Raw genomic sequence first — 43,866 nt, forward strand, 5'->3', positions numbered from 1 at the left:
AGCCAAGCCGCCCGCAGGGGCACCTCGCACGGCACCCCGCAGGGGACACCGCAGGACCTAACCCGGCCCCCACACCGCCAAGCCGCCCGCAGGGGCACCCCGCACAGCACACCGCCGAGCCGCCGCAGGGGCACCGCCGAGACCCCGTACAGCACCCCGCAGGGGACACCGCAGGGGACGCCGCAAGGGCAAACCCAACGGCACCGCCGAGCAACCCCGCAGGGGCCACCGCATACCCTCCCCCGGGAGGACCCCGCCCACCCCGCCGACCGCTCCGGAGGAGCCATGGCCACACCCGTCAACGCCACCACCGCGGCCGCCGTCACCACCCTCACCCTCGACTCCCCGGCCAACCGCAACGCGCTCTCCGCGGAGCTCGTCGCCGAGCTCCGCGCCGCCTTCGCCGCGGCCGGCGCGGACCCGGCCGTGCGCGCCGTCGTGCTCACCCACACCGGCACTACCTTCTGTTCCGGCGCCGACCTCAAGTCCCCCTGCGACCCAGCCGACTTCGTGGCCCTGCTCCGCGAGATCGCCGAGCTGCCCCAGCCGGTCGTCGCCCGTGTCACCGGCCACGTCCGGGCCGGGGGCCTCGGCCTGCTGGGCGTGTGCGACATCGCCGCCGCCGGGCCACAGTCCTCGTACGCCTTCACGGAGACCCACCTGGGCGTGGTCCCCGCCGTCATCTCCGCACCGCTCCTGCCCCGCCTCGACCCGCGCGCCGCCGCCCGGTACTTCCTGACCGCCGAGGCGTTCGACGCCGCCGAGGCGGCACGGATCGGCCTGCTCACCCTCCACGGGGACGACGTCGACGAGACCCTCGCGCCCGTCCTCGCGGGCCTGCGCAAGGCCGGCCCCCAGGCGCTCGCCGCGACCAAGCGACTGGTCACCGCACCCGTACGCGCGGCCCTCGCGCAGGACGGTGCCGCGCTCACCGAGCTGTCCGCCCACCACTTCGGCTCCGCCGAGGCCCGCGAGGGCATCGCCGCCCGCTTCGAGCGCCGGGAACCGTCATGGGCGCTGTGACCGGCGGCGCCACGGCCGAGACGGGCCCCAAGCAGGCGCGCAGCCGCGTCACCCGCCGCCACCTCCTGGAGGCGGCCGTGTCCTGCCTGGCGGAGCACGGCTGGGCCGGGTCCACCGTCTCCGTCGTCGCCGAACGCGCCGGTGTGTCCCGCGGAGCCGCCCAGCACCATTTCCCGACCCGCGAGGATTTGTTCACCGCCGCCGTCGAGTACGTCGCCGAGGAACGCTCCACCGCCCTGCGCGACCTTTTCCACTCCGGGCCGGCCGCCCGCCCGGCCGTGGTGCGGGCGCTGGTCGACCTGTACACGGGCACCCTCTTCCGGGCCGCGCTCCAACTGTGGGTGGCCGCCTCCAACGAGGAGCAGCTGCGCCCGCGGGTCACGGAGCTGGAGGCCCGGGTCGGCCGCGAGACCCACCGCATCGCCGTCGAGCTGCTGGGCGCCGACGAGGCGGTGCCGGGCGTACGGGAGACCGTGCAGGGCCTCCTCGACATGGCCCGCGGCCTGGGTCTGGCGAACGTCCTGACCGACGACGCGGCCCGCCGCGCCCGTGTCGTGGCCCAGTGGTCGCGGATCCTCGACGCGGCCCTGGGCTGAGCCCACGGAGGGGCCCGGAACGCGGCAGGGGCGCCGCCCCGGAGGAGTCCGGGTCGCGGCGCCCCGCGGTGACGGGCGGCCGGGCCGGTCAGGCGGTCTCGGCGATGTCCGCGTAGCCCTCGATCTCCTGCGGGTCGCGCCGGCCCGGTCCCGTGTAGCGGGCCGACGGGCGGACCAGGCGGCCGGTGCGCTTCTGCTCCAGGATGTGCGCCGACCAGCCGGCGGTACGGGCGCAGCTGAACATGGAGGTGAACATGTGCGCCGGGACCTCGGCGAAGTCCAGCATGATCGCCGCCCAGAACTCCACGTTGGTGGCGAGCACCCGGTCGGGGCGACGGGCGTGCAGCTCCTCCAGGGCGGCCTTCTCCAGCGCTGCGGCCACCTCGTAGCGCGGCGCGTCGAGCTCCTTGGCGGTGCGCCGCAGGACGCGGGCGCGCGGGTCCTCGGCGCGGTAGACGCGGTGCCCGAAGCCCATCAGGCGTTCGCCCTTGTCGAGGGCCTTCTTCACGTACGCGACGGCGTCGCCGGTGCGCTCGATCTCCTCGATCATGCCGAGCACGCGCGACGGCGCGCCGCCGTGCAGCGGTCCCGACATGGCGCCGACGGCGCCCGACAGGGCGGCGGCGACGTCGGCACCGGTGGAGGCGATGACGCGCGCGGTGAACGTGGAGGCGTTCATCCCGTGCTCGGCGGCGGAGGTCCAGTAGGCGTCGACGGCCTTGACGTGCTTGGGGTCGGGCTCGCCGCGCCAGCGGATCATGAACCGCTCGACGACGGACTCGGCCTTGTCGATCTCGCGCTGCGGGACCATGGGCAGGCCCTGGCCGCGGGCGGACTGGGCGACGTACGACAGCGCCATCACGGCCGCGCGCGCCAGGTCGTCGCGGGCGGTCTGCACGTCGATGTCCAGCAGCGGTTTCAGACCCCACACGGGGGCGAGCATCGCGAGCGCGGACTGGACGTCGACGCGGATGTCACCGGAGTGGACCGGGATGGGGAAGGGCTCGGCGGCCGGCAGGCCGGGGTTGAAAGCACCGTCGACCAGCAGGCCCCAGACGTTCCCGAAGGAGACGTGGCCGACGAGGTCTTCGATGTCGACGCCCCGGTAGCGGAGCGATCCGCCTTCCTTGTCGGGTTCGGCGATCTCCGTCTCGAACGCGACGACCCCTTCGAGCCCGGGTACGAAGTCGGACATCAGGCGGCTCCTCAGATAGTGCGAACACGCGCGGCTCCCGGCGTGACTCGCGGTCCGGCGCGGTCATCCCCGTTGATGCCCGGCAGGGCCGTTGGTCACCCGTGCGGGGACCTTCGGACCGGCCCCAAGATTTTGGCCGCTGTGCCCCGACTGCGGAAGCGTGACATACGGCACACCGTCACCGGTCCACCTGCGGCAGGATGGCTTGCGTGACCGATCAGGACATTGACCCCGCCATGATGCGCAAGCAGTACCGCTCGGAGATCGTGTACGAGGAGAGCCTCGCCGGGGAACCGATGGAGCAGTTCGCCCGGTGGTTCCAGCAGGCGGCCGACTCGCACCTCTTCGAACCGAACGCCATGGTCGTCTCGACGGCCACCCCCGACGGCCGGCCCAGCTCGCGCACGGTGCTGCTGAAGCAGTTCGACAGCCGGGGCTTCGTGTTCTTCACGAACTACGCGTCCCGCAAGGGCCGGGAGCTCTCCGAGAACCCGCACGTCGCGCTGCTGTTCCCCTGGCACCCCATCGCCCGTCAGGTGATCGTCACCGGTACGGCGGCCCGTATCGGCCGCGACGAGACGGCGGCGTACTTCCGGTCCCGGCCGCACGGTTCGCAGCTGGGTGCCTGGGCGAGCGAGCAGTCGAGCGTGATCGGCTCCCGCGCGGAGCTGGACCGCCGCTACGCCGAGCTCGCGGAGCGCTATCCGGAGGGGGAGCAGGTGCCGGTGCCGCCGGAGTGGGGCGGGCTGCGGGTGGTGCCGCAGGAGGTCGAGTTCTGGCAGGGCCACGAGAACCGGCTGCACGACCGGCTCCACTACGTGCTGGAGGGCGAGAAGTGGCGCCTGGAGCGTCTGTGCCCGTAGCGGGCGCGTAGACGCAGACGACCCGCGGGCTCGGGTCCCTCTCCTGCAGTGAGAGGAGCCGGCCGGACGTTACCGGCGAGCCCGCGGGTCGGGTGACTGCTTGGGATTGGCGCCGGGCTTCCGCCGGGCACCGCACTGGGTGCGTTACTGACGACGGGCCCTAGCCCGCAGCCACCTCACGCGTCCGGAGTTCATACATTTCCGGGATCACCTCCTTTCAGTGTGCGTCCACTCTAACCAGGCCCGCGCTCCGCGCTCAATCGAATTTCCGCGGCGAATTTCAGGCGTGTCGATCGGCTCTCCGGAGAAGCCGGACATGCCGGTGCGAGACGACAAAACGGCTGGTCAGCGTTGTGATGCGGGGCCGGCCACCGGTCCGGACCGAGACGCACCCGACCCCTGCCGGGCCGGGCGCGCTTTCCCCCAGGGGCGACAGCTGCGGCCAGTCCCCGGTCGAGCAGCCGTGATGGATCGTGCCGCGGGGCCGGAGCGGGCGGGTGAACCCGTAGCGGTCCGGAGGAGCCCCGTGGTGTGTCCTCAGCCGGATCGCCTTGAGCCGGACGCGAAGGGGCCCGCCGGGCCACGGCGGCGCGCCCGCTGCCGGGCAACTCCCGGCCCGGGCAGGGTGGCACGGCATCACGGGGAGGTGTTGCAGCAGAGGTGGGGCACGCATCGATTTCCCCGAATGCGGTGTGGTGTGGGTCACGTTCGAGTTCAATGATCTGACGTGCCGCATACGCGAACACCTGCTGGGGGTTCCAGGTGAGTGCTTCCGGACGTGACGAGACCGCCGACGATCTGCTCGCCGCGCTGCTGGACGGGATGGACGCCGCCCTGTGCGCCTTCGATTCCGACGGGGTGATCACCCACTGGAACCGGGAGGCCGAGCGGATCCTGGGCTGGTCGGCCGAGGAGGCCGTGGGGCGCAAGGGGTTCGAGGGGTGGGCGGTGCGGGCCGCCGACGCACAGGACGTGCAGGACAGACTGATGTCCGCCCAGCACGTACCCGGGCGGCAGGTCCACGAGTTCGCGCTGCTCACCAAGGACGGCGGGCGCGTCCTCGTGCGGACGCAGTCCGCCGGGGTGCCGGGCGCGGACGGCTCGCCCGCGGGGGTGTACTGCGCCTTCAGCGAAGTGCACGCGCAGATCGACCTGGAGCGGTCCATCGCGCTGAGCGAGGCCCTGATGGAGGACGCCTCCTGGGGCGTCGTCCTCGTCGACGTCGACCTGCGGCCCGCCGTGGTCAACGCGCACGCCGCGCGGGCCTTCGGGACCGGACGCACCGCCCTGCTCGGCCGGCCCCTCGGGGAGTTGCTGACCCAGGGGGTCGAGGAGCTGGAGGGGGCGCTGCAGCACGTGCTCGCCGAGGGGGCGCCGCCCGCGCCCGTCGAGATGTGGGTGTCGGTGCGCACCGCGGAGGGCGTGCGGCGCCGGTGCTGGCGGTGCGGGTTCCTGCGGCTGGCCTCGCCGCTCGCGGAGGAACCGGTGCCGCTGGGGGTCGGCTGGCTGATCCAGGACGTCACCGAGGCCCGCCAGGAGCAGCTCGACGCCGCGCAGGCGCGGTTCCGGTCCCATCAGCTCCACCGTGCCGGGCGGGCCGCCGCCGAGTGCGAGGACCCCGCGGAGGCGGCCGCCGTACGCCTGGACTTCGCGCTCGCCGGCTTCGCCGAGCACGCGCTGCTGGACGTACTGGCCCCCGCCGCCGACTCCGAGCGGCGCCGGCTCGTACGGTGCGCGGCGTCGCCGCCCGCGCTGCCGGGGCCCGGTTCGATCCCCGTGCGGTATCCGGCGGGGCATCCGGCGCTGCAGGCGCTGGACCGGATCGGCTCGGTGCGCACCAGTGCCCCGCGCGGTGAGGCGGACGCGGAGTGGGCGCGGGCCCGGCAGTGGCCCGAGGGTGCGGCGCACGTGCTGTGCACGGTGCTGCGCAGCCGGGGGCGGACCCTGGGCGCGTTGACGTTCCTGCGGGGGCCTTCGCGGGTGGCGTTCGAGCGCGCGGACGCGGCGTACGCGGAGGAGGTCGCGGCCCGCGTCGCGGCGGACCTGGACCTGGCATCACTCCCCACCACCCCCGCCACGGGCTGAGCGCCCCACCCGCCGCCGACGGGGCGGGTGTGGCGTCCCGTCATTTCCTCTGGGTGCGAGGTGCGTTGCCGGGGACCGCGTCGGATGACGGGATCAGGTGCGGGACGGCCCTTAGTGGCGGAAGAAGATCCGGTCGCCGTACTCCTGCATCACGCGGCCGTTCCACTCGTGGCCGCCGTCGACGTTGCCCGAGCGCAGCAGCGGGGGCTCCAGGCCGCGGGCGGCGAGCTCGCCGGCGGCCGTCGCCATGACCGCCTGCATGATCGCGCTGGTGACGACCGTGGAGGCGGGGGCGAAGGGGGCGTCGATGCCGTCGAGGCTCAGCTCGGCGTCGCCGACCGCGATCTTGCTGTCGAGCACGACGTCGCAGTGGTCCTTGAGGAAGGTGCCGGAGGCGTGCCGGGACCTGGTGCCGGTGGCGTAGGCGACCGAGGTCACGCCGATGACCTTGAGGCCGATGGCCCGGGCGTTCATGGCCATCTCGACCGGCAGGGCGTTGCGCCCGGAGAGCGAGATGATCACGAGGACGTCGCCGTCGGAGGCGGGGCTGCTGTCGAGGACGGCGCCGGCGAGGCCGTCGACGCGTTCCAGGGCGCTGCCCAGGGTGGCGGGCATGACGTCGACGCCGGCCGTGCCGGGGACGGCGAGGAAGTTCATCAGGGCCAGGCCGCCGGCCCGGTAGACGACGTCCTGGGCGGGCAGCGAGGAGTGCCCGGCGCCGAAGGCGAAGAGGCGGTTCCCGGCGGCGACGGCGTCGGCGACGAGGGTGCCGGCCTCGGCGATGTGCGGGGCCTCCTCGTCCCGTACCCGCTCCAGCAGGCCGATGGCGGCGTCGAAGAACTGACCGGCCAGCTTGCTCTCGCTCATGCGCCGAAGGCCCTTCCAGAGGTGGGGTGCGTCCGTGTCCGCCGCTCACCGTGCGGTCTGGACCAAGGGCCTGTCAATACGGGCGTCAATCCCGCGTGCCGGGGTCGGGAGGATGCCCGCGAGCGGTCTTGGCCCTCGGTACGGGACGGTTGTCGGCCCGATGCGTCAGAATTGGGGGCAGGGCCAGCGCACGCAATCCGAGGGGCACGAATGTCCGGACTGATCGATACCACGGAGATGTATCTCCGCACCATCCTCGAGCTGGAAGAGGAAGGCGTGGTACCCATGCGCGCCCGCATCGCCGAGAGGCTGGACCAGAGCGGGCCGACGGTGAGCCAGACGGTGGCGCGCATGGAGCGGGACGGCCTGGTGGCCGTCGCCACCGACCGTCACCTGGAGCTGACCGAGGAGGGCCGGCGGCTGGCGACGCGCGTCATGCGCAAGCACCGGCTCGCCGAGTGCCTGCTCGTCGACGTCATCGGGCTGGAGTGGGAGCAGGTCCACGCCGAGGCCTGCCGGTGGGAGCACGTGATGAGCGAGGCGGTGGAGCGGCGGGTGCTGGAGCTGCTGCGCCACCCGACCGAGTCGCCGTACGGGAACCCGATCCCCGGGCTGGAGGAGCTGGGGGAGAAGGCCGAGGCGGAGCCGTTCCTGGAGGACGGCATGATCAGCCTGTCCGAGCTCGACCCGGGCACCGAGGGCAAGACGGTGGTCGTGCGGCGTATCGGGGAGCCGATCCAGACGGACGCCCAGCTGATGTACACGCTGCGTCGTGCGGGTGTTCAGCCCGGCTCGGTGGTGAGCGTGACCGAGTCCCCGGGCGGCGTCCTGGTCGGAAGCGGTGGTGAGGCCGCCGAGCTGGAGGCGGAGATCGCCTCGCACGTGTTCGTGGCGAAGCGCTGATCCTGCAGCCCGTGTAGCGCGTTGTGGCCCGCAGGGTCCCCGCCCGTACGCGTCGGCCTCGATGTGGGTGGTCCCGGCGCCTCGCGGCGCCGGGACCGGTCCTCCCCTGTGCGACCTGGAGCCCCGAGCTCTCAAGGTCTTCCCCTCGGACCGTCTTCCCCGAGCGGCCCGCCTCCCTGTTGAAAGGATCTCCATCGGCAGCGGCGGCCAATCCTTGAGCAAGGTCACTCGAAAGAGCGGTGTTGTGGGCGAGAACCCCGTTTTCGAATGGGGGTTCGATAGTCTGGCGGGGAACGAAGGGGGTGCATCTGCGGTGGTACAGCGCATCGATGTGACAGGGGCCGAAGGCGTCCGTCTGGCCGCCTGGCAGTTCCGAGAACCGGCCGCCGAAGCTGAAGCGGACCCCCGCCCCGGTGTGCTGTTACTGCACGGCCTGATGGGCCGCGCCTCCCACTGGGCCGGCACCGCCCACTGGCTCGCCGAGCGACGTCGCGTCATCGCCCTGGACCAGCGCGGCCACGGCCACAGCGACCGCCCGCCCGCCGGCGCCGCCCCGCACACCGCTCTGGGCCGCGAGGCCTTCGTGGCCGACGCCGAGGCCGCCGTGGAACAGCTCGGCCTCGCCCCCGTCACCCTGATCGGCCACTCCATGGGAGCGCTCACCGCCTGGCAGCTCGCCGCCCGCCGCCCCGACCTGGTCGCGGCCCTCGTCATCTGCGACATGCGCGCCTCGGCCCTCGGCGCGGCCTCCCAGCGCGAATGGGAGGACTGGTTCCACCTCTGGCCCCTGCCCTTCCCCAGCCAGGACGCCGCCCGCCGCTGGTTCGGCGAGGACGACCCCCGCGTGGAGCGCCCCGACCCCGGCCGCGGCGCCTTCTTCGCCGAGGTCATGCACGAGGCCGCGGACGGCTGGCGCCCCCTCTTCTCCCGCCGTCAGATGCTGCGGGCCCGCGAGACCTGGGTCCACGACGCCCACTGGGACGAGCTGGCCCAGGTCCGCTGCCCGACCCTCGTGGTCCGCGGCCTGGACGGCGAACTGGGCCGCGCCGAGGCCCAGGAGATGGTCCGCGTCCTCCCGGCCGGCCGGTACGCGGAGATCCCCGACGCCGGCCACTACCTCCACTACGACCAGCCGGCGGCCTGGCGCGCCGCGCTGGAACCCTTCCTGGACGACATCCCGGCCCCCGCTCCCTGAGGGCCCCGGCGCGGGCCCGTTCCACCTCTCCCGCCCGGCGCCGGAACCGCCGACGGGCCGGTCTCCGCTCCCACGAGGGGAGCGGAGACCGGCCCGTCCGGTACGCGGGGCGGTCAGCCCTTGCTCACCGCCGACAGGATCTCCGGCAGCTTCCGCGCCACCGTCGGCGCCGCGAGCCGTAGCCCCGCCCAGGCGGCCAGCCAGCCCCAGGCCACGCCGATCAGGAGCACGATCCACGACACGTCCCGGTGCTCGGGCATGTTCAGCCAGATCGTCAGGGCGATCACCGGGGCGCTCACCAGCGCCGACGTCAGCATCCCGGCGGCGATGCCGCCCCAGGCGAGCCCGCCCTGCCCCGGGGCGACGTTCTTGAAGGCGCCGTCCGTCGGAATGGAGTACGGGAAGCGGGCCGAGGCCAGGGCCCCCGTGCACAGCATCGAGCCCACCAGGGCGAGGGCCACGCCCACCCCGGCGGGGAAGGCCTGCCAGTCGTCCACCAGAGCGGCGGTGACCGCCGTGACGAGGACCGTGTACGGGACGATCACCAGAGCCAGCGCGGCCGCGCGGGCCCGCAGCTCCACGTACGCGTCACGGGCGCTGGAGATGGTCTGCGCGACCATCCAGAACGCCGAGGTGTCCTGCCCGAACTGGTTGTACATCTGGATGCCGAGCATGCCCGCGCCGAAGCTGCCGAGATACACCGACCCGGTGCCCTGCAGCGCGTTGAAGACGGGCACGATCACGCCGATCGCCAGCGCGGTCACCCACGCCGACTTGGTCTTCGGGTCACGCACGACGTAGCGCAGGGTGCGCTGCATGGACGCGCCCGTCCGGCCGCCGGGCATCAGCGACCAGAAGCCGCCGCCGGCACCGCCGCGGTTCTTCACGGGCCCGGAGGCCGCGATCGTCGAACCGTCCGGTGTGACCATCAGCTTGGTCAGGCTGCGCTCCCAGGACCACAGCAGACCGGCCACGGCCGCCACGCTCAGCACCAGCTGGGCCGCCGCCCTGCCGTACGCGCCCTCGCCCACCGAGTCCACCATGCCGACGGCGGTCGCCGGCGGCAGCCACCGCACCACCGCCTCGACGGGCTCCAGCGCCGTCACGCCGCCCGCCTGGAAGAGGCTCTGGCTGGCGAAGTTGGCCAGCTGCGCGCCCACCGCGATCACCAGACCGCTGAGGAGTGCCAGGTCGCGCCCCTTGCGGCTGGTCAGCAGCCGCACGTTGGCCGTCGCCACGGCCCGCGCGAGGGTCACGCACCCGAGCAGCAGGAGCGGTACGGCGACCACGGCGGCCACCGCACCCGCGGCACCGCGCGCGACGGCTATCACCGAGCCGACCGCCAGGCACAGCGTGAACAGCGGACCGATGCCGACCAGCGAGGTCGCGAGCAGCGCCCGTACGAGAGGACGCGGACGCAGCGGCAGCATCACCAGCCGGCTCGGGTCCATCGTCTCGTCCCCGGTCGGGAAGAACAGCGGCATGAAGGCCCAGCCGAGCGCCAGGATCCCGGCCAGCAGGACCACGACGGTGCCCGCGTGCGCGTTGCCGTGCAGCAGGCCCAGGCCGAGCGTCATGAAGAAGCCGACCACGAGCGCGAAGGCCAGCGTCGAGAAGTAGGCGGCCTTGCGCTTGGAGGAGCCCTTCAGCCCGTTGCGCAGCAGCGACAGCTTGATGCGGAGGAAGACCGGGGTCAGCGCGGGCGGCGCGGCGGACGCGGACGGTCCGGCGGACACCCCGGGGGCGATCCCGGCGGCGCCCGTGGCCCCGGCGGGAGCGGCGGGCGCGCTCATCGCGCGACCGTCCCGGAGGTGCCGCCGAGCCAGTCCAGGGAGTCCCCGGCCGCGTCCCGCCCGTGCGCGCCGACCAGTTCGAGGAAGGCGGCCTGCAGGGAGGGCGCGGAGCCCCGTACGTCGGCCAGCGGGCCCGCGGCGCGGATCCGGCCTGCGGCCATCACGGCCACCCAGTCGCACAGCGACTCGACGAGCTCCATCACGTGGGAGGAGAAGACGACCGTGGCACCGGACGAGGTGTAGCGCTCCAGCACGCCGCGGATGGTCTGCGCCGACACCGGGTCGACGCCCTCGAACGGCTCGTCCAGGAAGAGCACTTCGGGGTTGTGCAGCAGGGCCGCCGCCAGGCCGATCTTCTTTCGCATGCCGGTCGAGTAGTCGACGACCAGCTTGTGCTGCGAGCCGGCGAGGTCGAGGATCTCCAGCAGCTGCGTGGCCCGCTTGTCGGTCTCGTCCCCCGCGAGGCCTCGCAACCGGCCCATGTATCCGAGTAGTTCACGCCCCGACAGCCGCTCGAAGAGCCGCAGCCCCTCGGGCAGTACGCCGATCCGTGCCTTCACCTCGGTCGGGTCCGCCCACACGTCGTGGCCCGCGACGACGACCCGCCCCATGTCGGGGCGCAGCAGTCCGGTCACCATCGACAGCGTGGTCGTCTTGCCCGCGCCGTTCGGTCCCACCAGACCGATGAACTTCCCCGCGGGCAGCTCCAGGTCGATGCCGGCGACGGCGACCTGCTCGCCGAACCGCTTCCACAGACCTTCCACGCGCACGGCGGACGGAGCGGTTCGCGCGCCGTCCGTCCCGTGCGTCCCACCCGTCGCATCGCCCTGGTCCGGCATGCGCCCGCCTCTCGTCACACGTCCCCGTTGGTCGTTCTTTCCTCACGATAGGAGGAGGGGGAGAGGCCTCATCAGTTACTTATGTCATGAGTTCCCGGGCGCTTCCTCACAGCGGCGGCCGCAGTGACGTCACCGGCGCGGTGTCACCCCTGGCGCCGCTTGCGTTCCGCCGCCGCCTCGCTGCCGCACGCGTACGCCAGCGCGTCGATCAGCTCCTCCGTGTCCGGCAGCCACCGGTTCGCGGGCGTGGGGCGGCGCGCCCACTGCACCGCGCCCCGGCCGCCGAAGCGGGTGGGCGGGGCCGCCACGTACTCGCCCTCGCCGCGGGCCGCAAGGTCGAGCGCGGACGGCGTCCAGCCCAGCTTCCGCACGAGGTCCGCGACCTTGACCCCGGCGCCCGGCAGTACGAAGAACAGCATCCGGTGGTCGGGCGTCAGCGTGACCGGGCCGAGGGTGCGCTGCATCCGCTCCAGCCGGGCCAGCGCCAGGAAGCCGGCCGAGTCCGGCACGTCCAGTGCGTCGAAGGTCCGGCCCGTCGGCAGCAGGATCGACGCCTGCGGGTGCCTGCCCCAGACGCGGCGCACCTGGACCGCGCTGCCGGTGGCGTGCGACGCCCAGTCCTTCACCGCCGGGTGCGCGCCGGGCGCCGGGCAGTCCGCGGCCCCGCAGGAGCACAGCTCCCGGCCGTCCCCGGGCTCCAACCAGGTGCCGGCGAAGACATCCCAGTGCCGTTCTTCCACGTACCGCACGGCATGGTCCAACAGCTGCTCGCCGCGCTGCTTGGGGATGGGTGCGGTCTCCGTGACTGTGATGGTCTCTTCCACGCCCATCACAACTGCCCGGGTCACCCGGGGTTACGGGCGTAAACCCGCCCGCGAGCGGAGCATCGATCCTGCATGCGGGGCGCACTGATGCACGCGTGGGGGCGCGTAGGAGGCCGGGGCGCTGTTGCTGGGTAGCGACACGACGCAGAGCGGAAGATTCTCCGCACATCAGGCGGGAAGTGATCATTCCAACGGATCACCCGCGGTCAGCAGGGGGTTTTCATGGCAGCCAGGCCTCTCGTCGCCCGCCAGCCGAACGAACGGCTGCAGGCGCTCATCCAGGAAGCCGGGTGCTCCAACGCCGGGCTAGCCCGGCGCGTGAACATGTGCGGGGCCGAACACGGCCTCGATCTCCGCTACGACAAGACGTCCGTGGCCCGCTGGCTGCGCGGCCAGCAGCCGCGCGGCCGGGCACCCGGGATCATCGCCGAGGCCCTCGGACGCAAACTCGGCCGGACCGTCACCATCGACGAGATCGGCATGGCCAACGGGAAGAACCTCGCTTCCGGCGTCGGCCTGCAGTTCTCCCCGACCGTCATCGGCGCGATCGAGCAGGTCTGCGAGCTGTGGCGCAGCGACGTCGGCCGCCGCGACTTCCTCTCCGGATCGAGCGTGGCCGCCTCCGCCCTCGTCGAACCCAGCCGCGACTGGCTGATCACCGGCGCCGACCACCAGGTGGCCCGCAGCGGAGGCTCACGCGTCGGCATGCCGGACGTGGAGGCGGTACGGGCGACCACCGAGGCCCTCAAGGAGCTCGACCACCGCTTCGGCAGCGGCCACGTGCGGCCGGTGGTCGTGCACTACCTCAACTCGGTGGTGTCGGGGCTGATCGGCGGCTCCTACCGGGAACCGGTCGGCCGGGCCCTCTTCGCTGCGGTGGCCCGGCTGACGGAGCTGGCGGGCTACATGGCGGTGGACACCGGCCAGCCGGGCCTGGCGCAGCGCTACTACATCCAGGCGCTGCGACTGGCCCAGGCGGCCGGGGACCGCGCGTACGGGGGCTACGTACTGGCGGCGTCCATGAGCCACCTCGCGGCGGAGCTCGGGAACCCGCGGGAGATCGCGCAGCTGGCGCGGGCCGCCCAGGAGGGGACCCGCGGGCAGGTCACCCCCCGGGTGGAGGCCATGTACTACGCCGCCGAGGCGCGCGGGCACGCGCTGCTGGGCGACGGCCGGGCGACGGGGGTGCTGTCCGCGCGGGCACTGAGCGCCCTGGAGCGGGCGGAGCCGGAGTCGGGCGACGACCCGGTGTGGATCCGCCACTTCGACGAGGCGTACCTCGCGGACGAACTGGCCCACTGCCACCGGGACCTGGGCCAGGCGGACGCGGCGGCCAGGCAGGCCGAGGAGGCCCTGCGGGGCCTCCCGGCGGGCAAGGCGCGCCGCCGCGCCATCGGGCTGCTGCTGCTGGCGGCGGCGCAGGTGCAGCAGCGGGAGGTGGAACAGGCCTGCCAGACGGCCACGCAGGCGGCGGACCTGCTGGAGGGGCTCCGCTCGAACCGTGGGAAGGAGTACCTGGAGGACTTCAGGTCCCGGCTGGAGCCGTTCCGGGAGGAGGCCTCGGTCCGGGAGTTCGCCGCCCGGGTCGCCTGACGGCGGCCGGGGGCTGAAGGAGCGGGACTCCGCCCCCGACCCGGCGCCTCGAACGCCGGCGGGGCCGGAGTATGACGGCGGACGGACGGACGGGGGACGGATGGACGGGGGAGGGACGGACGGGGGACGGACGGGCAGGGACGGTGAGAGGGGACGGGGGTGGCGCGGGGTGCCGTCCGGGACGTGAAACGTGGTGGGGGCCGCGGCGGGTGCCCGTACGGCCGGACCGCCCCAGGGCGCCATAAATCGTGCAGTCCCGGACGGCACACCGCCCCGCTCCCGGACCCGGCCCGCCGGGCCCCGCCCCCGCCGCGCCCCGCGAGCAGGTAGCGTTGCCGGACGGTTCCGTACGGTCGGGCGAGTCGGAGAAGGAGTCCCGGTGACGCAGAGCGGACAAGGGGGCACCCCTCAGTCTGGTGCCCCGTGGGATCCGGACGCGGCGTCCGGCTATCCGGCATACCCGGAGCAGCCGCAGCAGGCGCACCCCGGGGCCGCCTACGGCTACCCGCAGGCCTACCCCGCCGCGGAGGTCCCGCCCGGGCACGTGGTCGGCCCGGGCTACGAGGGCCCCGGGGCACCGCACGGCTATGGTTATCCGCCGCTGCCCGAGGCCGCCACCCAGTACATCCCGCCCGTACCGGCCGGCCCGGCCGCTCCCGCCGCCCCGGCCGCCCCCGCGCACGAAGAGGCGGCGACCCAGTTCATCCCGCCCGTCCCCGCGCACCCCGGCCACGACGAGGCCGCCACGCAGTACATACCCCCCGTGCCGGCAGGACCGGGCCCCGCCGCTCCCGCGCACGCCGAGGCTGCGACGCAGTACATCCCGCCGGTCCCCGCCGCCTCCGCCGTCGAAGGCTTCGACGGCCTGTTCCGCGGCGACGACTCCGCCGGGCACACCCAGCACCTGCCACCCGTACAGGAGCCCGTGCTGCGGGGCCGGCCCCCGCAGCGGCCCTACCCGCCGCGCGGCCAGGGCCCCGTACCGCCCCCGGCCCACCAGCAACACCCGCACCAGCAGTACGCACCGCCCCCGCCGGCGGAGCCCACCCGCAAGGTCTCGCCCGCGATCATCGGCGCCGTCGTCATCGGCCTCGCCATGGTCGGCCTCGGCGTCGGCACGCTGCTCCCCGACGGCAAGCCCCAGAACAACGACCCGGGCGCCGTGCCCGCCGCGCCGACCGCGAGCGGCGGCTCCGCCGCGCCCGGCGAGGCACCGGTCGACCCGGCCCGCCCCCAGGCCGTCCAGCTGGACAAGCTCCTCGCGGACAGCAACGACAGCCGGGCCGCGGTGATCAAGGCCGTGGAGGACATCAAGGGCTGCGCCAATCTGGACCAGGCGGCCTCGGACCTGCGCGACGCGGCCCGCCAGCGCGAGGAACTCATCACCCGGCTGCAGGAGTTGAAGCTCGACAAGCTCCCCGACCACGCCAGGCTGTCCGCCGCCCTGACCAAGGCCTGGCAGGCGTCGGCGGACGCCGACAACAGCTACGCGGCCTGGGCGGACGACGTGGACGGCGACGACAAGTGCAAGGACGGCAAGGCCAAGGCCAACAAGAACGCCGCCGAGGGCAACAAGTCGAGCGGCGAGGCGACCAAGGCCAAGGAGTCTGCCGCGACCATGTGGAACACGATCGCGGCCAAGTACGGACTCACCAAGCGCGACAAGTCCCAGCTCTGACCGCGCCCGTCAGGCCGTGCGAGGGGCCTGTTCCAGCGTCGGGGTCATGTCCAGGCTCTGCTCGCCGGGCTGCGCCACGAGCCGCCCGGACTGCACGATCTGGAAGGTGACCCGCCCGTTGACGATGCGGGGGAAGCCGGCGACGGCGCGCATGTCCTGGTAGCGCCAGCTCAGGTCCGGAGTGAGGCCGCCGGTCCTGACCGGCTGGGCCTCGTTCAGCGACCGCTTGACCTTGCGGGCGTCCACACCCTCGCCCTTCCCGAAGCGCTTCACGATCTCGCTCAGCACCGTGTACGCGATCCAGGTGGTCTGCGCCCCGGTGTCGTCGGGGTCGACGGTGTCGTCGCCGAAGGCGAACTCGGCGACGACCCTGCGCATCGGCTCCCAGACGGGATCGGAGGACACCGGGTACCAGCTCGTGAGGTACGCGCCCTCGAAGGGGCTCTCCCGGCCGCCCGTGCGGTCCACCAGGGACTGGCTGACACTGCCCAGCACGGACGAGATCTGCGGCTTCTTGCGCTGGGGCTCGGTGCGGCGGAAGGCGTCGAAGAACGTCTCGGTGCGCTCGCCGAGGACCGCGGTGACGCAGCCCTTCTCCTTCTCCTTGCCCTCCTTCTCCTTGCCGGTGGTGTGCGCGAGGGCCTCGGTGGCCTGCGGTTTGAAGTCGGCGGAGTCCTCCGCCGCCCGGATGTCGGCCGCGTCGGCCATCTTGTTCGCCCGCAGCCCCGCGTTGAGCAGGACCGGCAGCGCGTCGCCCGTGATGGTGTCGGGGCGGACGAGGGCCACCTGGTCGCAGACGCGTCCCAGCTGGTGGCCGGCTCCGGCGATGAGGACGGACTGGCCGCCGTTGACCGGGTAGGAAAGCGGGGACTGGAACTCCTCGGAGGAGACTCCGTAGCCGCCGATGAAGGGGATGCCCTCCGCCTCCAGCGGGGCCATGAAAGCGCGTCCGTGCTGACTGTAGGAACCGACGACGGCGACGGCCTTCTCCGCGACGGCCTTGCGGGCGCAGTCGGCGGCGCCGCTGGGGGTGTTCTTCTCGTTGCAGGTCAATACGCGGAGTTTGTGGCCGTTGAGGCCGCCCTTGGCGTTCACCCAGCGCTCGTACGCCTTGGCCATTCCGGTCATGCCCGGCATGTTCGTGGCCTTGGTCCCCTCAGGGGCGAAGGTCATGACGGTGATGGTCGCTCCCGGGCCCCCGGAGGCCCCGGAGCTTCCGGGGATCGCCCCGCATCCGGCCACGAGGCTCGCACCCATCGCCGTGGCCACGAAGGTGCGGGAGAGCGATGCTGCGCGTCGCGAGATGGTCATGTCCATGCACCATTCCGCCCCACGAATAACTGTCGAGTGAGATGGACGCAACATCGGGTGACGTCGAGGTGAATTGCGGGGGCGCAGTCCCTTGCGGGCGCTTCAAGATCGCACTCAACAGGAACGTACGATCGAAAGCGTGACATTCGCCCAAGGTTCGAAGAACTCTTCCAAACGCGGCGGCCGCTCCTCCACCATGGGCGGCATGCCCCTGAACGACATGCCGTGGTGGCGCTGGCGCAGCAACGTGCGCTCGGCGCTGCACATGCTTTCCGATCCGGCCTTCCACGAGGACACCTGGCTGGCCGGCGACGAAGGGTACGGCGACGTCACCGACGCCGTGTACCGGCTCGTCGAGGACACCTGGCTCGACAGCTGGTCGGCGGAGAAGTACGTCGGCACGATCTTCCGCGACTCGCAGGAGGCGGCCCTCGTCGACCTCGCCGTGCTGCGCGTGCTCCGGATCCTCCACCAGGTCGGCCCCGACGCCCCCGTCTCCGTCTACCTGGAGCACCACGCGTGGCCCGAGGCGGTCCGTGCCGCGCGCGAGGCGCACGTACGGCTCGCGCAGGCCGACGGGGACGACCCGGACGTACGGCCCACCTCGCTGGAAGTGTTGAAGATCCTCACCCGCGCGGTGTGAAAGGCTGTGCGGTCATGAGCGACCCGCACAACGAGGCCCAGGCCCAGCAGCAGCCCCAGTACGTTCTGACCGTGTCCTGCCCCGACAAGCAGGGCATCGTGCACGCCGTGTCGAGCTACCTCTTCATGACCGGCTGCAACATCGTGGACAGCCAGCAGTTCGGAGACCGGGAGACCGGGCTCTTCTTCATGCGGGTGCACTTCGAGGCCGAGCCTGCCGTGACGGTGGAGAAGCTGCGGGCGAGCTTCGCCGCCATCGGCGAGTCCTTCAAGATGGACTGGGAGATCCACCGCTCCGAGGAGCGCATGCGGATCATCCTGATGGTGTCCAAGTTCGGGCACTGCCTCAACGACCTGCTGTTCCGGTCGCGGATCGGGGCGCTGCCGGTCGAGATCGCGGCCGTGGTCTCCAACCACACCGACTTCGCCGAGCTGGTCGCCTCGTACGACGTGCCGTTCGTGCACATCCCGGTGACGAAGGACACGAAGGCCCAGGCCGAGGCGCAGCTGCTGGAACTCGTACGGGCCGAGAACGTCGAGCTGGTGGTGCTGGCCCGGTACATGCAGGTGCTGTCGGACAACCTGTGCAAGGAGCTGAGCGGGCGGATCATCAACATCCACCACTCGTTCCTGCCGAGCTTCAAGGGCGCGAAGCCGTACCACCAGGCGCACGCGCGCGGTGTGAAGCTGATCGGCGCGACCGCGCACTACGTGACGGCGGACCTCGACGAGGGGCCGATCATCGAGCAGGAGGTCGAGCGGGTGGGCCACGAGGTCACCCCGGACCAGCTGGTGGCCGTCGGGCGCGACGTCGAGTGCCAGGCGCTCGCCCGCGCGGTGAAGTGGCACAGCGAGCACCGCGTCCTGCTGAACGGCTCCCGCACGGTGGTCTTCGCCTGACCCCCGGACTCTGACCGTACGGACCCCGGCCGTCCGGGGGCGGGGCACGGGGGCGGCGGACCCGCGGCCGCGGGGCCCGTTCCCCTGGTCGTAGAGCCGGCCACGTGCGGGCTTTGCTCGTACGGCCCCAGGGCGGCGTGCGGGCGTCGGGCGTGCGCAGGTCGGGCGTGCGTCGGTCGGGCGTGCCCGGTCGGCGGTGGCCCGAGGTGCGGTGCCTGGGGTGCGGTGCGTGCGGCGCCTGCGGTGCGTGGCGGGGGCCGTTCCCGCGGCGGGGCTTCCGCCCGGCAGGCTGCCCGTCCGCCCGGCAGGACAGGGCGTGGCCGGGCGCCGGGGGCGCCGCCCCCGGATCCCCGAACCTCGCTCGCTGCCGCGTCCGCCCGGCCGCGCCCGCCCGTCACCGCTGCGCGGGGCTCCGGGGCGGCACCCCGGATCGTGCGAGCACGCCGCAGGCGTTACGCGTCCGGTGCCTCCACGCCGCAGTACGCCGCGAAAGCCGCCAGGATCTCGTCCTCCGAGATGCGGCCGTCGCCGTCGGCGTCGAGGGAGACCGCCACCTGCTCGGCGAGCTCCGGCGCCGTGCCGAGGACGCGCAGCACCCGGGCCGCGGCCGGCGGCGTCGCGCCGAGGCCGTCCTCGTCCGCCACCGCGATCACGGCGCGCAGGAACGGCCGCGCGATCTCCGCGAACCGCTGCGGGTTGTCCCGCAGCCGCTTGGCCGCCCCGGTGATGAACTCCTCGCGGGACACCCGCTGGTCCCCGTCGACGTCCGCGATCCCGGCCATTCCCTGCCAGAACGCCTCGGCGCCGCCGAAGACGGCCTGGCCCTTCTCCGACCGTGCTGCGGTACCGAATTCGGCCAGGACGGCCTTCGCAGCCGCGCTGAAGTCCTCCCGGTCGATGAAGCCGGACCCGTCCTGGTCGAAGGTGGCGAATCGGGCGGCGATCTTGCGCTCGTATTCTGCGCTGTCCATATGCGGCGTTCCACCTTCACGTGTGCGTGGGGTTCAGATCAAGACAAGGCAGGAGCGTAAGGCCTATGTGGCCTGCACGTTAAGCGAAGCGGTCAAGCAGGCGGCCGCATCGAACCCGCGCACGGGGAGCGCGGCGGGGCGCGTACGCGTGTACCCATGTGCCCTCGACCGCACCACCGTTCACGCCCTGCGACGCCCCTATCACGCAGGGCCCACTTCCGAAGGGAGCTTCGTCCAAAACAGGCGCGATCCGCCATGTGCCCACTACATTCGATGCGTCGACACACGGCTGGGGGCACTTATGCCGAAGGACGTACCACCGCGGTGGGACCGCCGCATGCAGCAGCGCCTCGCCCGCGGCGAGGCCGCCGCGCTCGGTGAGCTCTACGACCGCTTCGCCTCGCTCGTGCACAGCCTGGCGCACCGCGTGCTGGGCGACGAGAAGGCGGCGGACCGGATCACCCGCGAGGTCTTCGGCTACATCTGGGAGAACCCGGACGCCTACGACCCCAAGCAGGGCTCCATGCGTTCCTGGGTGGCCCGGATCACCCAGGGGCAGGCGGTGGCCCGGCTGCGCCAGGCCGAACTGGGCCGGGGCTCCCGCGAGGAGCTGGAGCAGAAGGTGCGCAGCGCCAACGCCGCCGCCCGCGCGGACTACATCGTCACCTCCATGCCCGCGCCGCTGCGGGCCGCGCTGGAACTCGCGTACTTCAAGCGGCGCGACTACCGGCAGGCGGCCGCCGACCTCCAGATCAGCGAGGACGAGGCGCGTCGCAGGCTGCGGCTCGGGCTCCAGCTGCTGTCGACCGCCAACGCCCTCCCGCAGGAGGACACCGCCCAGCCCGGATACGGCCCGCGCGAATACGGAACACCCCGATGAACGGCCCCGCCCAGTCGCCCGACGACGGATACGAGCGTCCCGGCGGCCGGGCGCGGATACCGGGCCCGCGCGGGGCCGCCGACGACCTCGACCCGGGGCACGCGCCGAGGCCGCTGCCGTTGCCGCCGGAACCTGCCCCACCGCCCTCGCACGCCGTGCTGAAGTCCCTGCTCGGCGCGTGGGCGCTGGCCGCGTGTTCCGCCGAGGAGACCCGGGCGGTGGAGGACCACCTCACCGAGTGCGCACCGTGCGCCGAGGAGGCGCTGCGGCTGCGCGACGCCGTCGGACTGCTGCACCCCGAGGAGAGCCTCGACCTCAAGCCGCTGCTGCGCTCGCGGGTCCTGGAGGACTGCCTGGGCAAGCGCCCGGCCCGCATCCCGGTTCCGGTGTGGGCGAGTCCGTACGACACCGAGACCGCGCGGCTCGACGCCCTGCTGCAGGACTTCGGCGACTCCGAGTGGCACACCCCCGTCCGCCTGAAGTGGTTCGAGGAGGAACGGCGCCGGTCCCATCGGACCACCGTGGCGGGAGTGATCGGGCACCTCATGACGGTCGACGGGCTGATCGCCACCGCGCTCGGGCTGGACGATCCGCTCGGGGCGGACGCGCCGCCGGGCGGTCCGACCGTACGGACGGAGTACTTCTGGGGCGCGTCGGCGAATCCGACGACGCGCCAGGTGCGCGAGCCGTGGCGGGAACAGGGCCACACCCTGGTCCGTACGGTGTCCTTCGCGGGCCGGGGCGTCGCCGAACTCGCCGTGGACTACGGCGCTTTCGCGCTGCCGCTCGGTGACGCCTTCCTGGAGCGGGCCTTCGAGTGCTGGGTGCACGCGTGGGACATCGCGGACGCGGTGGACTATCCGTACGAGCCGCCGTCCGGACCGCACCTGCACCGGATGATCGACCTGGCGGCGCGGCTGCTGCCGGGCGCGCTGGCGCAACGCCGCCGCGCGGGCCTGGCGGCCCCGCCGCGGAGCCTGGTCGCGGCGGGAGCACCCGGGCGGACCCTGCACCTGGAGATCGAGGGCGCGGGCGGCGGTGGCTGGGACATCGCGCTGGACTCGCCGGGGGCGAAGCCGTCGCCGGACCGCACGGTGGCGGAGATAGCCCTGGACGGCATCGAGTTCTGCCAGCTGGCCGCCGGACACATCTCGCCGGAGGACGTGGCGGCGGGCCAACACGGCGACCGCGAGGCGATCCGCGACGTCCTCTTCGCGGCGGCCTCCCTGAGCCGCCTCTAGGCGGGGCACGGCCGCCGGCCGGGGGCGGGGCACGCACGGCCGGGGGCGGGGCGCGCACGCCCCCGCTCCCGCCCGGGCTTGGGTGCTCGTACCGCCCCCGTCCCCGTCATGCGTAGCGCTCGCGGAGTTTGTACTTGAGGACCTTGCGCAGGGCTTCGTTGCGGGGGAGGGCGTCCAGGAGTTCCAGTTGTTCGGGGAGTTTGTGGGTGGCCAGGCCTTCCGCGCGGAGGTGGGCCGTGAGCTGGGGGAGGGTGAGGGGGGCGGCTCCCGGGGGCTGCTCGACGACCGCGCAGACGCGTTCGCCGCGGGTCTGGTCGGGGAGGCCGATGACGGCGACGTCCGCGACGCCCGGGAGGCGGTGGAGGAGGTCCTCGATCTCCTTGGCGGAGATGTTCTCGCCCTTGCGGATGATGACGTCCTTGCTGCGGCCGGTCAGGACCAGGTAGCCGTCGGGGGTGAGGTGGCCCAGGTCGCCCGTGATCAGGTAGCCGTCGGCGTCGAAGACCTCGGCGGACGGGTCGCGGCCCAGGTAGCCCTGGCAGACCGCCTCGCCGCGCAGGCGGACCTCCCCGTCCGTGTGCGGGGGCAGGGGGGTGCCGTCGGGGGTGGTGATGCGGATGGACATGCCCTGCGGGGGGCGGCCCTCGGTGGTGGCGAGGTTCTCCGCGGTGTCGTCCGGGGCACCCATGGTGATCATGGGTACTTCGGTCATGCCGTAGCCGTGGGTGAGCTGGCAGCCGAGTTCGCGGACCACCGCGTGGTAGATCTCCGGGGGTTTGGGGGCTCCGCCGCCCGCGAGGAGGCGGAGGGTGGGGATGAGGGGGGTGTCCGGGGCCTTGCGCTGTTCCGTGAGGAACATGGAGTAGAAGGCGGTCGATCCGCCGGCGACGGTGACGCCGTGGCGGCGGTAGCCGTCGAGGGCGTCCGGCATCGCGAACTTCTCGAAGAGGACCGCGGGGAAGCCGTAGAGCAGCAGCATCACCGTGTAGTCCGGTCCGGCTATGTGCGCGTAGGGGAAGGCCATCGAGCCGACGTCGGACGGGGTCAGGCGCAGGGCGTGCGCGAGGCAGGAGCCGCCGGCGATGAGGGAGCGGTCGGTGTGCAGGACGCCCTTGGGGTCGGAGGTGGTGCCGGAGGTCCAGTAGATCCAGCGGACGTCGGTTCCGGAGGCGGGCGGCGGGGGCAGTACGGCCGGGTCGCCGTCCGGGAGGGAGTCGTAGGCCTCGAAGACGCCGCGGGCGCCGAGCCTGCGGGCCATGGCGGGGTAGTCGTGGCCCCGCCACACGCCCGGGACCGCGAAGAAGTCGGCCTTGGCCTCGCGGAGCGCGAAGCCGACCTCGCGGTCCCGGTAGAAGGGGATGACGGGGGTCTGGACGGCTCCGATCCGGGCGAGGGCGAAGGTGAGCAGCACGGTCTCGATGCGGGTGGGGAGCTGCCAGGCGACGACGGTGCCGGGGCGTACGCCCCTGTCGTGGAGGCCTGCGGCGACGCGTTCGGCGCGGTCGCGCAGTTCGCCGAAGGTGAGGTGCCGGTCGGCGGCGGGGTCTTCGGCGGCTTCGATCAGGACGGTGGTGTCCGGGGTGAGCGCGGCCCGGCGGGTGAGGAGTTCCCACAGGGTGCGGGAGCGGCTCAGTTCTGTCGCGGTCGCGGTGTCCGTCATCCCAGACCTCCCCTTGGCCGATTAACTGACGCTACGTCAGATCAAGCGCAGAGCGTAGAGCGCCGGCGCTTGTCGGTCCAGGGGTGGCGGGGCTAGCTTGTTTCTGACGATCCATCAGATCGGCACGGATTGGCACCGGATTGGGGAGCCCATGGAACTGCCTCGGATCATCAGCGTCGACGACCATGTGATCGAGCCCGCGCACCTGTTCGACGTCTGGCTGCCCGCCAAGTACCGCGACCGCGGCCCCAAGGCGCTCACGGCCGGCATCGGCGAGCTGCAGTACACGGGTGGCAAGTACGTGATCACCATGGACCCGGACGGCCCGCCGACCGACTGGTGGATCTACGAGGACCTGAAGTTCCCGTACAAGCGCAACATCGCCGCCGTCGGCTTCGACCGCGACGACATGACGCTGGAGGGGATCACCCGTGAGGAGATGCGCCAGGGGTGCTGGGACCCCAAGGCGCGCCTCGCCGACATGGACCTCAACCACGTCGAGGCCTCCCTGTGCTTCCCGACCTTCCCGCGCTTCTGCGGGCAGACCTTCGCCGAGGCGCACGACAAGGAGGTGGCCCTCGCCTGCGTACGCGCCTACAACGACTGGATGGTCGAGGAATGGTGCGGTGACAGCGGCGGCCGGCTGATCCCGCTGTGCATCATCCCGCTGTGGGACATCGACCTGGCGGTGGCCGAGATCCGGCGCAACGCGGCCCGCGGGGTGCGCGCCGTGACCTTCTCCGAGATTCCGACCCACCTGGGGCTGCCGTCGATCCACTCCGGCTACTGGGACCCCTTCTTCGCCGTCTGCCAGGAGACCGGCACGGTGGTCAACATGCACATCGGGTCCAGCTCCCAGATGCCCGCGGCCTCTCCGGACGCGCCGCCGGCCGTCCAGGCGTCGCTCAGCTTCAACAACGCGATGGCCTCGATGATGGACTTCCTCTTCAGCGGCGTGCTGGTGAAGTTCCCGATGCTCAAACTGGCTTACAGCGAGGGCCAGATGGGCTGGATCCCGTACGCCCTGGAGCGCGCGGACGACGTGTGGGAGGAGCACCGGGCCTGGGGCGGGGTGCGCGACCTGATCCCCGAGCCGCCGTCGACGTACTACTACCGGCAGATGTTCTGCTGCTTCTTCCGCGACAAGCACGGGATCGCCTCGCTCGACGTCGTCGGCCGCGACAACGCGACCTTCGAGACCGACTACCCGCACGTGGACTCGACCTTCCCGCACACCAAGGAGGTCGCCCTCGACCACGTGCAGGGTCTGGACGAGGAGACCGTCTACAAGCTGATGCGCGGCAACGCCATCCGCATGCTCGGTCTGGACCTGGACAAGCACCGGGCCGAGGGCAAGCGCCTGGCCGAGGACAAGCGCCTGGCCGAGGACAAGAGCCGCTGATGGACCTGACGTACAGCGAGGAGGAGCGGGACTTCCGGGCGCGGCTGCGCGACTGGCTCGCCAAGACCCTCCCCGAGCTGCCCGCCCGGCCGTCCCCCGACGACTGGCCGGGCCGGCGCGCCTACGACCTGGGCTGGCAGCGCCGGCTGTACGAGGCCGGGTACGCGGGCCTGCACTGGCCGGTGGACGCGGGTGGCCGCGGAGCCACCCCCACCCAGCACCTGATCTTCCTGGAGGAGACGGAGCGCGCCGGGGCCCCGTACGTGGGCGCGAACTTCGTCGGGCTGCTGCACGCCGGCCCGACGATCGCCGCCGAGGGCACGGCCGCGCAGCGGGCGCGCTGGCTGCCGCCGGTACTGCGCGGCGACGAGGTGTGGTGCCAGGGCTTCAGCGAGCCGGACGCGGGCTCCGACCTGGCCTCCCTGCGCACGCGCGCGGTCCGTGACGGCGACGACTACGTGATCACCGGGTCGAAGATCTGGACCTCGCACGCGGAGGTCGCCGACTGGTGCGAGCTGCTCGTGCGCACGGATCCCGGGGCCCCCAAGCACCGCGGGATCTCCTGGCTGGCCATGCCGATGGACGCGCCCGGGGTGACGGTGCGGCCGCTGCGCACGCTGGCCGGGTCGACGGAGTTCGCCGAGGTGTTCCTCGACGAGGTGCGGGTCCCGGTCGCCAACCGGGTGGGCGCGGAGAACGACGGCTGGCGGGTCACCATGGTCACGCTGTCCTTCGAGCGGGGCACCGCCTTCGTCGGCGAGGTCGTCGCGTGCCGCCGGACCCTGGGCGAGCTGGCCCGTACGGCGAAGGCGAACGGCCGCTGGGACGACCCGGTGCTGCGGCGCCGGCTGGGGCGGCTGTCCGGGGAGTTCGGCGCGCTGTGGCGGCTGACCCAGTGGAACGTCAGCGAGTCGGAGCGCTCCGGCGGGGTGCCCGGCACCGGAGGATCGGTCTTCAAGCTCGCCTACTCGCACGCCCGCCAGGAGCTGTACGACGTGGCGGCCGAGGTCCTGGGGGCTGCGTCGCTCTCGCTGGACGAGGCGTGGACCCTGGACCGGCTCTCGTCCCTCTCGTACACGATCGCGGCGGGCACGTCGCAGATCCAGCGGAACATCGTCGCCGAGCGGATCCTCGGCCTCCCGAAGGGCCGGTGAGCGGGATGGACTTCCAGCCGACGGAGGACCAGCGGGACCTGCGGGCGGGCGTACGGGACCTGCTGGAGGGCCGGTACGGGCGGGAGGCGCTGCGCGCTTCGGTGGACTCGGGCACGGCCGTGGACCGCGGGCTGTGGCGGGAGCTGGGCGCGGCGGGCTTCTTCGCGCTGCGGCTCCCGGAGTCCGAGGGCGGCGTGGGGCTGGGCCTGGCGGAGGCGGTGCTGGTCTTCGAGGAGGCCGGGCGGGCCCTGGTTCCCGGGCCGCTGGTGGCGACGCACCTCGCCGCCGGAGTGGTGCCGGGGGCGGCGGCGGGGACGGCGGTGGTGACCGCCTTCGACCTGGGCGGGGACCTGGTGGCGTACCTGGGGGAGGCCGACGCGGTGCTGGGCGAGGACGGTCTGCCGGACGGCGAGCCGGTGCGTGCGGCGGATCCGCTGACCCCGCTGCACCGGGTCCGGCGGCGGGGCGTCGCCGCCGCGCCCGGGGGCGGGTCCGCGTACGGGGCCGCGTACGGGTCCGCGTACGTGTCGGAGGGGGCGCTGCTGACGGCCGCGCTCCAGGTCGGGAGCGCGCTGCGGACGGTGGAGCTGGCGGTGCGGTACGCGGGCGAGCGCGAGCAGTTCGGGCAGCCGATCGGGGCGTTCCAGGCGGTCAAGCACCTGTGCGCGCAGATGCTGGTGCGGGCGGAGGTGGCCCGTACGGCGGTGTACGCGGCGGCGGTGACGGGTGAGCCGGGGGAGGTGGCGGCGGCGAAGCTGCTGGCGGACGAGGCCGCCGTGCTGGGCGCCCGGGACTGTCTGCAGGTGTACGGGGGGATGGGCTTCACGTGGGAGGCGGACGTGCACCTGCACCTGAAGCGGGCCTGGGTGCGGGCCGAGCAGTGGCGGACGGCGGCGGAGGCGGAGGAGCTGCTGGCGGCGGAGCTGCTGCACTCGGCGGCGTAGCCGGGTTCGTCGTAGTGGCTCCGTGTGACGGGCGGGCGTGGTGGGTACCGAAAACGGGGTACGGGAGCAACGACGCGGGACGCATGTCCGATTACAGAGAGTTGATATCGGTTTGTGTCCTTCGCCCGCCGATTACGGCCCGGAGTCGGGGGCCTGCTCCGGTACGCTCCGACGAATGCGAGTGGTTGAGCGGCGTGAGCGTCGCACAGTATGCACCACGCCTACTCCTTCGCGCGGGAATATGCCCGAAGCGCTTGTTGTGGTGACTGTATGTCAACCATGCTGCTACGCAAGGGGGTCACGGTTGGTGATCCCGCCCCGTCGCGAGGCGAAGTGTCCGCCGGTTCGGATGGTGTGAGCGGTGCAGGTGCTTCAGGTTCAGCTGGAGGTAGGCGCGGATCCGGCCGAGGTCGGCAGGGCGCGCCGGTGGGCGCGGTCCCGGCTGGCGGGGTCCGGCATAGGGGATGACGAGCCGCTCGCCGAGACGCTGATCCTGCTGATCTCCGAGCTGGTGACGAACGCGGTCGTGCACACGGGCTGTCCGGCCGTGCTGCGGATGCTGTTCGGGGGGCCGGGGGTGCGGGTCGAGGTGGCCGACGCGAGCGACCGGGCGCCGGCCCGCCGTCAGGCCTGCGGGGAGGACACCGGCGGGCGCGGCCTGGAGCTGGTGGACGGTCTGGCGGACCGGTGGGGCTGGCAGCGCGAGGGCGCGGGCAAGCGGATCTGGTGCGAGATCGACCGCGGACGGAAGGCGGAGTCGGACGCCGCGACGAGCGGCGCCACGACGAGTGCAGCCCCGGTCGAGGCGGCCCCGTGCCGCCGGTCCGAAGTTCACACTTCGGTGCGGGAACCGCGCGTGTACCTCTAAAGAGGTGTTGACGGTTCGTCACCTGTTGATCACCCTGGTGTGGAGCGATTCGACGCGAGGGGACGCCAAGGACACGCCTTGACGAGTGCGGGTCGCGGGGTGGCGGCTGCCGTGCCGCGCTCGGGGCGTGCATGCGCGCCGCCGCCACCCGCAGCTCACCGCGGCGCCCTCCGCCCCGCGGCGGGCGCCGGGCGGAGGTCAGCCGTCGGTGCAGATCACGTCGTAGGGGCGGCCCACCGCGATGGTCAGACGGATCGGGTCCGTGGTGCCGGAGGGGCACTCCTCCTTCGTCTTGACGAGGCCGAGGACCTTCTGTGCGCCCGAGCCGCCGCAGGGGACCTCCTTGGCCTGGGAGGTCACGCAGTCGCCCTTGACGAGCTGGCCGCCGCCTGCGCCCGCGTCGCCGGGGTGGTCGTTGGACAGGTTGCGGCCGCAGACGGTGTTGGTGGGGATGCCGCTCGACTTGCCGCCGTTGTAGGAGATGCTCACCTCGATCATCACGTCGGTGCCCGCCGGGCACTGGATGGAGCCCGGCAGGATGCTGGCCTCCTTGATGTCGATGGCCTTGAAGCTGGCCCCGGAGTCGGAGCAGCCCGTCCGCTTGTACGCGTCGGCGCCCTTGGAGGGGTCGGGGCCGCCGCAGTCGCCGACCTTCCAGGCGCTGGAGGTGTCGGAGGAGGACTCGGGGGACCCGGGGTCCTTGGCCGTGGGCTTGGCGGACGGCGACGCGGAGGCGGACGTGGACGTCGAGGACTTGCTGTTGTCCGCGCCCAGCACCTTGGAGGCGCCGTACGCGCCGCCGACGACCAGGGCCAGGACCAGGAACGTGACGAACTTGTTGCCCCCGCGCCGCTGCGGGGTTCCCGGGGTGAACGGCGGGGGCGGGGGTGGGGACGCCTGGTACGGGTTGGACATTGCGCTTCTCCTGCGGGTGAGGGTGGTGAGGAGCGGGGGGTGACGCGAGAACGGTGACGCGTCATGGACACAACATGGTTCCACCCGGTGCGGGACGGGGGGCGCCCGGCCCCGCACCACCTGCGTGGACGCGCCGTGGACGAGCCCGGCGCGGCTCAGAGGACGGCCACCGGCGCCACGGGGGTGCCGGTGCCGCCCACGAAGGGTTCGGGCATGGCGGACAGGAGGAAGGCGTACCGGCCCTCTTCTGCACAGGCTGTGGACAGTTTTTCGAGGTCCCAGTTCTGGCCCTGGTGCATGCCCATCTCCACCAGGTCCAGGGCGTGGACCGGCAGCCACAGGTTCTCGATCTCCGGCGGGAAGATCTCGAAGGTCAGGGTGTCGTTCGCGACGGCGGCCACGTCCCGGGCGTGGAACCACTCCGGGGTGCGGACGGACAGCCCGGGGGACGGGAAGCCGTAGCCGTGCCTGTCGCCGGCCAGGTAGACCTGGATCTGCCCGGTGCGGACCAGGACGATGTCGCCGGGGCGGACCGTGACCCGGCCGAACTCCTCGGCCTCCGCCAGGTCCGCCGGGGTCACCGCATGGTCCCCCGGCAGGCGGTCCAGGCCCTTCGCGCGGGCCACGTCGAGGAGGACTCCTCGCGAGACGATGGGGGTGGCCTTGTCGATGCCGCTGAACTCGGCCCGGCCGTGCGCCGTGATGGTGCCGGCGGGGCGGCCGTTGTAGATCCGGCCCGAGTGCGAGACGTGGGTGAGGGCGTCCCAGTGGGTGCCCGCCTGCAGGCCCATGCTGACGGCGTCGTCGCTGCAGGCCACCGTGCCCGGGCCGAAGAGCTCCTGGTTGATCTGCACCATCGTGTGCAGGGGGTTGATCCGGCCGGGGATCATGCCGACCTGGACGCCGTCCTCCTTCAGGGGCAGGGCGAGGGGGACGCGGCGGCCGCTGCGGATCTCCGCGGCCGCACCGCGTACGACCTCGTCGGTGATCAGGTTGAGGGTGCCGGTCTCGTCGTCGGCGCCCCAGCGTCCCCAGTTGTTGACGCGCTTGGCGATGTCGTGGAACTCGGCGGGCAGGGTCATGGGCGTCGACGGCTCCTTGCGTGAATGCGGCAACGAGGGCTTGTGCGCGCGTATCTGACTACCCATAGAATCTAACGGTCCGTCAGAAATCGCGGGAAGGGGCCGGACGTGGGGAACTTCTTGGCAGGCAGGGTCGTCGCCGTCACCGGCGCCGGCCGGGGCATCGGACGGGCCGTGGCACTGGCCGCGGCGGCCGAGGGCGCCAAGGTCGTCGTCAACGACTACGGCGTCGGCATCGAGGGCACGGAGCCCACGAGCGAGATCGCCGACGGTGTCGTGAAGGAGATCCAGGCCGCCGGCGGGGAGGCCGTCGCCGTCGCCGACGACGTCTCCACCATGGCGGGCGGCCGGCGCATCGTCGACACCGCGCTCACGCAGTACGGACGCATCGACGGCGTCGTCTGCGTCGCCGGCATCCTGCGCGAACGCATGCTCTTCAACATGTCCGAGGAGGAATGGGACCCGGTGGTCGCCACCCACCTCAAGGGCACGTTCACCGTCTTCCGCGCCGCCTCCGCCGTCATGCGCCGCCAGGGCTCGGGCACCCTGATCGGCTTCACCAGCGGCAACCACCAGGGCTCGGTCGCCCAGGCCAACTACAGCGCCGCCAAGGGCGGGATCATCTCCCTCGTCCGCTCCGCCGCGCTGGGCCTGGCCAAGTACGGGGTCACCGCCAACGCCGTCGCACCCGTCGCCCGTACCCGCATGTCCGCGAACGTCCCCATGGAGCTCAAGGAGATCGGCGAGCCCGAGGACGTCGCGGCACTGGTCACCTACCTGCTCTCCGACAAGGCCGTCGCCGTCGGCGGCGAGCCGATCACCGGGCAGGTCTACACGATCGCCGGCCCGAAGATCGCCGTCTGGGCACAGCCGCGCGAGCTGCGCGCCGGCTACGCCGAGGGCTCCTGGACCCCGGAGAAGATCGCCGACTTCCTCCCCGGGACGGTCGGCACCGACCCGATGCCGATGCTGGCGCAGCTGGAGGCCATGGCCAGGGCGGCGGCCGCCAAGGACCGCCCCAACGCCTGACGGGGGGAGCGGCGTGGACTTCGGTTTCGGGGCCGAGGACGAGGAGCTGCGCGGTCACGCCCGGGCGTGGCTGGCCGAGCACCTCGTGGGCCCGTACGCGCACGCCATCGGCCTCGGCGGGCCGGGCAGCGAGCACCAGGGGGTCGAGGCCCGGCGCGAGTGGGAGCGGGAGCTGGGCCGCGGCGGTTGGATCGGGCAGGGCTGGGACGCGCCGGACGGGGCGTACGGTCAGCGGCGGCTGTCGCTGACCGGGCAAGTGGTGTGGGCCGAGGAGTACGCGGCGCTGCGTGCCCCCGGCCGGGTCGGCCACATCGGGGAGAACCTCCTCGCGCCCACCCTGATCGCCTACGGCAGTGAGGAGCAGCAGCGCCGTTTCCTGCCCGCCGTCGCGCGGGGCGAGGAACTGTGGTGCCAGGGCTACAGCGAGCCGGGCGCCGGCTCCGACCTCGCGGGCATCCGCACCGCTGCGGTGCGCGACCCGGCCGACGGGCTCTTCCGCGTCACCGGGCAGAAGATCTGGACCTCCCTCGCCCGGGAGGCCGACTGGTGCTTCGTCCTGGCCCGCACCGAGCCGGGATCGGAGCGCCACCGGGGGCTGTCCTTCCTGCTCGTGCGGATGGACCAGCCCGGCCGCGTGGAGGTCCGGCCGATCCGGCAGATGTCCGGGACCTCGGAGTTCAACGAGGTGTTCTTCGACGGGGCGGTCGCGGCGGAGGCCGTCGGCGCGGTGGGCGACGGCTGGACGGTGGCCATGGGCCTGCTCGCCCTGGAACGGGGCGTCTCCACCCTGGTCCAGCAGATCGGTTTCGCGGCGGAGCTGGAGCGGGTCCTCGGCCTGTACGCGGCCTCGGGCGCGGCCGACCCGGTGGTCCGCGACCGCCTCGTACGGCAGTGGGCCGAGCTGCGGACCATGAGGTGGAACGCGCTGCGGACCCTGGGCGCGCAGGGCGATCCGGGCGCGCCGAGCGTGGCCAAGCTGCTGTGGGGCGGCTGGCACCGGCGGCTCGGCGAGCTCGCGGTGGAGGTCCGGGGTGCGGCGGCAGCGGCCGGGCCGGGCACCTGGGCGCCCGGGGTCCCGTACGAGCGCGGACTCGACGAGGAACAGCGCCTGTTCCTGTTCACCCGCGCCGACACGATCTACGGCGGTTCCGACGAGATCCAGCGCAACATCATCGCCGAGCGGGTGCTCGGCCTGCCTAAGGAGTCCAGGTGAGGGGCGTCGTGTTCGACGGCAAGCAGGCCCGGGTGGTCGACGACCTGGAGGTCCGGGATCCGGGGCCGGGGCAGGTGCTCGTCGCGATCGGTGCGGCCGGGCTGTGCCACAGCGACCTGTCGGTGATGGACGGGACGATCCCGTTCCCGCCGCCGGTGGTGCTGGGGCACGAGGGCGCGGGCGTGGTGGAGGCCGTCGGCGAGGGGGTCACGCACGTGGCGCCCGGCGATCACGTGTCGCTGTCGACGCTGGCGAACTGCGGGGCGTGCGCGGACTGCGACCGGGGCCGGCCGACGATGTGCCGCAAGGCGATCGGGATGCCGGGGCAGCCGTTCTCGCGGGGCGGCGCCCCGCTGTTCCAGTTCGCCTCGAACTCGGCCTTCGCGGAGCGGACGATCGTCAGGGCCGTGCAGGCGGTGAAGATCCCGGCCGACATCCCGCTGACGTCGGCGGCGCTCATCGGCTGCGGCGTCCTGACGGGGGTGGGGGCGGTGCTCAACCGGGCCCGCGTGGACCACGGCGAGACGGTCGTCGTCATCGGCACCGGCGGTATCGGGCTGAACGTCCTGCAGGGTGCCCGGATCGCCGGGGCCGCGACGATCGTGGCGGTGGACGCGAACCCGGCGAAGGAGGCGGTGGCCCGGCAGTTCGGGGCCACGCACTTCATCGACGCGTCCGCGGTGGCCGACGCGCCGGCGGCGGTGCGCGAGATCCTGCCGACCGGGGCCGACCACGCCTTCGAGTGCGTGGGTGACGTCAGGCTGATCCGCCAGGCCGTCGACCTGCTCGACCGGCACGGTCAGGCGGTCCTGCTGGGCGTGCCCGGCTTCAAGGAGGAGGCGTCCTTCCTCGTGTCGTCCATGTACCTCGACAAGACGATCATGGGCTGCCGGTACGGATCCTCGCGCCCGCAGCGGGACATCGCGCTGTACGCGGAGCTCTACCGGCAGGGGCGGCTGCTGCTGGACGAACTGGTCACGGAGGTGTACCCGGTCGAGGACTTCGCCAAGGCCGTCGACGACGCCCACCACGGGCGGGTGGCGCGCGGGGTGCTCACCTTCTGACGGGCGCGGCGCACGACACGACTGCCGGCCCGCCCCTGGGGGTGGACCGGCAGTCGGCGTTCCGGCAGCCGGTGTTCCGGCGCCGGCGAGTGGGGGCCCGTCAGTCGGCGAGGCGGCCGAAGCGGCCCTTGTGGAAGAGGAGCGGATCGCCCTCCCCGGCCGCGCCCATGGCGACGACCCGGCCCACGACGATGAGGTGGTCCCCGCCGGTGTGGACGGCGTGGATCCGGCAGTCGATCCAGGCGGGCACGGCGTCGAGCTGCGGGGAGCCGGTGACAGGGGCGGGGGTGTGGGTCACCCCGGCGAACTTGTCGGCGCCGCTGACGGCGAAGGAGCGGCACAGTGGGCCCTGTTCGGCTCCCAGGATGTTGACGCAGAACACCCCGGCTCGGGCGATCCGCGGCCAGGTGGTGGACGTACGGGCCACCATGAAGGTGACCAGGGGAGGGTCCAGGGACAGCGAGGCGAAGGACTGGCAGGCGAAGCCGGACGGCCCGTCCCCGTCCTCGCCGGGGGGTGCGGTGATGACCGTGACCCCGCTCGCGAAGTTCCCCAGCACCGCGCGGAATTCGGCGGGACTGACCGGCGCGCGCTCGTCGTCGCCGACGGCCCGCAGATCGGGACGCGGCAGGGCGTCGACGGACTCGGCCTCCCGCTGCGCCGGGGCGGAGGTGGGGGAGCCGACTGACCTGAGGTATCGGACGACGGTGGCCGCCATCCCTGCATGTCCCATCACGCACCCGATTGAAGCTGACGGTTCGTCAGATGGGAAGGGGTGGGGAACGGGGCTTCGGCGTTGCCGCGCCCTGCGTCGGACCGGTGCGCGGGGCTCACCCGCACGGGTGAAACCGGGTGGGTGGGCGGGGGCGTGGGCGGGGGCGGGGGAGGAGGCTCGGCATCGTGGCAGCGACCCGTACCGCCGCCGTACGCCCAGGAGGGCCCATGCTCGGCACCGACTTCCGCACCGGATCACCCAACTGGCTCGACCTCGGCAGCCCCGACACCGGCGCGGCCGCCGCGTTCTACGGCGCCGTGTTCGGCTGGGAGTTCGCCTCCGCCGGACCCGAGGCCGGCGGGTACGGCTTCTTCCAGCGGGACGGCAAGACCGTCGCCGCCCTCGGACCGCTCACCGAGGAGGGCGCCCGGTCGGCCTGGATGCACCACTTCATGACCCCCGACATCCAGGCCACCGCCGAGGCCGTCAAGGCCGGTGGCGGGCGGGTGCGGACGGAGCCCATGGACGTCATGGGTGAGGGGTGGCTGGCGCAGTTCACCGACCCGCAGGGCGCCGACTTCGCCTGCTGGCAGCCCGGCAGGACCGCGGGATTCGCGGTGGCCTCCGAGGAGAACGCGCTGGTGTGGGCCGAGCTCCACGTACCGGATCCGGTCGCGGACATCGCCTTCTACTCCGGGCTGTTCGGGTGGCGCCACGCCGAGATGCAGACGCCCGGGATGACGTACCGGGTCCTGAGCACCGCCGACGGCGACCAGGAGGACGCCTCCTTCGGCGGGGTCGCGGCCCTCGGCGACGGCGCGGGAGCGGGCGAGGAGGCGCGCTGGGTCCCCTACTTCCACGTGGGGGACGTCGACGCCACCATCGCCAGGGCCCGTGAGAACGGCGGGACCGTCCTGATGCCGGCCGCCGACGTACCGGACGTCGGGCGGATCGGCTGGCTCGCGGACCCCTTCGGCGCGGTGTTCGCGCTGCTGAAGCCCGCCCCGCAGATGTAGCCCGCCCCGCAGGTGTGGCCCGGCCCGCAGATGCAGCCCGCCCCGCAGATGCAGCCCGGCGAAGGGTCGCGGTCAGCGGCCCAGGTATGCGGGTGTACGGCGCTCCACGAAACTCGCCACGCCCTCGTTCGCGTCGACCGTGGTCATGTTGACCTCCTGAGCGGTGGCCTCGGCGGCCAGCGCCGCCGCCCGGTCCCCGTCCAGGGAGGCGTTGACCAGCTGCTTCGTCAGGGCGAGGGCCCGGGTGGGACCCTGGGCGAGCCGCTCGGCCCACGCGCGGGCGGCGGCCTGCAGGTCCTCGGCCGCCACCACCCTGTTGACCAGGCCGAGCCGGGCGGCCTCGGCCGCCGGGACGGCGTCGCCGAAGAACATCAGCTCCTTCGCCTTCTGCGGGCCGACCAGACGGGGCAGCAGGTACGCCCCACCACCGTCCGGGACCAGGCCGCGGCGCACGAACACCTCTATGAAGCGGGCCCCCTCGGCGGCGATCACGAGGTCGCAGGCCAGCGCGAGGTGAGCACCGATACCGGCGGCCGTGCCGTTGACGGCGGCGATCACCGGTTTCTCGCAGTCGAGGACCGCTGTGATCAGGCGCTGCGCGCCGAGGCGGATCATGCGCGCCACGTCCCCGGCGACGCGGTCCCCGCCGGTGGCGGGGCCACCGCGCAGATCGGCGCCCGCGCAGAAGGCCGTGCCGGTGGCGGTGAGGACGACCGCGCGGACGGCGGGGTCGGCGGAGGCGTCGTCGAGCAGGGCGATGACGCGTTCGCGCTGCGCCCGGGTGACGGCGTTCATCGCCTCGGGGCGGTTGAGGGTGATCCAGCAGACGTTGTTCTCGAGGCGGTGGAGGACGGCGTCCTCGGGGGCGGTGGCCATGCGTGGACTCCCGTTCGGGGCGGTCGGCGTGCGGTGGGTGCGGCGGCGTTGCGGGCGCCGCACCCGAGCCCCTGCGCCTCGAACACCGGCGGGGCCGGGTTGCCGGCCCGTACGGCGTTCGAGGACAGGGTCCGGGCGGAGCCCGGCTTCGGACAGGGGGCGGGCGCAGCGTCAGCGGCAGATGGCCAGGGCGTCCAGGGCGACCGCGCCCTGGCCCCGGGGGAGGACCATCAGGGGGTTGATGTCCAGTTCGGAGAGTTCACCGCCGAACTCCAGGGCCATGCGCTGGATCCGTAGGATGACCTCCACCAAGGCGTCCACGTCGGCCGGGGGCGCGCCCCGGACGCCCTCCAGGAGAGCGTGGCCGCGCAGCTCCGTGAGCATCGCGCGGGCCTGGTCCTCGCCGAACGGCGGGACGCGGACCGCCGCGTCGTGGAGGACCTCGACGAGGACACCGCCCAGCCCGACGGTGACGGTCGGGCCGAAGAGGTCGTCCTGGGTGACCCCGACGACCATCTCCACGCCCCGTTCCACCATCTGGCAGACCAGGATCCCGTCGAGCGGGACGTTCTCGTAGCGGGCGATGTCGGTCAGCTCTCGGTACGCGTCGCGGATCTGGCTCGCGGAGGTGAGGCCGATCTTCACCAGGCCGAGTTCGGTCTTGTGGCCGAGCTGCGGGCCGGAGGCCTTCATCACCACCGGGTAGCCGACCAGCCCGGCCGCGCGCACCGCCGCGGCCGCGCTCGTCACCAGCTGCTCGCGCGGTACCCGTATGCCGTAGGCGCGCAGGAGCTGCTTCGCGGCGTGCTCGCTCAGCTGCTGTCCCGGCCGCATGAGGGCCTGCGCCTTGCGGTACGAGGGTGACGGCGTACGCGGTGCGTCGTCGAAGGGGGAGCGGTAGCCGGTGGTGAAGCGGTGGTGGCCGAGGTAGGCGCGTACGGCGGTGATGCAGTTGCCGAAGGTACGGAAGGTGGCCACGCGGGAGGAGCCGAGGAGGGTGGTGCGGTAGGCGTCCTCGGTGCCGACGGGGGAGCCCCAGATCACGCAGATCAACTTGTCGGTCTGCTCGGCGGCGTCGGCCAGGTCCTGGGCGAGCCGGTCGCTCATCGGGGGGAAGGGGCCGGTGATCGGACAGATGAGGACCCCCACCGCAGGGTCGGCGAGGATCGCGTCGATGATCTTCCGGCCGCGCCAGTCGCCGACGGGGTGGCCGCCGTTGTCGACGGGGTTGGCGACGTTCAGGTACGGCGGGATCCACTGGTGGAGTTCGTCCTGCTTGGCCTGCGAGAGGGTGGGCAGGGTCAGGCCGGCCTCGGTGGCCAGGTCGGAGAAGTGGGCGCCGGTGCCGCCGGAGATGGAGTACACGACGACGCCGTCGGCCTCGGGCCTGCGGGCCCGGGCGAGGAGGGCGGCCGTGTCCTGGAGCTCGTCCAGGCCGTCGACGCGGATCACGCCGAACTGGCGCATGGCGGCGTCCACGACGGTGTCGGCGCCGGTCAGCTTCCCCGTGTGGGAGGCGGCCATGCGGGCGCCGGTCTCGGTGCGGCCGACCTTGACGGCGACGACCGGGACGCCGTTGCGGGCGGCCCGGTCGGCGGCCAGCAGGAAGGACCGGCCGTCCTTGAGGCCCTCCACGTAACAGGCGATGGCGCCGACCTCGGGCTGCTCGGCGAAGTAGGAGATGAAGTCGGAGGTCTCCAGGTCGGCCTCGTTGCCGGTGGGTGCCCAGTGGGACAGCCGGATGCCCAGTTCCTGGAGGGTGTAGACGGGCCGGCCCTGGTGGCCGGACTGGGTGATCAGGGCGATCGCCGGGCCGTCGAGGTCGTGGCGGAACTCCTCGAAGGCGTTGAGGTTGGTGTTCGGGCCCAGCAGGCGCAGGCCGGAGCGCCGGACGGCGGCGGCGAGGCGTTGCTGGGCGGCTGCTCCGGCGTCGCCGGTCTCGGCGAAGCCGGAGGCGAAGGCGACCGCGAACTTCACCTTGGTGTCGGCGAGCTCCTCGATGACGGGCAGCGGATCGGAGACCAGCAGGACGGCGAGGTCCACCTGTTCGGGCAGGTCGGCGACGGAGGGGTGGCAGGCCAGCCCGAAGACGGTGGCGCGGGTGGGGTGGACGGGGTGGATCCGGGCGCCGACGCGCTCCGCCCAGGAGATGAGCTGGCGGGTGATGCCGGTGTTGGGTCTGCCCTCGGCGTCGGAGGCGCCGACGACCGCCACGGACTCGGGCCGGAAGAACCGGTCCAGGTCGGGTACGTCGGCGTGCAGCGGCCGTCCGCTGACGTCCACGGGGATCGCGTCGTCGGCGGAGGGGGCCGCCGAGGAATGGACGGCCGTCCTGGGGGTCTCCCCGCAGGCCTCGACTCGTGCGCGGAAGTCGGTGGTGAGGGTGCCGTGAGTAGATCCAAGCATCGTTCCGCCCGCTCCTGCTCGATGAACCTCGATGGAACTCGATAACTGACGTGCAGTCAGATTACTGAACTGACGTGCCGTCAGGAACAGGCCTGCGCAGGAAAGCTGGTGGAGGTGATGTGGTGAACGGTGGCAGATGCTCGCGGAGCGGGTCCAGAGTGCACTTCAGGCCGAGATCGCCCGGCGGGGGCGGCCGCGCGCCACCCGCGGACGGGCCCGGCGGCCCGCCGGCACTCGTCCCCGACCACGCCGGGGTCTGGATGTTCGCCCGTGCCGGTGTCATGATCGATCCCATGACTGCTGTCCGAAAGGCCCATGCCGCGTAGACGGCCCGGCGCGCTGCGCGCGCAACAGGTTCTGCCGCAACCGATGTACGCGGGTCTCGAGCACGGCCGGAACGACCGGCCGCCCGGACCGTGGCCCATCCGCATCGACCGGCTCTCCTCACGGACGGTCGCCGCGGTCCACCGCGAGGAGTGCCGGCGCCCGTACGACGAGGGCCTCTGGCCCGGGGCGACCCGGACCGCTCTCGAGACCTGCCGCCACTTCCTCACCCTTCCGGGCCGCTGGTTGTATCTGCGGCGCGACTACTGCGGCTGTGAGCAGTGCGACCTCCGCCACGACATCGCCGTCGCCAGGGACCTCCTCGAACTGGTCGTGAGCAGGCTCCCGCCCCGGCCGCGCCGGGAGCTGGAGGCCCTGCTGGCCGATCTGGACGAGGAGCTGTGGCGCCGGACCGTACCCGACCCGTTCGCCCACCGGCAGCCGCACCGCAGGGGAGCCTGGTGGCACCAGCGCCTGTACGACCTGGACCACCTCCTGTGACGTGCCGACGGCCGGGGCGGGCAGGCGCGGGGCGCGCGGGCGCGCCGCCGACGACGGGGGCGGGGCCGCCAGGCTCGCGGGCGGCCAGGCTCGCGGGCGCGCCGCCGACGACGGGCGCGGGGGTGGCCAGGCGCGGGGGCGCGGGGGCTCAGCCGCCCGCCGTCTGCCGGGCCACCGCCTTGGCGATCTTCTCCGCGTCCAGGGCCATCTCGCGGAACATGCCGCTGATGGGGTTGGAGAAACCGGTGAAGTACAGGCCGCGGGCCTCCGCCGGGGTGCGGGCGCCGTGCGTACGGGGGCGGCCCCGCTCGTCCAGCACCCCGAGGTGCCCGACCAGCCCCTCCAGCCGGCGGTGGTAGCCGGTGGCCGCGATCACCGCGTCCGGGGTGATGCGCGAGCCGTCCGCGAGCACCACCTCCGCACCGTCGAAGGAGGCCACGGCGGCCACCGGCGCCACCTTCCCGGCGCGCACCGCGTCGACCAGGCCCACGTCCTGGACCGGGATCGCCCCCTCCTTGACCCGGCTGTACAGCCCGGTGGTGGGGCGCGGGAGCCCGTACGCCGACAGGTCCGGGACCGAGGCCCGGGCCACGAGCGCGCCCAGCCGGTCCACCAGCCGCACCGGCAGCCGGCGGACGAGGATCCCGCTGCGCTGGGCGGGCCAGCCGGCCGTGGAGCGGCGCATGATGTGCGGGGCGGTGCGCACGGCGAGGCGCACCCGGGCCGCGCCGCCCTCGGCGAGGTCGGCGGCTATCTCGGCGCCGGTGTTCCCGACGCCGACGACGAGGACGTCCTGGCCTGCGTACGGCAGGGGGTTGCGGTAGTCGGCGGCGTGCAGCAGCCGGCCGGCGTACGACTCCAGGCCCGGCCAGTCGGGCAGCCTGGGCGTGTGGTTGAAGCCGGTGGCGACGACGACCGCCGCGGCGGACAGCACCCGCCCGCCGCTCGCGTGCAGGGTCCAGCCGCCCTCGTCCTCGGGGCCGGGCTCGATCCGGGTCACCTCGACGCCAGTGACGAGTTCCAGCTCGTGGAACTCGGCGTACTTCTCCAGGTAGCGCACGACGTTGTCGCGCGAGACCCAGCGTCCGAACCGGCGGGGCATCGCCAGGCCCGGGAGGGCGGACAGCCGGCGCGTGGTGTGCAGGTGCAGCCGGTCGTAGTGGCGCCGCCAGGACGCGCCGACGGCGTCGGACTTCTCGACGATCACGGCACGGACCCCGCGGGCGCGCAGCGCGGCGGCCGCGGCGAGGCCGCCGGGACCGGCCCCGATGACGTACACGGGGCGGGGCTGGGTGGTCATGTCGACTGCGGGTGCGGGGACTGCGGGCATGAGGTGTGATCGTATCGCCACGCTGGGTTGATGGGTCTCGGACGAGCAGGGAATCGATTGCGGATCGGTCACGGCGGCGGGCCCGTGGACGGCCGGGGCCCGGTGGGATCGCTCCGCGGCCTTGCGGGATCGCTCCGCATCCGCTGAACTGACGTACCGTCAGATCAGTGGTGAGGGGAGTGGGGGCTGCCGATGCAGACCGTCTGGCTCAGTGGGGCCGAATGGCTCGCCGTGCTCCGGATAGGCCTCGGCCTGTGGTGGCTGGAGAGCTGGCGGCACAAGGACAAGAAGGGCTGGTTCGAACGCGGCACCGGCATCGCCTGGGCCGCCGACGTCGCGAACAAGCACCGCTGGACCTTCGTCAGGAGCGGCTTCCAGCAGGTCGTCGCACCGCGGCCGAGGACGATGGCGTACCTCGTCGTCTACGCGGAACTCGCCCTCGGGCTGGGCCTGGTGTCCGGCTTCCTGACCCCGGTCGCCCTGATCGGCGGACTCCTCCTGAACCTCCTCTACCTGGTGCTGATGATCCACGACTGGGCCGAGCAGGGGCAGAACGCCATGATGGCGCTCATCTCCCTCGTCGCGCTCCTCGCCGTGTCCTGGCAGACCTGGTCCCTCGACGCGGCGATCGGACTGTTCCTGTGAGCGGCACCGTGCGCCACGACCTCCCCGAGGCCGACGATTTCACCCGCCCCTACTGGGACGCCGCGGCGCAGGGCCGGCTCCTGCTGCGCCGGTGCGGCGCCTGCGCACGGGCGCACCACTACCCGCGAGAGTTCTGCCCCCACTGCTGGGCCGGCGAGGACCGGGTGGCCTGGGAGACCGCGAGCGGCCGCGCCACCCTCTACACGTGGTCGGTGATCCACCGCAACGACCTGCCGCCGTTCGGTACGCGCGTCCCCTACGCGGCGGCCGTCGTCGACCTGGCCGAAGGCCCGCGGATGATGACCGAGGTGGTGGACTGCGAGGCGGCCGACCTGCGCATCGGCATGCCGCTGACGGTCACCTTCCGCGAGGCCGCGGACGGGGTGTGGGTGGCGGTCTTCCGACCCGAGCCGCGGGGCTGAGCCCGGGGTCCGGCCCCGTTCCTGGGCCGGGCCCCGGCCCCGCCCCGGCCTGGCTCGGGTCCTGGCCCCGCCCTGGTGTGGCCCGGGTTCCCGCCCCGCCCCCGGCCCGGTCCTGGCCGACGCCCGGTCGATGCCGGCGCCTCGTCGACCGGGCCGGATCAGGGCCAGAGCAGCTCACGGACCCAGCAGCCGCCATCGGTGCGCCGGTAGCGCAGGCGGACGTGCCTGCGCGCGGCGTCCCCCTGGAAGAACTCCACCTCGGCGGGCGCCAGTACGTACCGCGTCCAGGTCGGAGCCGGAGCGTCCGGCTCCGACCCGGCCCGCTCCCAGGCGGCCGCCGAGGCCCGCGCAAGTTCCTCCACCGAACCCAGCACCTCGCTCTGCCGCCCCGTGAGCGCGGCCGCGAGCGCACCGCGCGAACGGACCGCCAGGTCCGCCCGGCTCTCCTCCGGCCCGCAGGCGGTGACCGTGCCCCGGACCCGGACCTGCCGGCCCACCGACGGCCAGTAGAAGCCGAGCGCCGCCTCCGGCCGCGCGGCCAGCTGCACACCCTTGGCGCTCGTGGCGTGCGAGGCGAAGTGCCAGCCCCGCGCGTCGACGTCGTGCAGCATCAGCGTCCGTACGTCGGGCCGCCCCCCGCCGTCCACCGTGGCCAGGCTCATGGTGTGCGGCTCCTGCTGCCCCGCCCGCGCGGCGTGCACGAACCACTCCCGGAACAGCGCCACCGGCTCGCCGGGAGCCGCCCCCGTGTCGAACCCGGGGAGCGGGGAGTCCCACACGCGCAGGGCATGCAGGACGCTGTGGAACTCCTCGTCGCCGATCCCGCTGCTCTCGCTGCCTACACGGACTTCAGTGCCTTCAGTGCCTTCACGGCCCTCGCTGCTCATGGCGCCCAGGCTAAGCGGGACCGCCCGGCCCGCCGGCAGGGAGCGAGACGCAGGTCACACCCACCCGGGCCCCCGTCCGTGTCACAGAACCTCCGGCCATCTCGTCTCGGGTGCGTAGCCACTGATGGCCACGGACGACCACGGAGGAGCACATCATGGACGCGCGACTGAACTACTTCGCCGACCCGACCGCCGGCAAGGCCCTCAAGCACGTCATGGCGGCAGGCAAGCTGGTCAAGGAGTCGCCGTTGCCGGCCGCGACGCAGGAACTCGTGGCGCTGCGCGTCAGCCAGATCAACGGCTGCGCCGTCTGCATCGACATGCACACCAAGGACGCCGCCGCGGCCGGCGAGACCCCGGTACGGCTGCACCTGGTGGCGGCATGGCGGGAAGCCGCCGTCTTCACCGAGGCCGAGCGGGCCGCACTGGAACTGGCGGAGCAGGGCACCCGGATCGCCGACGCCGCGGGCGGGGTCGGCGACGAGGCGTGGGCGAACGCCGCCAAGCACTACGACGAGGAGCAGCTCACCGCCCTGACCCTGCTGATCTCGTTCATGAACATGGCCAACAGGCTGAACGTCATCGCCCAGCAGCCGGCGGGCGGATACGAACCCGGGCAGCTCCACTGAGGAGGACCCCGCCCCGGCCCGAACCGCCGTCGGTCCGGATGATCAACGGAGGGCGCCCGGCCGGGTGAGTACGGCCGGGCGCAGGACTTCAAAGGGGGACCAGGCGTGACCAAGGTCGAGGAATTCGAGGAACTGCGGCCGCTGTTGTTCTCGATCGCCTACCGGATCCTGGGCGGCGTCGGCGAGGCCGAGGACGCCGTCCAGGAGACGTGGCTGCGCTTCGCCGCCTCGGCGACCCGCCCCACGTCGACCAAGGCGTTCCTGTCGGCGACGGTGACGCGCATCTCGATCGACGTGCTGCGCTCCGCGCGGGTGCGGCGCGAGCAGTACCCGGGCCCCTGGTTCCCCGAACCGCTGCTCAGCGACCCGTACGAGGATCCCGCGCGCGCGGTGGAGCTGGCCGACTCGGTGTCCATGGCGGCGCTGCTGCTGCTGGAACGGCTCAGCCCGCTGGAGCGGGCGGTGTTCGTACTCCGGGAGGTCTTCGCCTTCGGCTTCGACGAGGTCGCCGCGGCGGTGGGGCGCTCGGAGGCGGCGTGCCGCCAGCTGTTGGTGCGGGCGCGCCGGCACATGGAGGCGGGCCGGCCGCGGTTCGCGGCTGGCCGCCAGGAGCGGCGGCAACTGGCGACTCGGTTCTTCGACGCCCTGAGGGACGGCGACGTGGGCGGTCTCCAGGACCTGCTCGCCGCCGACGTGCAGCTCGTCGGGGACGCGGGCGGCAACGCGCCCCAGCTCGCCAAGGCCGTCATGGGCGCGGCGAACGTCGCCCGCCTGCTGGCAGCGGTCTACCCCTGGCTGACCCGGATCGACGTGACGTGCGAGCGGCACGACATCAACGGCGAGCCCGGCGCGATCTTCCGCGACCGCGACGGCAAGGTGCTCCACCTCATGGCCCTGGACGTGCTCGACGGCCGCATCCGGACCATCCGCGGCCTGAACAACCCCGAGAAGCTCACCCACGTCGGCCCGGTCGCCGACGCGTGGGCCATCGCTCGCGAACTGAAGGAGGCCCGCCGGACCGCGAGGGCCTGACGGCCGGGCGGGCCGATGGTGTGACGCAGGTCATACCGGATGCCCGCTCAGTTCCCACTCCGTCGACGGTCTTCCTTACGACGGCATCGCAACGAAGGAGACTCACCATGGCCGACACCGTGAAGGGCCCCGCCAGCTATTTCCCGTCGATCGAGAAGAAGTACGGCCGACCGATCGCGGAGTGGAAGGACCTCATCAGGACCTCGCCGCTGACCAAGCACATGGAACTCGTCGCCTGGCTCAAGACGGAACACGGCCTGGGCCACGGCCACGCGAACGCCCTGGTGGCCGACACCCTGGCGGAGCGGAAGTAGGAACAGGCGGGGTGGCGGGCGGGGGCGGCGGCGTGAAGC

41 protein-coding genes are annotated in these 43,866 nt (G+C 73.1%); 26 read left to right on the forward strand and 15 right to left on the reverse strand.

Going from position 1 to position 43,866, the window contains the following annotated elements; genetic code table 11:
- The first annotated feature begins 285 nt into the window (after positions 1-285).
- Both IH80_RS0130200 and IH80_RS0130205 read left to right on the forward strand, forming a co-directional pair.
- Complete coding sequence (locus tag IH80_RS0130200; RefSeq protein ID WP_030964721.1) at positions 286-1,023, forward strand: enoyl-CoA hydratase family protein; 738 nt, start codon at positions 286-288, stop codon at positions 1,021-1,023.
- A complete protein-coding gene (locus IH80_RS0130205; protein ID WP_030964723.1) occupies positions 1,011-1,619 on the forward strand; it encodes a TetR/AcrR family transcriptional regulator in 609 nt (202 codons plus the stop codon). Before IH80_RS0130200 ends, IH80_RS0130205 begins: the two co-directional genes overlap by 13 nt.
- An 88-nt stretch (positions 1,620-1,707) precedes the next feature.
- Here the strand turns inward: IH80_RS0130205 and IH80_RS0130210 are convergent, their stop codons facing one another.
- The gene (locus tag IH80_RS0130210) at positions 1,708-2,814 is read right to left on the reverse strand and encodes a citrate synthase 2 (RefSeq protein ID WP_030964724.1); all 1,107 of its coding nucleotides are present in this window, start codon (positions 2,812-2,814) and stop codon (positions 1,708-1,710) included.
- Between the two features lie 200 nt (positions 2,815-3,014).
- Between IH80_RS0130210 and pdxH the strand changes: the two genes are divergently transcribed.
- Both pdxH and IH80_RS0130220 read left to right on the forward strand, forming a co-directional pair.
- On the forward strand, positions 3,015-3,677 hold the full coding sequence (pdxH, locus tag IH80_RS0130215) for a pyridoxamine 5'-phosphate oxidase (protein ID WP_030964725.1): 663 nt from the start codon (positions 3,015-3,017) through the stop codon (positions 3,675-3,677).
- A gap of 762 nt (positions 3,678-4,439) precedes the next feature.
- Positions 4,440-5,762: a PAS domain-containing protein gene (locus IH80_RS0130220; RefSeq protein ID WP_030964726.1), complete on the forward strand. Its 1,323-nt coding sequence runs from the start codon at positions 4,440-4,442 to the stop codon at positions 5,760-5,762.
- 111 nt (positions 5,763-5,873) lie between these two features.
- Here IH80_RS0130220 and IH80_RS0130225 read toward each other — a convergent pair whose 3' ends face one another.
- Complete coding sequence (locus IH80_RS0130225) at positions 5,874-6,629, reverse strand: SIS domain-containing protein (protein WP_030964728.1); 756 nt, start codon at positions 6,627-6,629, stop codon at positions 5,874-5,876.
- 210 nt (positions 6,630-6,839) lie between these two features.
- On the opposite strand from IH80_RS0130225, the gene IH80_RS0130230 reads away from it, so the two are divergent.
- Both IH80_RS0130230 and IH80_RS0130235 read left to right on the forward strand, forming a co-directional pair.
- Positions 6,840-7,532 carry a metal-dependent transcriptional regulator gene (locus tag IH80_RS0130230; RefSeq protein ID WP_030964729.1) on the forward strand — a complete coding sequence of 231 codons (693 nt, stop codon included), beginning with the start codon at positions 6,840-6,842 and terminating at the stop codon, positions 7,530-7,532.
- A 313-nt stretch (positions 7,533-7,845) separates the two neighbouring features.
- On the forward strand, positions 7,846-8,727 hold the full coding sequence (locus IH80_RS0130235; RefSeq protein WP_030964730.1) for an alpha/beta fold hydrolase: 882 nt from the start codon (positions 7,846-7,848) through the stop codon (positions 8,725-8,727).
- 113 nt (positions 8,728-8,840) lie between these two features.
- Here the strand turns inward: IH80_RS0130235 and IH80_RS0130240 are convergent, their stop codons facing one another.
- The 3 genes from IH80_RS0130240 to IH80_RS0130250 all read right to left on the reverse strand — a co-directional run bounded on the left by IH80_RS0130240 (position 8,841) and on the right by IH80_RS0130250 (position 12,189).
- The gene (locus IH80_RS0130240) at positions 8,841-10,520 is read right to left on the reverse strand and encodes a hypothetical protein (RefSeq protein WP_051810130.1); all 1,680 of its coding nucleotides are present in this window, start codon (positions 10,518-10,520) and stop codon (positions 8,841-8,843) included.
- Positions 10,517-11,359 (reverse strand): ABC transporter ATP-binding protein, encoded by an 843-nt coding sequence (locus IH80_RS0130245; RefSeq protein WP_030964733.1) that lies wholly within the window; start codon positions 11,357-11,359, stop codon positions 10,517-10,519. The genes IH80_RS0130240 and IH80_RS0130245 overlap by 4 nt, the downstream gene beginning before the upstream one ends.
- Before the next feature lie 143 nt (positions 11,360-11,502).
- Positions 11,503-12,189, reverse strand: coding sequence for a bifunctional DNA primase/polymerase (locus IH80_RS0130250; RefSeq protein ID WP_030964734.1), 687 nt, complete (start codon positions 12,187-12,189; stop codon positions 11,503-11,505).
- Between the two features lie 216 nt (positions 12,190-12,405).
- On the opposite strand from IH80_RS0130250, the gene IH80_RS0130255 reads away from it, so the two are divergent.
- Complete coding sequence (locus tag IH80_RS0130255) at positions 12,406-13,776, forward strand: hypothetical protein (protein ID WP_030964735.1); 1,371 nt, start codon at positions 12,406-12,408, stop codon at positions 13,774-13,776.
- 379 nt (positions 13,777-14,155) lie between these two features.
- Complete coding sequence (locus IH80_RS39845) at positions 14,156-15,454, forward strand: hypothetical protein (protein ID WP_051810131.1); 1,299 nt, start codon at positions 14,156-14,158, stop codon at positions 15,452-15,454.
- 9 nt (positions 15,455-15,463) lie between these two features.
- Here IH80_RS39845 and IH80_RS0130265 read toward each other — a convergent pair whose 3' ends face one another.
- The gene (locus IH80_RS0130265; protein WP_030964738.1) at positions 15,464-16,765 is read right to left on the reverse strand and encodes an ABC transporter substrate-binding protein; all 1,302 of its coding nucleotides are present in this window, start codon (positions 16,763-16,765) and stop codon (positions 15,464-15,466) included.
- A gap of 196 nt (positions 16,766-16,961) precedes the next feature.
- On the opposite strand from IH80_RS0130265, the gene IH80_RS0130270 reads away from it, so the two are divergent.
- Both IH80_RS0130270 and purU read left to right on the forward strand, forming a co-directional pair.
- Positions 16,962-17,408: an SCO4402 family protein gene (locus IH80_RS0130270; protein WP_030902465.1), complete on the forward strand. Its 447-nt coding sequence runs from the start codon at positions 16,962-16,964 to the stop codon at positions 17,406-17,408.
- 14 nt (positions 17,409-17,422) lie between these two features.
- Positions 17,423-18,307, forward strand: coding sequence for a formyltetrahydrofolate deformylase (gene purU / locus IH80_RS0130275; RefSeq protein ID WP_030964739.1), 885 nt, complete (start codon positions 17,423-17,425; stop codon positions 18,305-18,307).
- Between the two features lie 452 nt (positions 18,308-18,759).
- Here the strand turns inward: purU and IH80_RS0130280 are convergent, their stop codons facing one another.
- Positions 18,760-19,278, reverse strand: a complete 519-nt coding sequence (locus IH80_RS0130280; RefSeq protein WP_030964740.1) for an EF-hand domain-containing protein — start codon at positions 19,276-19,278, stop codon at positions 18,760-18,762.
- 301 nt (positions 19,279-19,579) lie between these two features.
- On the opposite strand from IH80_RS0130280, the gene IH80_RS0130285 reads away from it, so the two are divergent.
- Both IH80_RS0130285 and IH80_RS0130290 read left to right on the forward strand, forming a co-directional pair.
- Complete coding sequence (locus IH80_RS0130285) at positions 19,580-20,158, forward strand: sigma-70 family RNA polymerase sigma factor (RefSeq protein ID WP_030964741.1); 579 nt, start codon at positions 19,580-19,582, stop codon at positions 20,156-20,158.
- On the forward strand, positions 20,155-21,399 hold the full coding sequence (locus tag IH80_RS0130290; RefSeq protein WP_030964743.1) for a maleylpyruvate isomerase N-terminal domain-containing protein: 1,245 nt from the start codon (positions 20,155-20,157) through the stop codon (positions 21,397-21,399). Before IH80_RS0130285 ends, IH80_RS0130290 begins: the two co-directional genes overlap by 4 nt.
- A gap of 106 nt (positions 21,400-21,505) precedes the next feature.
- Here the strand turns inward: IH80_RS0130290 and IH80_RS0130295 are convergent, their stop codons facing one another.
- Entirely contained in the window at positions 21,506-23,059 is a 1,554-nt protein-coding gene (locus IH80_RS0130295) for an AMP-binding protein (protein WP_030964744.1), read from the reverse strand.
- Positions 23,060-23,210: 151 nt separating this feature from the next.
- Here IH80_RS0130295 and IH80_RS0130300 point away from each other — a divergent pair, with 151 nt between their 5' ends.
- The 4 genes from IH80_RS0130300 (at position 23,211) to IH80_RS0130315 (ending at position 27,427) form a co-directional block, all read left to right on the forward strand.
- Positions 23,211-24,461, forward strand: coding sequence for an amidohydrolase family protein (locus IH80_RS0130300; protein ID WP_051810132.1), 1,251 nt, complete (start codon positions 23,211-23,213; stop codon positions 24,459-24,461).
- Complete coding sequence (locus IH80_RS0130305; protein WP_030964746.1) at positions 24,461-25,615, forward strand: acyl-CoA dehydrogenase; 1,155 nt, start codon at positions 24,461-24,463, stop codon at positions 25,613-25,615. Before IH80_RS0130300 ends, IH80_RS0130305 begins: the two co-directional genes overlap by 1 nt.
- Before the next feature lie 5 nt (positions 25,616-25,620).
- On the forward strand, positions 25,621-26,559 hold the full coding sequence (locus IH80_RS0130310; protein ID WP_030964748.1) for an acyl-CoA dehydrogenase family protein: 939 nt from the start codon (positions 25,621-25,623) through the stop codon (positions 26,557-26,559).
- 361 nt (positions 26,560-26,920) lie between these two features.
- Positions 26,921-27,427, forward strand: a complete 507-nt coding sequence (locus tag IH80_RS0130315; RefSeq protein ID WP_030964749.1) for an ATP-binding protein — start codon at positions 26,921-26,923, stop codon at positions 27,425-27,427.
- 198 nt (positions 27,428-27,625) lie between these two features.
- On the opposite strand, the gene IH80_RS0130320 is transcribed toward IH80_RS0130315, so the two are convergent.
- Together IH80_RS0130320 and IH80_RS0130330 are read right to left on the reverse strand one after the other, a co-directional pair.
- Positions 27,626-28,342, reverse strand: coding sequence for a hypothetical protein (locus IH80_RS0130320; RefSeq protein ID WP_051810133.1), 717 nt, complete (start codon positions 28,340-28,342; stop codon positions 27,626-27,628).
- 155 nt (positions 28,343-28,497) lie between these two features.
- Positions 28,498-29,424, reverse strand: coding sequence for a cyclase family protein (locus tag IH80_RS0130330; RefSeq protein WP_030964752.1), 927 nt, complete (start codon positions 29,422-29,424; stop codon positions 28,498-28,500).
- Positions 29,425-29,532: 108 nt separating this feature from the next.
- On the opposite strand from IH80_RS0130330, the gene IH80_RS0130335 reads away from it, so the two are divergent.
- The 3 genes from IH80_RS0130335 to IH80_RS0130345 are packed head-to-tail and all read left to right on the forward strand — an operon-like array spanning position 29,533 to position 32,730.
- A complete protein-coding gene (locus IH80_RS0130335) occupies positions 29,533-30,453 on the forward strand; it encodes an SDR family oxidoreductase (protein WP_030964753.1) in 921 nt (306 codons plus the stop codon).
- A 13-nt stretch (positions 30,454-30,466) separates the two neighbouring features.
- A complete protein-coding gene (locus IH80_RS0130340) occupies positions 30,467-31,666 on the forward strand; it encodes an acyl-CoA dehydrogenase family protein (RefSeq protein ID WP_030964754.1) in 1,200 nt (399 codons plus the stop codon).
- Positions 31,663-32,730 (forward strand): Zn-dependent alcohol dehydrogenase, encoded by a 1,068-nt coding sequence (locus IH80_RS0130345; protein WP_030964756.1) that lies wholly within the window; start codon positions 31,663-31,665, stop codon positions 32,728-32,730. Before IH80_RS0130340 ends, IH80_RS0130345 begins: the two co-directional genes overlap by 4 nt.
- A 100-nt stretch (positions 32,731-32,830) precedes the next feature.
- Here the strand turns inward: IH80_RS0130345 and IH80_RS0130350 are convergent, their stop codons facing one another.
- The gene (locus IH80_RS0130350) at positions 32,831-33,448 is read right to left on the reverse strand and encodes a flavin reductase family protein (protein ID WP_030964757.1); all 618 of its coding nucleotides are present in this window, start codon (positions 33,446-33,448) and stop codon (positions 32,831-32,833) included.
- Between the two features lie 224 nt (positions 33,449-33,672).
- On the opposite strand from IH80_RS0130350, the gene IH80_RS0130355 reads away from it, so the two are divergent.
- Entirely contained in the window at positions 33,673-34,461 is a 789-nt protein-coding gene (locus IH80_RS0130355) for a VOC family protein (RefSeq protein ID WP_030964758.1), read from the forward strand.
- 72 nt (positions 34,462-34,533) lie between these two features.
- On the opposite strand, the gene IH80_RS0130360 is transcribed toward IH80_RS0130355, so the two are convergent.
- Positions 34,534-35,337 carry an enoyl-CoA hydratase/isomerase family protein gene (locus IH80_RS0130360; protein WP_030964759.1) on the reverse strand — a complete coding sequence of 268 codons (804 nt, stop codon included), beginning with the start codon at positions 35,335-35,337 and terminating at the stop codon, positions 34,534-34,536.
- A 171-nt stretch (positions 35,338-35,508) separates the two neighbouring features.
- Positions 35,509-37,743 (reverse strand): acetate--CoA ligase family protein, encoded by a 2,235-nt coding sequence (locus IH80_RS0130365; protein ID WP_030964760.1) that lies wholly within the window; start codon positions 37,741-37,743, stop codon positions 35,509-35,511.
- Positions 37,744-38,058: 315 nt separating this feature from the next.
- Between IH80_RS0130365 and IH80_RS42800 the strand changes: the two genes are divergently transcribed.
- Entirely contained in the window at positions 38,059-38,568 is a 510-nt protein-coding gene (locus IH80_RS42800; protein WP_078906813.1) for a hypothetical protein, read from the forward strand.
- A gap of 148 nt (positions 38,569-38,716) precedes the next feature.
- Here the strand turns inward: IH80_RS42800 and IH80_RS0130375 are convergent, their stop codons facing one another.
- Positions 38,717-39,898: a flavin-containing monooxygenase gene (locus IH80_RS0130375; RefSeq protein WP_030964763.1), complete on the reverse strand. Its 1,182-nt coding sequence runs from the start codon at positions 39,896-39,898 to the stop codon at positions 38,717-38,719.
- 192 nt (positions 39,899-40,090) lie between these two features.
- On the opposite strand from IH80_RS0130375, the gene IH80_RS0130380 reads away from it, so the two are divergent.
- A complete protein-coding gene (locus IH80_RS0130380) occupies positions 40,091-40,543 on the forward strand; it encodes a hypothetical protein (RefSeq protein WP_030964764.1) in 453 nt (150 codons plus the stop codon).
- On the forward strand, positions 40,507-40,965 hold the full coding sequence (locus tag IH80_RS0130385) for a Zn-ribbon domain-containing OB-fold protein (protein ID WP_386394745.1): 459 nt from the start codon (positions 40,507-40,509) through the stop codon (positions 40,963-40,965). The genes IH80_RS0130380 and IH80_RS0130385 overlap by 37 nt, the downstream gene beginning before the upstream one ends.
- A 158-nt stretch (positions 40,966-41,123) precedes the next feature.
- On the opposite strand, the gene IH80_RS0130390 is transcribed toward IH80_RS0130385, so the two are convergent.
- A complete protein-coding gene (locus tag IH80_RS0130390) occupies positions 41,124-41,852 on the reverse strand; it encodes a pyridoxine/pyridoxamine 5'-phosphate oxidase (protein WP_078906814.1) in 729 nt (242 codons plus the stop codon).
- Between the two features lie 155 nt (positions 41,853-42,007).
- Here IH80_RS0130390 and IH80_RS0130395 point away from each other — a divergent pair, with 155 nt between their 5' ends.
- The 3 genes from IH80_RS0130395 to IH80_RS0130405 all read left to right on the forward strand — a co-directional run bounded on the left by IH80_RS0130395 (position 42,008) and on the right by IH80_RS0130405 (position 43,827).
- Complete coding sequence (locus IH80_RS0130395) at positions 42,008-42,481, forward strand: carboxymuconolactone decarboxylase family protein (protein WP_030964768.1); 474 nt, start codon at positions 42,008-42,010, stop codon at positions 42,479-42,481.
- Positions 42,482-42,586: 105 nt separating this feature from the next.
- Positions 42,587-43,513, forward strand: a complete 927-nt coding sequence (locus tag IH80_RS0130400) for an RNA polymerase sigma-70 factor (RefSeq protein ID WP_030964769.1) — start codon at positions 42,587-42,589, stop codon at positions 43,511-43,513.
- A gap of 107 nt (positions 43,514-43,620) precedes the next feature.
- Complete coding sequence (locus IH80_RS0130405; RefSeq protein WP_030964770.1) at positions 43,621-43,827, forward strand: DUF4287 domain-containing protein; 207 nt, start codon at positions 43,621-43,623, stop codon at positions 43,825-43,827.
- The last annotated feature ends 39 nt before the right edge of the window (positions 43,828-43,866 follow it).

Source organism: Streptomyces sp. NRRL S-378, from assembly GCF_000720645.1.
Classification (GTDB): Bacteria; Actinomycetota; Actinomycetes; order Streptomycetales; family Streptomycetaceae; genus Streptomyces.

Bases quoted from the DNA above. Each gene is read 5' to 3' on its own strand.
- IH80_RS0130200 (WP_030964721.1), top strand. From the start codon at position 286: ATGGCCACACCCGTCAACGCCACCACCGCGGCCGCCGTCACCACCCTC.
- IH80_RS0130205 (WP_030964723.1), top strand. From the start codon at position 1,011: ATGGGCGCTGTGACCGGCGGCGCCACGGCCGAGACGGGCCCCAAGCAG.
- IH80_RS0130210 (WP_030964724.1), bottom strand. From the start codon at position 2,814: ATGTCCGACTTCGTACCCGGGCTCGAAGGGGTCGTCGCGTTCGAGACG.
- pdxH (WP_030964725.1), top strand. From the start codon at position 3,015: ATGGCTTGCGTGACCGATCAGGACATTGACCCCGCCATGATGCGCAAG.
- IH80_RS0130225 (WP_030964728.1), bottom strand. From the start codon at position 6,629: ATGAGCGAGAGCAAGCTGGCCGGTCAGTTCTTCGACGCCGCCATCGGC.
- IH80_RS0130230 (WP_030964729.1), top strand. From the start codon at position 6,840: ATGTCCGGACTGATCGATACCACGGAGATGTATCTCCGCACCATCCTC.
- IH80_RS0130240 (WP_051810130.1), bottom strand. From the start codon at position 10,520: ATGAGCGCGCCCGCCGCTCCCGCCGGGGCCACGGGCGCCGCCGGGATC.
- IH80_RS0130245 (WP_030964733.1), bottom strand. From the start codon at position 11,359: ATGCCGGACCAGGGCGATGCGACGGGTGGGACGCACGGGACGGACGGC.
- IH80_RS0130250 (WP_030964734.1), bottom strand. From the start codon at position 12,189: ATGGGCGTGGAAGAGACCATCACAGTCACGGAGACCGCACCCATCCCC.
- IH80_RS0130255 (WP_030964735.1), top strand. From the start codon at position 12,406: ATGGCAGCCAGGCCTCTCGTCGCCCGCCAGCCGAACGAACGGCTGCAG.
- IH80_RS0130265 (WP_030964738.1), bottom strand. From the start codon at position 16,765: ATGACCATCTCGCGACGCGCAGCATCGCTCTCCCGCACCTTCGTGGCC.
- IH80_RS0130270 (WP_030902465.1), top strand. From the start codon at position 16,962: ATGGGCGGCATGCCCCTGAACGACATGCCGTGGTGGCGCTGGCGCAGC.
- purU (WP_030964739.1), top strand. From the start codon at position 17,423: ATGAGCGACCCGCACAACGAGGCCCAGGCCCAGCAGCAGCCCCAGTAC.
- IH80_RS0130280 (WP_030964740.1), bottom strand. From the start codon at position 19,278: ATGGACAGCGCAGAATACGAGCGCAAGATCGCCGCCCGATTCGCCACC.
- IH80_RS0130285 (WP_030964741.1), top strand. From the start codon at position 19,580: ATGCCGAAGGACGTACCACCGCGGTGGGACCGCCGCATGCAGCAGCGC.
- IH80_RS0130290 (WP_030964743.1), top strand. From the start codon at position 20,155: ATGAACGGCCCCGCCCAGTCGCCCGACGACGGATACGAGCGTCCCGGC.
- IH80_RS0130295 (WP_030964744.1), bottom strand. From the start codon at position 23,059: ATGACGGACACCGCGACCGCGACAGAACTGAGCCGCTCCCGCACCCTG.
- IH80_RS0130300 (WP_051810132.1), top strand. From the start codon at position 23,211: ATGGAACTGCCTCGGATCATCAGCGTCGACGACCATGTGATCGAGCCC.
- IH80_RS0130305 (WP_030964746.1), top strand. From the start codon at position 24,461: ATGGACCTGACGTACAGCGAGGAGGAGCGGGACTTCCGGGCGCGGCTG.
- IH80_RS0130310 (WP_030964748.1), top strand. From the start codon at position 25,621: ATGGACTTCCAGCCGACGGAGGACCAGCGGGACCTGCGGGCGGGCGTA.
- IH80_RS0130320 (WP_051810133.1), bottom strand. From the start codon at position 28,342: ATGTCCAACCCGTACCAGGCGTCCCCACCCCCGCCCCCGCCGTTCACC.
- IH80_RS0130330 (WP_030964752.1), bottom strand. From the start codon at position 29,424: ATGACCCTGCCCGCCGAGTTCCACGACATCGCCAAGCGCGTCAACAAC.
- IH80_RS0130350 (WP_030964757.1), bottom strand. From the start codon at position 33,448: ATGGCGGCCACCGTCGTCCGATACCTCAGGTCAGTCGGCTCCCCCACC.
- IH80_RS0130355 (WP_030964758.1), top strand. From the start codon at position 33,673: ATGCTCGGCACCGACTTCCGCACCGGATCACCCAACTGGCTCGACCTC.
- IH80_RS0130360 (WP_030964759.1), bottom strand. From the start codon at position 35,337: ATGGCCACCGCCCCCGAGGACGCCGTCCTCCACCGCCTCGAGAACAAC.
- IH80_RS0130365 (WP_030964760.1), bottom strand. From the start codon at position 37,743: ATGCTTGGATCTACTCACGGCACCCTCACCACCGACTTCCGCGCACGA.
- IH80_RS42800 (WP_078906813.1), top strand. From the start codon at position 38,059: ATGCCGCGTAGACGGCCCGGCGCGCTGCGCGCGCAACAGGTTCTGCCG.
- IH80_RS0130375 (WP_030964763.1), bottom strand. From the start codon at position 39,898: ATGCCCGCAGTCCCCGCACCCGCAGTCGACATGACCACCCAGCCCCGC.
- IH80_RS0130380 (WP_030964764.1), top strand. From the start codon at position 40,091: ATGCAGACCGTCTGGCTCAGTGGGGCCGAATGGCTCGCCGTGCTCCGG.
- IH80_RS0130390 (WP_078906814.1), bottom strand. From the start codon at position 41,852: ATGAGCAGCGAGGGCCGTGAAGGCACTGAAGGCACTGAAGTCCGTGTA.
- IH80_RS0130395 (WP_030964768.1), top strand. From the start codon at position 42,008: ATGGACGCGCGACTGAACTACTTCGCCGACCCGACCGCCGGCAAGGCC.
- IH80_RS0130405 (WP_030964770.1), top strand. From the start codon at position 43,621: ATGGCCGACACCGTGAAGGGCCCCGCCAGCTATTTCCCGTCGATCGAG.